This is a genomic window from Streptomyces sp. NPDC004732, assembly GCF_040609235.1.
GTDB lineage: Bacteria > Actinomycetota > Actinomycetes > Streptomycetales > Streptomycetaceae > Streptomyces.
This window is the reverse complement of record NZ_JBEXJR010000014.1, coordinates 115,344-169,746: the sequence shown is the minus strand read 5'-3', so window position 1 is coordinate 169,746 and position 54,403 is coordinate 115,344. Positions and strand designations below refer to the sequence as shown.

The 54,403-nt window shown below is 70.9% G+C and carries 58 protein-coding genes and 1 pseudogene (2 of these 59 only partly in view); 27 read left to right on the top strand and 32 right to left on the bottom strand.

The window, feature by feature from the left end; translation table 11 throughout:
• A protein-coding gene (locus tag ABZV77_RS34870) for a glutamate--cysteine ligase (RefSeq protein ID WP_356265952.1) crosses the window boundary here: on the top strand, positions 1-543 show its end. 975 nt of this gene lie to the left of the window's left edge; only the last 543 of its 1,518 coding nucleotides appear in the window; the start codon falls outside the window, past its left edge; its stop codon occupies positions 541-543.
• A gap of 3 nt (positions 544-546) precedes the next feature.
• Here ABZV77_RS34870 and ABZV77_RS34865 read toward each other — a convergent pair whose 3' ends face one another.
• On the bottom strand, positions 547-2,322 hold the full coding sequence (locus ABZV77_RS34865; protein WP_356265950.1) for a substrate-binding and VWA domain-containing protein: 1,776 nt from the start codon (positions 2,320-2,322) through the stop codon (positions 547-549).
• A gap of 168 nt (positions 2,323-2,490) precedes the next feature.
• On the opposite strand from ABZV77_RS34865, the gene ABZV77_RS34860 reads away from it, so the two are divergent.
• Positions 2,491-3,294: a type II CAAX endopeptidase family protein gene (locus ABZV77_RS34860; RefSeq protein WP_356265947.1), complete on the top strand. Its 804-nt coding sequence runs from the start codon at positions 2,491-2,493 to the stop codon at positions 3,292-3,294.
• Between the two features lie 122 nt (positions 3,295-3,416).
• Here the strand turns inward: ABZV77_RS34860 and ABZV77_RS34855 are convergent, their stop codons facing one another.
• The 4 genes from ABZV77_RS34855 to ABZV77_RS34840 all read right to left on the bottom strand — a co-directional run bounded on the left by ABZV77_RS34855 (position 3,417) and on the right by ABZV77_RS34840 (position 6,253).
• Positions 3,417-4,238, bottom strand: a complete 822-nt coding sequence (locus ABZV77_RS34855) for a PhzF family phenazine biosynthesis protein (protein WP_356265944.1) — start codon at positions 4,236-4,238, stop codon at positions 3,417-3,419.
• Between the two features lie 126 nt (positions 4,239-4,364).
• Positions 4,365-4,859 (bottom strand): amino acid transporter, encoded by a 495-nt coding sequence (locus ABZV77_RS34850; RefSeq protein WP_356265941.1) that lies wholly within the window; start codon positions 4,857-4,859, stop codon positions 4,365-4,367.
• 74 nt (positions 4,860-4,933) lie between these two features.
• Positions 4,934-5,299 carry a darcynin family protein gene (locus tag ABZV77_RS34845; protein WP_356265938.1) on the bottom strand — a complete coding sequence of 122 codons (366 nt, stop codon included), beginning with the start codon at positions 5,297-5,299 and terminating at the stop codon, positions 4,934-4,936.
• A gap of 63 nt (positions 5,300-5,362) precedes the next feature.
• Complete coding sequence (locus tag ABZV77_RS34840; protein WP_356265935.1) at positions 5,363-6,253, bottom strand: NAD(P)H-binding protein; 891 nt, start codon at positions 6,251-6,253, stop codon at positions 5,363-5,365.
• Between the two features lie 273 nt (positions 6,254-6,526).
• Between ABZV77_RS34840 and ABZV77_RS34835 the strand changes: the two genes are divergently transcribed.
• The gene (locus tag ABZV77_RS34835) at positions 6,527-7,192 is read left to right on the top strand and encodes a PadR family transcriptional regulator (protein WP_356265932.1); all 666 of its coding nucleotides are present in this window, start codon (positions 6,527-6,529) and stop codon (positions 7,190-7,192) included.
• A 127-nt stretch (positions 7,193-7,319) separates the two neighbouring features.
• On the opposite strand, the gene ABZV77_RS34830 is transcribed toward ABZV77_RS34835, so the two are convergent.
• The gene (locus tag ABZV77_RS34830) at positions 7,320-7,748 is read right to left on the bottom strand and encodes an SRPBCC family protein (RefSeq protein WP_356265930.1); all 429 of its coding nucleotides are present in this window, start codon (positions 7,746-7,748) and stop codon (positions 7,320-7,322) included.
• 296 nt (positions 7,749-8,044) lie between these two features.
• Between ABZV77_RS34830 and ABZV77_RS34825 the strand changes: the two genes are divergently transcribed.
• Positions 8,045-8,869, top strand: coding sequence for a putative protein N(5)-glutamine methyltransferase (locus tag ABZV77_RS34825; RefSeq protein WP_356265927.1), 825 nt, complete (start codon positions 8,045-8,047; stop codon positions 8,867-8,869).
• Positions 8,870-8,905: 36 nt separating this feature from the next.
• Here the strand turns inward: ABZV77_RS34825 and ABZV77_RS34820 are convergent, their stop codons facing one another.
• Positions 8,906-9,094 carry a hypothetical protein gene (locus ABZV77_RS34820; protein WP_356265925.1) on the bottom strand — a complete coding sequence of 63 codons (189 nt, stop codon included), beginning with the start codon at positions 9,092-9,094 and terminating at the stop codon, positions 8,906-8,908.
• A gap of 196 nt (positions 9,095-9,290) precedes the next feature.
• On the opposite strand from ABZV77_RS34820, the gene ABZV77_RS34815 reads away from it, so the two are divergent.
• The 3 genes from ABZV77_RS34815 (at position 9,291) to ABZV77_RS34805 (ending at position 12,318) form a co-directional block, all read left to right on the top strand.
• Positions 9,291-9,908, top strand: coding sequence for a Clp protease N-terminal domain-containing protein (locus ABZV77_RS34815; protein ID WP_356265922.1), 618 nt, complete (start codon positions 9,291-9,293; stop codon positions 9,906-9,908).
• Positions 9,909-10,049: 141 nt separating this feature from the next.
• Positions 10,050-11,069, top strand: a complete 1,020-nt coding sequence (locus tag ABZV77_RS34810) for an EamA family transporter (protein ID WP_356266002.1) — start codon at positions 10,050-10,052, stop codon at positions 11,067-11,069.
• A gap of 259 nt (positions 11,070-11,328) precedes the next feature.
• On the top strand, positions 11,329-12,318 hold the full coding sequence (locus ABZV77_RS34805) for a DMT family transporter (RefSeq protein WP_356265919.1): 990 nt from the start codon (positions 11,329-11,331) through the stop codon (positions 12,316-12,318).
• A gap of 133 nt (positions 12,319-12,451) precedes the next feature.
• Here the strand turns inward: ABZV77_RS34805 and ABZV77_RS34800 are convergent, their stop codons facing one another.
• Complete coding sequence (locus tag ABZV77_RS34800; protein ID WP_356265916.1) at positions 12,452-13,093, bottom strand: FMN-binding negative transcriptional regulator; 642 nt, start codon at positions 13,091-13,093, stop codon at positions 12,452-12,454.
• Positions 13,093-13,800, bottom strand: coding sequence for a pyridoxamine 5'-phosphate oxidase family protein (locus tag ABZV77_RS34795; protein WP_356265913.1), 708 nt, complete (start codon positions 13,798-13,800; stop codon positions 13,093-13,095). The genes ABZV77_RS34800 and ABZV77_RS34795 overlap by 1 nt, the downstream gene beginning before the upstream one ends.
• Before the next feature lie 99 nt (positions 13,801-13,899).
• Between ABZV77_RS34795 and ABZV77_RS34790 the strand changes: the two genes are divergently transcribed.
• Positions 13,900-15,231: an aminotransferase class I/II-fold pyridoxal phosphate-dependent enzyme gene (locus ABZV77_RS34790; RefSeq protein WP_356265910.1), complete on the top strand. Its 1,332-nt coding sequence runs from the start codon at positions 13,900-13,902 to the stop codon at positions 15,229-15,231.
• Here the strand turns inward: ABZV77_RS34790 and ABZV77_RS34785 are convergent.
• Positions 15,222-16,304, bottom strand: a complete 1,083-nt coding sequence (locus ABZV77_RS34785; RefSeq protein WP_356265907.1) for a DMT family transporter — start codon at positions 16,302-16,304, stop codon at positions 15,222-15,224. The two genes, ABZV77_RS34790 and ABZV77_RS34785, sit on opposite strands and share 10 nt — an antisense overlap.
• A gap of 38 nt (positions 16,305-16,342) precedes the next feature.
• Here ABZV77_RS34785 and ABZV77_RS34780 point away from each other — a divergent pair, with 38 nt between their 5' ends.
• Positions 16,343-17,245: a LysR family transcriptional regulator gene (locus ABZV77_RS34780; protein WP_356265904.1), complete on the top strand. Its 903-nt coding sequence runs from the start codon at positions 16,343-16,345 to the stop codon at positions 17,243-17,245.
• A 61-nt stretch (positions 17,246-17,306) separates the two neighbouring features.
• Here ABZV77_RS34780 and ABZV77_RS34775 read toward each other — a convergent pair whose 3' ends face one another.
• Complete coding sequence (locus tag ABZV77_RS34775; protein WP_356265901.1) at positions 17,307-18,110, bottom strand: hypothetical protein; 804 nt, start codon at positions 18,108-18,110, stop codon at positions 17,307-17,309.
• 119 nt (positions 18,111-18,229) lie between these two features.
• Positions 18,230-18,712, bottom strand: a complete 483-nt coding sequence (locus ABZV77_RS34770) for a pyridoxamine 5'-phosphate oxidase family protein (protein ID WP_356265899.1) — start codon at positions 18,710-18,712, stop codon at positions 18,230-18,232.
• Between the two features lie 162 nt (positions 18,713-18,874).
• Here ABZV77_RS34770 and ABZV77_RS34765 point away from each other — a divergent pair, with 162 nt between their 5' ends.
• Positions 18,875-19,528, top strand: a complete 654-nt coding sequence (locus ABZV77_RS34765; RefSeq protein WP_356265896.1) for a cysteine hydrolase — start codon at positions 18,875-18,877, stop codon at positions 19,526-19,528.
• On the opposite strand, the gene ABZV77_RS34760 is transcribed toward ABZV77_RS34765, so the two are convergent.
• Positions 19,515-19,970 (bottom strand): Rieske (2Fe-2S) protein, encoded by a 456-nt coding sequence (locus ABZV77_RS34760; protein WP_356265893.1) that lies wholly within the window; start codon positions 19,968-19,970, stop codon positions 19,515-19,517. The genes ABZV77_RS34765 and ABZV77_RS34760 overlap by 14 nt on opposite strands.
• A gap of 154 nt (positions 19,971-20,124) precedes the next feature.
• Between ABZV77_RS34760 and ABZV77_RS34755 the strand changes: the two genes are divergently transcribed.
• The 6 genes from ABZV77_RS34755 (at position 20,125) to ABZV77_RS34730 (ending at position 25,530) form a co-directional block, all read left to right on the top strand.
• Positions 20,125-20,913, top strand: coding sequence for a HipA family kinase (locus tag ABZV77_RS34755; protein WP_356265890.1), 789 nt, complete (start codon positions 20,125-20,127; stop codon positions 20,911-20,913).
• A complete protein-coding gene (locus ABZV77_RS34750; RefSeq protein ID WP_356265887.1) occupies positions 20,910-21,308 on the top strand; it encodes a DUF3037 domain-containing protein in 399 nt (132 codons plus the stop codon). Before ABZV77_RS34755 ends, ABZV77_RS34750 begins: the two co-directional genes overlap by 4 nt.
• A gap of 165 nt (positions 21,309-21,473) precedes the next feature.
• Entirely contained in the window at positions 21,474-22,235 is a 762-nt protein-coding gene (fabG, locus tag ABZV77_RS34745) for a 3-oxoacyl-ACP reductase FabG (RefSeq protein ID WP_356265885.1), read from the top strand.
• 23 nt (positions 22,236-22,258) lie between these two features.
• Positions 22,259-23,014 (top strand): SDR family oxidoreductase, encoded by a 756-nt coding sequence (locus ABZV77_RS34740; RefSeq protein WP_356265882.1) that lies wholly within the window; start codon positions 22,259-22,261, stop codon positions 23,012-23,014.
• A gap of 141 nt (positions 23,015-23,155) precedes the next feature.
• The gene (locus ABZV77_RS34735) at positions 23,156-24,757 is read left to right on the top strand and encodes an ABC transporter substrate-binding protein (protein WP_356265879.1); all 1,602 of its coding nucleotides are present in this window, start codon (positions 23,156-23,158) and stop codon (positions 24,755-24,757) included.
• 89 nt (positions 24,758-24,846) lie between these two features.
• Complete coding sequence (locus ABZV77_RS34730; protein WP_356265876.1) at positions 24,847-25,530, top strand: uracil-DNA glycosylase; 684 nt, start codon at positions 24,847-24,849, stop codon at positions 25,528-25,530.
• A gap of 179 nt (positions 25,531-25,709) precedes the next feature.
• Here ABZV77_RS34730 and ABZV77_RS34725 read toward each other — a convergent pair whose 3' ends face one another.
• Positions 25,710-26,165, bottom strand: a complete 456-nt coding sequence (locus ABZV77_RS34725) for a DUF3224 domain-containing protein (RefSeq protein WP_356265873.1) — start codon at positions 26,163-26,165, stop codon at positions 25,710-25,712.
• A gap of 100 nt (positions 26,166-26,265) precedes the next feature.
• On the opposite strand from ABZV77_RS34725, the gene ABZV77_RS34720 reads away from it, so the two are divergent.
• Positions 26,266-27,246: a WYL domain-containing protein gene (locus ABZV77_RS34720; RefSeq protein WP_356265870.1), complete on the top strand. Its 981-nt coding sequence runs from the start codon at positions 26,266-26,268 to the stop codon at positions 27,244-27,246.
• A gap of 97 nt (positions 27,247-27,343) precedes the next feature.
• Positions 27,344-27,832 carry a hypothetical protein gene (locus tag ABZV77_RS34715; protein WP_356265867.1) on the top strand — a complete coding sequence of 163 codons (489 nt, stop codon included), beginning with the start codon at positions 27,344-27,346 and terminating at the stop codon, positions 27,830-27,832.
• 60 nt (positions 27,833-27,892) lie between these two features.
• On the opposite strand, the gene ABZV77_RS34710 is transcribed toward ABZV77_RS34715, so the two are convergent.
• Positions 27,893-28,450: a hypothetical protein gene (locus tag ABZV77_RS34710; protein ID WP_356265865.1), complete on the bottom strand. Its 558-nt coding sequence runs from the start codon at positions 28,448-28,450 to the stop codon at positions 27,893-27,895.
• A gap of 75 nt (positions 28,451-28,525) precedes the next feature.
• Complete coding sequence (locus ABZV77_RS34705; protein WP_356265862.1) at positions 28,526-29,119, bottom strand: TetR/AcrR family transcriptional regulator; 594 nt, start codon at positions 29,117-29,119, stop codon at positions 28,526-28,528.
• Positions 29,120-29,240: 121 nt separating this feature from the next.
• Here ABZV77_RS34705 and ABZV77_RS34700 point away from each other — a divergent pair, with 121 nt between their 5' ends.
• Both ABZV77_RS34700 and ABZV77_RS34695 read left to right on the top strand, forming a co-directional pair.
• On the top strand, positions 29,241-30,512 hold the full coding sequence (locus ABZV77_RS34700; protein ID WP_356265859.1) for an FAD-dependent monooxygenase: 1,272 nt from the start codon (positions 29,241-29,243) through the stop codon (positions 30,510-30,512).
• Positions 30,513-30,555: 43 nt separating this feature from the next.
• Entirely contained in the window at positions 30,556-31,461 is a 906-nt protein-coding gene (locus ABZV77_RS34695; RefSeq protein ID WP_356265856.1) for a Gfo/Idh/MocA family oxidoreductase, read from the top strand.
• Here the strand turns inward: ABZV77_RS34695 and lnt are convergent.
• The 4 genes from lnt to ABZV77_RS34675 form a co-directional block, all read right to left on the bottom strand.
• Entirely contained in the window at positions 31,385-33,151 is a 1,767-nt protein-coding gene (gene lnt, locus ABZV77_RS34690) for an apolipoprotein N-acyltransferase (RefSeq protein ID WP_356265853.1), read from the bottom strand. The genes ABZV77_RS34695 and lnt overlap by 77 nt on opposite strands.
• Before the next feature lie 81 nt (positions 33,152-33,232).
• Complete coding sequence (locus tag ABZV77_RS34685; protein ID WP_356265850.1) at positions 33,233-33,748, bottom strand: nuclear transport factor 2 family protein; 516 nt, start codon at positions 33,746-33,748, stop codon at positions 33,233-33,235.
• 57 nt (positions 33,749-33,805) lie between these two features.
• Positions 33,806-33,985 (bottom strand): hypothetical protein, encoded by a 180-nt coding sequence (locus ABZV77_RS34680; RefSeq protein WP_079074970.1) that lies wholly within the window; start codon positions 33,983-33,985, stop codon positions 33,806-33,808.
• Positions 33,986-34,110: 125 nt separating this feature from the next.
• Positions 34,111-34,881, bottom strand: coding sequence for a helix-turn-helix domain-containing protein (locus ABZV77_RS34675; RefSeq protein WP_356265999.1), 771 nt, complete (start codon positions 34,879-34,881; stop codon positions 34,111-34,113).
• A gap of 162 nt (positions 34,882-35,043) precedes the next feature.
• On the opposite strand from ABZV77_RS34675, the gene ABZV77_RS34670 reads away from it, so the two are divergent.
• Positions 35,044-35,868, top strand: coding sequence for an alpha/beta fold hydrolase (locus ABZV77_RS34670; protein WP_356265847.1), 825 nt, complete (start codon positions 35,044-35,046; stop codon positions 35,866-35,868).
• Positions 35,869-35,870: 2 nt separating this feature from the next.
• On the opposite strand, the gene ABZV77_RS34665 is transcribed toward ABZV77_RS34670, so the two are convergent.
• From ABZV77_RS34665 to ABZV77_RS34640, 6 genes are all read right to left on the bottom strand, one after another.
• Positions 35,871-36,152, bottom strand: coding sequence for a DUF1905 domain-containing protein (locus ABZV77_RS34665; protein ID WP_356265844.1), 282 nt, complete (start codon positions 36,150-36,152; stop codon positions 35,871-35,873).
• Positions 36,153-36,215: 63 nt separating this feature from the next.
• Positions 36,216-37,016, bottom strand: coding sequence for a DUF4389 domain-containing protein (locus ABZV77_RS34660; protein ID WP_356265841.1), 801 nt, complete (start codon positions 37,014-37,016; stop codon positions 36,216-36,218).
• Positions 37,017-37,142: 126 nt separating this feature from the next.
• The gene (fxsT, locus tag ABZV77_RS34655; RefSeq protein ID WP_356265838.1) at positions 37,143-40,493 is read right to left on the bottom strand and encodes an FxSxx-COOH system tetratricopeptide repeat protein; all 3,351 of its coding nucleotides are present in this window, start codon (positions 40,491-40,493) and stop codon (positions 37,143-37,145) included.
• A gap of 10 nt (positions 40,494-40,503) precedes the next feature.
• A complete protein-coding gene (locus ABZV77_RS34650) occupies positions 40,504-40,872 on the bottom strand; it encodes a hypothetical protein (RefSeq protein ID WP_356265836.1) in 369 nt (122 codons plus the stop codon).
• Positions 40,873-41,001: 129 nt separating this feature from the next.
• Complete coding sequence (locus tag ABZV77_RS34645) at positions 41,002-41,877, bottom strand: undecaprenyl-diphosphate phosphatase (protein WP_356265834.1); 876 nt, start codon at positions 41,875-41,877, stop codon at positions 41,002-41,004.
• 319 nt (positions 41,878-42,196) lie between these two features.
• Entirely contained in the window at positions 42,197-42,901 is a 705-nt protein-coding gene (locus tag ABZV77_RS34640; RefSeq protein ID WP_356265832.1) for a TVP38/TMEM64 family protein, read from the bottom strand.
• Positions 42,902-42,950: 49 nt separating this feature from the next.
• Here ABZV77_RS34640 and ABZV77_RS34635 point away from each other — a divergent pair, with 49 nt between their 5' ends.
• Positions 42,951-43,661: a DNA alkylation repair protein gene (locus ABZV77_RS34635; protein ID WP_356265829.1), complete on the top strand. Its 711-nt coding sequence runs from the start codon at positions 42,951-42,953 to the stop codon at positions 43,659-43,661.
• Between the two features lie 4 nt (positions 43,662-43,665).
• On the opposite strand, the gene ABZV77_RS34630 is transcribed toward ABZV77_RS34635, so the two are convergent.
• Positions 43,666-44,283 (bottom strand): helix-turn-helix domain-containing protein, encoded by a 618-nt coding sequence (locus tag ABZV77_RS34630; protein ID WP_356265826.1) that lies wholly within the window; start codon positions 44,281-44,283, stop codon positions 43,666-43,668.
• An 86-nt stretch (positions 44,284-44,369) separates the two neighbouring features.
• Here ABZV77_RS34630 and ABZV77_RS34625 point away from each other — a divergent pair, with 86 nt between their 5' ends.
• From ABZV77_RS34625 to ABZV77_RS34615, 3 genes are all read left to right on the top strand, one after another.
• Positions 44,370-45,821, top strand: a complete 1,452-nt coding sequence (locus ABZV77_RS34625; protein WP_356265823.1) for an amidase — start codon at positions 44,370-44,372, stop codon at positions 45,819-45,821.
• 329 nt (positions 45,822-46,150) lie between these two features.
• Entirely contained in the window at positions 46,151-47,329 is a 1,179-nt protein-coding gene (gene tuf, locus ABZV77_RS34620) for an elongation factor Tu (RefSeq protein WP_356265820.1), read from the top strand.
• Between the two features lie 188 nt (positions 47,330-47,517).
• Positions 47,518-48,312 carry a fused MFS/spermidine synthase gene (locus ABZV77_RS34615; protein ID WP_356265996.1) on the top strand — a complete coding sequence of 265 codons (795 nt, stop codon included), beginning with the start codon at positions 47,518-47,520 and terminating at the stop codon, positions 48,310-48,312.
• Here ABZV77_RS34615 and ABZV77_RS34610 read toward each other — a convergent pair.
• Positions 48,271-48,561: pseudogene (locus tag ABZV77_RS34610) on the bottom strand (MFS transporter); the annotation flags it as partial. The gene ABZV77_RS34615 and the pseudogene ABZV77_RS34610 overlap by 42 nt on opposite strands.
• A 30-nt stretch (positions 48,562-48,591) precedes the next feature.
• Here ABZV77_RS34610 and ABZV77_RS34605 point away from each other — a divergent pair.
• Entirely contained in the window at positions 48,592-50,223 is a 1,632-nt protein-coding gene (locus ABZV77_RS34605) for a recombinase family protein (RefSeq protein ID WP_356265817.1), read from the top strand.
• 174 nt (positions 50,224-50,397) lie between these two features.
• Here ABZV77_RS34605 and ABZV77_RS34600 read toward each other — a convergent pair whose 3' ends face one another.
• The 4 genes from ABZV77_RS34600 to ABZV77_RS34585 form a co-directional block, all read right to left on the bottom strand.
• Complete coding sequence (locus ABZV77_RS34600) at positions 50,398-51,777, bottom strand: replication initiator (protein WP_356265993.1); 1,380 nt, start codon at positions 51,775-51,777, stop codon at positions 50,398-50,400.
• A 313-nt stretch (positions 51,778-52,090) separates the two neighbouring features.
• A complete protein-coding gene (locus tag ABZV77_RS34595) occupies positions 52,091-52,288 on the bottom strand; it encodes a hypothetical protein (RefSeq protein WP_356265814.1) in 198 nt (65 codons plus the stop codon).
• Entirely contained in the window at positions 52,285-53,586 is a 1,302-nt protein-coding gene (locus ABZV77_RS34590; protein ID WP_356265811.1) for an FtsK/SpoIIIE domain-containing protein, read from the bottom strand. Before ABZV77_RS34590 ends, ABZV77_RS34595 begins: the two co-directional genes overlap by 4 nt.
• Positions 53,586-53,942 carry a hypothetical protein gene (locus tag ABZV77_RS34585; RefSeq protein WP_356265809.1) on the bottom strand — a complete coding sequence of 119 codons (357 nt, stop codon included), beginning with the start codon at positions 53,940-53,942 and terminating at the stop codon, positions 53,586-53,588. The genes ABZV77_RS34590 and ABZV77_RS34585 overlap by 1 nt, the downstream gene beginning before the upstream one ends.
• A gap of 163 nt (positions 53,943-54,105) precedes the next feature.
• On the opposite strand from ABZV77_RS34585, the gene ABZV77_RS34580 reads away from it, so the two are divergent.
• Positions 54,106-54,403, top strand: the start of a protein-coding gene (locus ABZV77_RS34580; protein ID WP_356265806.1) for a GntR family transcriptional regulator. Its footprint extends 485 nt past the window's final position; the window shows 298 of its 783 coding nt (coding positions 1-298); its start codon is at positions 54,106-54,108; the stop codon falls past the right edge of the window.

Below are 54,403 nucleotides of genomic sequence, written 5' to 3'. Positions count from 1 at the left end.
GACGGCGTCCCGCACCTGCGGGTGGAGAACCGCGTACTGCCCGCGGGCCCCACCATCACCGACGTCATCGCCAACGCCGCCTTCTACTACGGGCTCGTGCGGGCGCTCGCGGAGGAGGCGCGGCCCGTGTGGACCCGGCTGCCCTTCGAGGCCGCCGCCCGCAACTTCGACGTCGCGTGCCGCCACGGCATCGACGCCAGGCTGCAGTGGCCCCGGCGCGGCAGGCTCGGCGGCACCACCGAGGTGGCGGCCGTCCACCTCGTACGCGACGAGCTGCTGCCGCTCGCGGCGGCGGGGCTGGACGCGTGGGGCGTGGAGGCCGCCGACCGCGACCTGTACCTCGGCGTGATCGAGGAGCGGTGCAGGCGGCGGGTCAACGGCGCGTCCTGGCAGGCCACGACGTACCACCGGGCCCTGGACGGCGGGATGTCCAGGGAGCAGGCGCTGGCCGCGACCACCAAGCGGTACAGCGAGCTGATGCACAGGGGAGAGCCGGTGCACACATGGCCGGTGGGGCTGCGCGAACCGGCGGTCCTGGGCTGAGCATCAGCCCTGGTTGCTGCCCGCTTCCATGATGGCCTTGAGGATGACCGCGTGGATCTGCGCCGGGTCGTCGACCTGGTGGCCGGAGCCGCCGGTCGCCTCGGCGATCTGCTGGACCTCGTCCTTGTCCGCCTCCGGGCCGACCGCGATGGCGATGATCGGCACCGGGTGCTCGCGGTCCGACATCTCCTCCAGCTGGGAGATCAGGGAGCTGCGCGAGATGCTGCCCGGGTCTTGGTTGACGCCGTCGGTCAGGATCACCAGGGCGTTGAACTTGCCGCGCGCGTACGTCGACCGGGCCTCCTTGTAGGCGGCGAGCGTGGTGTCGTACAGACCGGTGGCGCCGCCCGGCACGGGTTGCAGGCTGCTGAAGGCGTCCGACAGTTCGTCGCGGTGGGTGGCGCCGCCCTTGCGGTCGCCAAGGCGCCGGGTCGGTTCCAGCTTGCGGTAGTCGCGGGTGCCGTCCAGCCGGGTGGCGAACTCCCACAGGCCGATCTCGTCCTCGTCGGTGAAGCCCGCGAGGGCCCTCAGCAGCGAGGCCTTGGTGATCTCCATGCGGGACTGGTTGCGGCCGGGCACGAACTGCGCCATGGACTCCGAGGCGTCGACGACGGTGTTGAGCCGGGCGCTCTGCACCGTGATCGTCCACATGCCCAGGGTCTCCTGGAGCTGCTTGTCCGACGGCGGGTCCGTGGCCTCGTCCGCGTAGGGCTGCGGGGTGCGGCCGCCCGCGGCGGTGACCAGCTTGTCGGAGGGCTGGTCGGGGTCGGTCCTGAAGCCGTGCTCCGTCAGGATCCGGCGGCCTTCGTCATCGCTGAACATCGTCATGAAGCGCAGGGCGGCCCGGCTCGTGTCGGTGGACATCCGGTCGTCCTCGACCAGCGTGTACGGGTAGTCGAGCCGGGGCGAGCCGTCCTTGGGGTAGAAGAGGTCGAGGCTGTTCTCCTCGCCCGCCGACGCGTTGTGCGCGTATGCGGCCTGTTCGGAGAGGATCAGGGCCTGGTTGCGGCGGGGGTTGCCCTGCTCGGTGCCGGAGCCGTCGCGGGCCAGGGTGTCGAGGAGTCGGCCGTCGCTGTCGGTGGTGCGGGCCGCAAGCGCCTTCGCCAGGGCGGCGGCCCGGGTGTCGCCCTCCTTGCCGCCCTGCTTCTTCGCGGACGCGCCCATCTTGGCGAGGGCGAGCAGGCCGGTCGCGCTGCGCGCGGGGTCGGCCGCGCCCAGGCGCAGCTTGTCGCCCTTCGTCGCGGCGGTGGTCAACTCCGGCCAGTCGTACGTCTTCTTGGGCCAGCCCAGCGACTCGGCGGCGGACGGCACCATGCCGATGCCGACGGGCGAGGAGGCGACGTTGCCCGCGGGGGAGACCTTGCTCTGCTTGCCTCCGATGCCGACGCGCTGCACCCAGACGTCGGAGTCCGGCACCCACACGTCGTACTCCGGATCGCCCTTGCCGGAGCGGAGTTCGGCGGCGACCTTGTACGAGTCGCGCGCGGTCACCCGCACGTCGATGCAGTGCCCGTCCGAGGTGATCTCCTGCTCGCGGGCCTCGTCGGCCGCCTCGCGCAGGGCGGGGGACACGGCAGGAGCGGCGACGACGTCGAGGCTGACCGCGTCGTCGCCGCAGGAGCCGCCGAAGGAGAGCAGACCGGCGCTGACGGCGGCCGCCGTGCCTCCCGCCACCACGAGGACGAGCGCCGTGGCGATGGCGACCGTGCGTCCGCGTGCCTGCGCTCGGGGGCCGGGCGCTGCCGTTCCGTGCTCATCGGGCAAGCTGTGACGTCCCATGGCGGTGGTGCCCCTCCTTGGAAGATGAAGCAAGGAAAGAGGGGGCCTGTGCGCCTGGAATCGGCGTCCGTCCCCCTCGGCCTGTCGCGCACGATCTTCGTAACTTCTTTCGAGACCCTAGCGGGGCGAGGATGGGGATGAGGCGGGATTACTCAACTGGAGGCGTAAGTGCAAGCGGAGCCGGGGCCGATGGCCGGTTCTTTTCCAGCGGACGGGCCGTCACGACGGATCCTGAGGGATGAGACGCTGCTCGTACTGGCTCTCTCGCTCGGGGCGAGCGGTGTGTCCGCGCTGATCAGCTTTGTCGGGTCGGTCACCAAACCGGGCGGTCTGAAGGACCAGGCGGCCACGATGAACGCGTCGGCCGCGCCGGGTCGGCCTTGGCTGGATCTCGCATGGCAATTGTTCGGAATTACGACCGCGTTGGTGCCGGTCGCGCTGGTCGCGCACTTCCTGCTGCGCGAACGGGAGGGGCTGCGGACGATCGGCTTCGACCGGACCCGGCCATGGCCGGATCTGGGGCGCGGCACCGCGATCGCCGCGGTGATCGGCAGCACCGGGATCGCCTTCTATCTGGCGGCCCGCGGGCTCGGCTTCAACCTCACGGTGGTGCCGGAGGCGTTGCCCGAAGTGTGGTGGAAGTACCCCGTCCTCGTGCTGTCCGCGGTGCAGAACGCGGTCCTTGAGGAAGTGATCGTCGTCGGGTATCTGCTGCGCAGGCTCGGCCAGTTGGGGTGGACGCCCATGGCGGCGCTGGTGGGCAGTTCGGTGCTGCGCGGCTCGTACCACCTCTACCAGGGCATCGGCGGGTTCGTCGGAAACCTCGCGATGGGCGTGGTCTTCGCGCTGCTCTACCGCAGGTGGGGGCGGGTCGGCCCGCTGGTCGTGGCCCACTCCCTGCTCGACATCGGCGCGTTCGTCGGATACGGGCTGCTCGCGGGGAAGGTGGGGTGGCTGCCTACGCCTTCGTGAGGCGGAGGGGGACGTGTGTGAGCCGGTGGGGACGTACGTGATTCTCGTACGTCCCCACCGTGCTGTCCGGGCCTCGGGGCCTCTGAGCCTTCGGCCCTTCGGCCCTTCGGGCTCTCGTGCTGTCAGGCGAAGAGCTCGCCCTCGATGACCGTGACCGCGCGGCCGGTCAGGAGGGTGCGGTCGCCCGTGAGCTCCGTGCGGACCAGGCCGGTGCGGGCCGAGGCCTGCAGGCCGGTCAGTTCGGTGCGGCCGAGGCGCTCGGACCAGAAGGGGGCGAGGGCGGTGTGAGCGCTGCCCGTCACCGGGTCCTCGTCGATGCCGACGCGCGGGAAGAAGCAGCGCGAGACGAAGTCGTAGCCGAGGGAGGGATCCTCGGCCGCGGCCGTGGCGATGATGCCGCGCTCGGAGTACCGGACGAGGGCCCTGTGGTCCGGGGCGAGCGACCTGACCGTCTTCTCGTCGGCGAGCTCGACCAGCAGGTCGCCTACGTTCCGGCCCGTGTCGTACGCGCGGAGCGGCTCGGCGCCGAGGGCCTCGGCGATGCCGTCGGGGAGTTCGGCCGCGGTGAGCGGGGCGGTCGGGAAGCCGAGCGTGAGGGTGCCGTCCTCGTGCGCGGTCGAGGTGAGGACGCCACTGCGGGTGGTGAAGCGGACGGTGCCCGAGGCGGCGCCCGTGGCGTGCAGGACGTGTGCCGTGGCCAAAGTGGCATGGCCGCACAGGTCGACCTCGGTGGTGGGCGTGAACCAGCGCAGCGCCCAGTCGGCGTCCCCGCCCGTGGGCAGCGGGTGGGCGAAGGCGGTCTCCGCGTGGTTGACCTCCCTGGCCACGTGCTGCAGCCAGGTGTCGTCGGGAAAGGCGTCGAGGAGCAGGACCCCGGCCGGGTTGCCCGCGAACGGGCGGTCGGTGAAGGCGTCGACGATGCGGATGCGGTGGGAAGTCGGCATGGGGATCACGGTAGAGGGCTGTGGAGTGCGCGGGGTAAGTCCAATCTGGATTCACTGGACTGGTTGAGGGGAGTGATTGGCCTGCCGGAGGTTCGCTCGTCGGCTCGTTCTGCGTGGCGGGGTGTCTTATACGAAGTGGGTGGCGATCCCGAAGGCTCGGCGGAGCTGCGCCATGTCGTGCCGGTCGCGGTCCCTGGGCTCGTATCCCTGGTGGAAGTAGACCTGCTGTTCGGCGGACAGGCACGGGACGGGCGTTCCCTCGATGGTGCCTGTCACGAAGCACGAGGCGGGATAGGTGAAAGGGCGCTCCGGTTCGGGTGAGGCCTGAACCGCCGAGCCGTCGTCGGCGAAGACGAGCGGATGAAGGTCGATCTCCCGGCCGTCCGAAGCCGTCACCACGAATCGGATGGGCCGCTGGTTCAGGCTCTCCACGAACCCCGCCTCGGAGAGAGCCGCCACCACGACGGTTTCCTGATCCTGCCGATGCATCAGGTCCATGTCGCGGTGGTCCCGGGTCTGCTCGCCGATCAGGGCGTCGATCCCCCACCCTCCGCCGATCCAGACGTCGACCTGTGCCCGCCGCAGCAGGGTCAGGACGGACAGCACCTCTTCAGCCGTCATCACATGACGCAGGCTAGAAGCGATCACCTCGGGCGGCGAACGAATTCCTCGGTGCGGGGAGACGGGTCAGGTGGTCAGGTGCTGATGGTGGTGACGGCGTCGACTCCGTAAGTACGCGCGTAGCCGTTCTCGGTGCCGACGAGGAGGTCGACCACCTCGAAGTAGCGGTCCCAGAACGGGGTTTCGCGCAGGGCGTCGATCAGGAGCTGGTAGGCGTTGTGGTCGTCCGCCTCCCAGACCCAGACGTCGGTGACGCGCGCGGAGTAGAACTCCGTGTCGTAGAAGCGGGACCTGACGCCCGTCGTCCTGGCCTTGATGGTGGGGACGACCTGGGTGGTGAAGGCCTCCACCCGTTCCTGGACGGTCAGGGCCAGCCATTCGGGTGTGGTCTTGACGAGCATGAATGCCGTGACCGGTGTCTTGGGTGCCTCGACGGGCATGGGGTGCCTCTTTCTTGAAGAACTTGGCGAAGGTGTGGGGCCGGACGTCGGCCCGGAGCGGTGTCAGGCGAGTACGGCGGGCTTCAGTACCTGCGCGCACCACTGCTCGAAGGTGGTGGGGGACGAGGACGCGTCGGTGCGGGGCACTCCGGCATCCAGTCCGTCGTCCTTGGCGCGCTTCATGTCCACGATTCCCTGGACGAACGTCTTGTCGAGGCCGTAGCCGACGAGGGTCGTGCGCAGGTCGTCGTAGGACTGGCGTTCGTAACGGACCGGCCGTCCGAGCTGCGCGGTCATGATGCGGGCCAGGTCCGCGGGGGACAGGTCCTGCGGTCCGAGGACGGGCACGCTGCCGACGCCGGTCCAGGTGCGGTCCAGGAGCAGGGTCGCGGCCGCGGCGGCGATGTCGGCGACGGCCACCAGCGGCGCCTTGCGGTCCGCGTCGACGGAGTCGGTGAAGACGCCGGTCTCCCGGATCGAGTCGGCCTCTTCCAGGAGGTTCTCGAAGAACGACGGGTTGGCCAGGGCGCGGTAGGCGACGCCGGAAGAGGCGATGACGTCGTCCATGGCGAGGGAGGCGGTCACGAGTCCGGCGCGGTCGGCGACCGGGGTGCCGCGGCCGAGTGCGGAGACGCCGACGACGTGGCCGACTCCGTGGGAGGCCAGGGCTTGCGCGGCGGGACGGGCGAAGCCGCTGAAGCCTGCCTCCGGGGTCAGGGAGGAGTCCGGGGGGGCGACCCAGAAGACGGCGTCGGCGCCCTCGAAGGCACGGTCGACGACCTTGGCGTCGCCGTGCGAGCCGGTGATCACCTCGACGCGTTCGCGCACGTCGGCGGGGAGCCGCGCCGGGTCGCGCACGACGACGCGCAGGGTTTCCTCGGCCGGGGCGGACTCGAGGAGCCGGGGGAGCAAGTGGCTGCCGATGTTCCCGGTGGGTGCGGTGATGACGATCATGAAAGCTTCCTCAATGGGGGGCCGGTTCGGACCGGGCGGGGCCGGGTGGGAATGCCTCCATCCTGCGAAGCCACCAGGCATTACCACAATGGAAACTTCGGCACGCAATCATTGCCTGAAGTGGAATTACGCAGGTGGGGAGCTGTTCTGGACCCCTTCGAGGCCCGCTTACGACGTCGATCACTGTCCGGGGGTTGTCGGCCGAACTATTCCGATATATCGTTGAGGCATCGCGACAGATTCGCGACTGATCAAAGAAGAGGAGTGATCACCATGCGTACCCATGGTTTTGAACACGAGCACGGACGCGGACATGGACACGGCCGCCGCGGCGGCCCCGAGGGCCGAGAGGGCTCCGGCCGCGAAGGCTTCGGCGGATTCGGTGGCTTCGAGGGGCGGCGCGGCGCGTTCGGCCCGTTCGGTCCCGGCTTCGGTGGACCCGGCGGGCCCGGTGGCCCCTGGGGCGGCCGGGGCGGACGCGGTGGCGGACCGCGCGGCAGGGCGAGGCGCGGCGACGTACGCGCATCGATCCTGGCGCTCCTGAAGGACCGGTCCATGCACGGCTACGAAATGATCCAGGAGATCGCCGAGCGCAGCGGCGGGGCGTGGAAGCCCAGCCCCGGTTCGGTCTACCCGACCCTCCAACTGCTGGAGGACGAGGGCCTGATCGTCAGCGCGAGCGAGGGCGGCAAGAAGCTCTTCTCGCTCACCGACGCCGGGCGCGAAGCGGCCGACGAGGGTCCCGAAGCGCCGTGGGAAGAGGCCGGACGCGGGGTCGACTGGGACACGCTGAACGAGATCCGGCAGGCCGGTTTCGGTCTGATGGAGGCGTTCGGCCAGGTCTGGAAGACCGGCAGCAAGGAACAGCGCGAGAAGGCGGTCACGGTCATCAATGACGCCCGCAAGAAGATGTACTTGATCCTCGCCGATGAGGACTGAGGTGGTCGGGGCCGACGGCCCTGCCGCAGATGAGGCGCCCCGCACGCATGGTGCGGGGCGCCTCGTCGTCGTTGTGCGCGGGCGTGTGGGTGTGTGTGAGGGTGCGTGTGCGTCAGGTTCGTGGGTGTCAGGTCACCAGGCCGTCCAGCTTGCGCAGCGACTCGTGGAGGGCGGCGGTCGCCGAGTCCTTCAGCTTGCCCGCCATCAGGGACACGGCTGCTCCGGTGAATTCGCCCTCGATGCGGACCACCGTCGCCGCCCCCTCGGGGGAGAGGGAGTAGCGAGTGCCGACGTTGACGCCCATCGGGCCCTTGCCCGCGATGGCCAGGGTGCGGGCGGTCTCCAGTTCGCCGATGGTCCAGTTGACCTCGGCGGGGAAGCCCATCAGCTTCATGTTCTCCACGAAGGTGCCGCCCACTTCCAGCGTCGTGGGGCCGCCCTGGGGGAAGCTCGTGTGCGTGGCGTTCCACTCGCCGTAGGAGGAGAAGTCGGTGAGCTGGGCCCAGACCTTCTCGGCGGGCGCCTCGATCCGTGCTTCCGCGCTGACTTCGGCCATGCGGCCACCTCTTCGCGTCGGGCGCTGCGACGACCGCAGCTGCGGTGTCGCGGAACGTAGCCGCAGGTCCCGGAACATTCAATACTGATGAACTGTCAGATCTGGGTACGGGCGTGGCTTCGGGCGCGGCTTGAGGTACTGTTCCCGTGCCCTGTGACGGACGCAGGCGGCGCGCTTTGGAGGTGAGACCCATTACCGCAGTAGCAGGTCGGGTGCTCCCCTCTCGCGACCGCGCGGTTCACCTGGCGTAGGTGGCCCGAGGGAGCCCCATCGGGTTCCCGGAAGGTTTTCGTCATATGTCGGTTTCGGCTTTCTCCACGTCGCACCATTCTTCGTCGCACCACTCCTCGTCACACCACTCCTCCGTCGTCGGCACCCTGCGTGCCGCGGGCTGCGTCTTCGCCGAGGACGAGGCGGAGTTGATCCTCTCCACCGCGAGGACCCCCGCCGAAGCGGCCGCCATGGTCGAGCGTCGCGCGGCAGGACTGCCGCTCGAACACGTCCTGGGATGGGCGGAATTCCGAGGTCTGCGGATAGCCGTGGACCCGGGGGTGTTCGTCCCGCGCCGCCGCACCGAGTTCCTCGTCGCCCAGGCCGCCGAGCTCGCCGGACGCCCGGCCGTCGTCGTCGACCTGTGCTGCGGGTCGGGGGCCCTCGGCGCCGCGCTCGCCGCGGGCCTCGGCCGGGTCGAGCTGTACGCGGCCGACATCGATCCCGCGGCGGTCCGCTGCGCCCGCCGCAACGTCATCGATGCCGGAGGCCAGGTCTACGAGGGCGACCTCTACGACCCGCTGCCCGACGCGCTCCGGGGGCGTGTCGGCATCCTCCTTGCGAACGTTCCGTACGTCCCCACTGAAGAGGTGGGCCTGTTGCCCACAGAGGCCCGCGTCCACGAGGCGCGGGTGGCGCTCGACGGCGGTGCGGACGGGCTCGACGTGCTGCGCCGGGTGACCGAGGAGGCGCCCGCGTGGCTGGCGCCCGGCGGTCACCTTCTCTTCGAGACGAGCGAGGGTCAGGTGTCCGCGGCCGTCGACACCGTCGAGCGGGCCGGTCTGCTGGCGCGAGTGGTGGGTGACGAGGAGATGTACGCGACGGTGGTCATCGGGACGTGGCAGGGCTAGGACCATCAGACAGGCCCCAGGGCCATCAGGCGGGCCCTAGCCGACCCGTCGTATGACCGCCGCGTCGAAAAGGTCCGACGCCCGGGGGAACGGACCCTCGTCGTGGCAGTGCCAGGCATCCCAGAACAGGTCGGCGGGCAGCGCGTCGTCGGGTGCGTACACCCGGTAGACGTACTGCCTGCCGTCGACCGCCGGCAGGGCGACCATCCAGCACCTGCTCTCCATGCTTGTGGGACGTGCGAGGTGGCGCGATGGTTGCGCGCCCGGCGCGGGGCAAGACGGCGCGCGTGACTCCGCGCGGATCCCTCGGATCTCATCCGTAAGGAGGACAACCACCGCAGGAGTGCCCAACCTGTGTCGGACGCGAAGATGCTTCCCGCCGCCGATGCATATGCCCCTGGGGGTTGATGTGGTGGGAGATGTGCAAAGCCGTACCCCGTCGGGCGCCGAGCCCGGCCCGACCCGAGCAGAACCCGACTCCCGACTCACCGCAGAGCTGGCGTCGGTGGTTTCCGGCGCGCGCCGTCGCGCCGTCCGTGACGGGGACCGGCAGATGGACACCGCCCACCTGCTGCACTCCCTCCTGGAGACCGACACCGAGGTGCGCGCCGTCTTCGAGAGCGGCGCGCAGGCCGTCCGGGTCCTCGGCTACCTCGTGCAGCGCAGCATCGGCTACGGCCTGCAGTGGCAGGGCACCGTCGAGGACTCCGGCGCCGTCCCGGTGGTGACGCCCGCGAGGGAGACCGGTTGGTCGCCCGCCGCGGGCACGGCCATGGAAGTGGCCCTGGAACGTGCCGAGCTGCGCGGCGAACCGCGGGCCCTCGGCATGGACCTGCTCGCGGGGCTCGTCGCCGACCCGGAATGCCGGGCCGTCGAGGTCCTCGCGCGAGCCCGCGTCGACGTTCCGGCGCTGCTGGGGCGCATCGAGGCGGGATGCAGGCAGTACGCCTCCGATGGCGGCCACGGTCATGGGCACGTCGGGGGCCACGGATACACCGAAAGCAGCGGATACACCGAAAGCAACGGCTCCGGCGTCTGAGCGCGGCCCTGAAGGGCGGCAGCGGCGCTTCAGGGTGCGGTGCGGTGTCCGCTGGATGAGACAGGGGTCAAAGGGCGTGACGCTCATGACGGCTCCTGCCATGATGTGCCGGTGCAAGCGTCTGAGGGGATTCAGGAGAGCCTGGCGGGCCGAACCGATCCGGGAAACCGGGGGAGTGGTCCGAGCCGGGGAAAGCCCGGCAGGGGCGTCGGTCTCGGGCTCGCCCTGCTGTCGGCGGTCGCCTTCGGAGGCTCCGGTGTCGCGGCGAAACCGCTGATCGAAGCGGGCCTTGACCCCCTGCACGTGGTGTGGCTGCGGGTGGCGGGCGCCGCCCTGGTCATGCTGCCCGTCGCCTGGCGCCACCGCGGACTGCTGCGGAGCAGGCCCGCGCTGCTCGCCGGATTCGGCCTCCTCGCCGTCGCGGGCGTCCAGGCCTGCTACTTCGCCGCGCTCTCCCGCATTCCCGTCGGCGTCGCCCTGCTGATCGAATACCTCGCGCCCGCGCTCGTCCTCGGCTGGGTGCGCTTCGTGCAACGGCGCCCCGTGACGCGGGCCGCCGCGCTCGGCGTGGTCCTCGCCGTCGGCGGTCTCGCCTGTGTCGTGGAGGTGTGGGCGGGGCTGAGCTTCGATGCCGTCGGACTCCTGCTCGCCCTCGGCGCCGCCTGCTGTCAGGTGGGCTACTTCGTCCTGTCCGACCAGGGCAGCGACGCGGGCGCCGACGCCCCGGACCCGCTCGGCGTCATCGCGTACGGCCTGCTCGTCGGCACGGCCGTGCTGACCGTCGTCGCGCGGCCGTGGGGCATGGACTGGTCGGTGCTCGCGGGCGACGCGGACCTGGACGGCTCCGCGGTCCCGGCCTGGGCCCTGCTCGCCTGGATCGTGCTCGTCGCGACGGTCGTCGCCTACGTCACCGGCGTGCTGTCCGTGCGCAGGCTCTCGCCCCAGGTGGCGGGTGTCGTGGCCTGCCTCGAAGCCGTCATCGCGACCGCCCTTGCCTGGGTCGTCCTGGGCGAACACCTTTCGGCGCCGCAGGTCGTGGGCGGCGCGATCGTGCTGGTCGGCGCGTTCATCGCCCAGTCGTCGGCGCCGTCCGAGCCCGTCGTGCCGGGGGCCGTCCCAGCCCCCGAAACGGAGTTGTCGCACAGCGGAAGCCCGTCCTAGGGTTCCGGTCATGCATTCACGCGCACTCGTTCTTCCGCCTCCCGCCGCCTAGGCGCGGGACGCTCACGGATCATGCCCGAGCCGGTGGCCGGGCGGAACGGTGCTGCCCGCAGACGGAGTCAGACATCCCTCTCTGCTGCGGAGAAAACACGTGTCGAACTTGTTGCGCACATCTGACGTGCCCACGGCCGCGAATGCCCTTGGACCGAACGCCGTTGGACCGAACGCTGTTGGAACGAATGCCGCTGGAACGAATGGTGTGGGGCCGCAGGCCGGTGGTCTTGCGGTCGGGCGCGGTCTCTTCTATCTGATCTTCGCCGGGATCGCGTGGGGAACCGCGGGTGCCGCCGCCGCGCTGGTCTTCCGGGCCAGCGACATGGGGCCGGTCAGCCTCTCCTTCTGGCGGTGCGCGGGCGGCTTCGTGCTGCTGCTCGCCGCACGTCTGGCCACGCGCCTGTCGCGGCCGCGCCGGTCGACCACGCGCGTGGCGGTCGCCGAACCGCTCGGGCGCAGGGCGCGCCGCATCGTCGCGACAGGCGTGGCCCTCGCGGTGTTCCAGACCGCCTACTTCGCCGCCGTCGAGGTGACCGGCCTCGCGGTCGGCACCGTCGTCACCATGGGGTCGGGCCCCGTCCTCATCGCACTCGGCGCACGGCTTGCCCTGGGCGAGCGGCTCGGGCGCGGCGGCGTGATCGCCGTCCTGGGGGCCCTCACCGGCCTCGTCGTTCTCGTCCTCGGTGGCGACGGCGGCGGAGGCGCGACCCTGCGACCGGCCGGTGTGGTCTGGGGGCTCGTCTCCGCGGCCGCGTACGCCGTCATGACGCTGCTCACGCGCTGGTGGGGGAGGGGCGGCACGGCCGACTCGTCCGACACCACCGTCTGGGCGTTCGCCGTCGTCTCGCTCTGCCTGCTGCCGCTGGCCGCGGCCGAGGGCCTGGTGCCGCACACCGCCGAACCCGCGCGCGTGGGTGCGTATTTGCTGTACATCGCGGCCGTGCCGACGGCGGTCGCGTATGCCCTGTACTTCGCAGGGGCTGCCGTCGTGCGGTCCGCCACCGTCTCCGTGATCATGCTCCTGGAGCCGGTGGGTGCCGCGGTCATCGCGGTCGCGCTGCTCGGTGAGGACCTGACGGCGGCGACGGTGGCGGGCACGGCCCTGATGCTGGCCGCGGTGACGGGCCTCGCGGTCGCGGAGACGCGGGGCGCGGTGGCGGAGCGGCGGGCGGCGGCGCCGGTGGCACAGGTGTAGGCAATGGCACAGGTGTAGGCGATAGCGCTGGCGCAGGTGTTGAGGCAGCGGGTGGCGGCGGGCTTCGCTGTGGCTTTCGCGAGGCCCGCCGCTCGTCCTGCCGCTGGCTGTGCGCCGTCCCGGGCCGGGTGGGTCACGCCTCGCGGCGGCGCACCTGGTGCGTGCGGGCGGCCGCGTCCCCCGGGCCCTGCCGTTCGGCGAGGCCCGCGGCGATGCGGTCCTGCACCTCGTCCGGCTTGTGGCTCGCGTACTTGAACTTCGCCTGTACGTCGCTCACATCGAGGCACAGCGCCCGGATGCCGGAGAGCATGCGGCCGTACGGAGCCTCGCCCACCGCCGCCCGCGCGGAGCCGCCCTCGGGCTGGAAGTGGCCGACCTGGCGGTTCAGGACGTCGGCCTTCTCCTCCGGGTCGTCGACGACGCGGGCGGTGCAGCGCAACTGGACGGCGGCGTAGAAACTGGTCGGCACGCCGTGCTCGGCCGGGACGTCAGGCGGGGCCTGCCAAGGGCCCGGCACGTACACGTAGTCGTCGACCACGCTCAGGAGCACCTCGGAGTCGGCCTCCAGGGCGGGCCACAGGGGGTTCGGGCGTGCCAGGTGCGTGAGCACCCGGCCGTGCGGGCCGTGTTCGGCCTCGTACACGAAATGGAGGGGCTGGACGTGGGGCGGCTCGCCCGGGAGGCCGTTCACGGCGAGCTGCCCGAAGTCGTGGGCGGCGAGCCACTGCTGCCACTCGGCGTCGGAGCGAGCGGCATCCCAGGGGTGGATCAGCATCACAGCTCGACCAGGTAGTCGGGCACCTTGATGTCGGGTGACAGGTCCTCCGAGGGGATGAGGGCGTCGTGGCCCTTGCGGAGCGGGACGACGCCCGCCCAGTGGGGGAGGTCCATGTCCTCCAGTTCGTCGTTCGGGCCGCCGGTGCGCGCCTTCGCCGACACCTCGTTGAGGTCGAGGCTGATCACGGCGGTCGCCGCGAGCTCCTTGGTGTTGGCGGGGCGGGAGTCGGCGGACCGGCCGGGCACCACGTGGTCGACCAGCGCGTCCAGCGCCATCCGCTTCTCTTCGGGGTCCGTGACCTGGTGGGCGGTGCCGTGGATCACCACGGAGCGGTAGTTGATGGAGTGGTGGAAGGCGGACCGGGCCAGGACCAGGCCGTCGACGTGGGTGACGGTCAGGCACACCTGCAGCCCCGGGTCCTGCTCCTCGGAGCCTGCGCGCACCATGCGCAGCGGCCGGGAACCCGTCGAGCCGTGCACGTACAGGCGGTCGCCGACCCGTCCGTAGAGCGTCGGGAGCACGACGGGGGCGCCGTCGCGCACGAACCCGAGATGGCACACGTAGGCCTCGTCGAGTATCGCGTGCACCGTCTCCCGGTCGTACGCGGCGCGATCCGCGGAGCGGGTGGGGATCGTGCGGTCGGTCGGTGCGTAGGCGGCGCTGTCCGGCGAAGTGGTGTCGGTGGTGCCCGGCGTCGTCTGCATGGCTCTCCCTGAACTGATCTGCCCCCAGGTGATGCTCCGGGCGGTGGTGCCCGGATCATCGACTTGCGAGCTCTATTGCACTAGTGCATACTCTTGTTTGTGCTAGGAGAGTATCCGATCAGTGGGCGGCGTGCAGCCGAGATTGCGGCCAGTGTGGAGCGGGCCGTGGGTGACGGCGGCCTCGAACCGGGGCAACTGCTGCCCCCCATGCGGGAGTTGGCGACGCGCCTCGGGGTGAATCCCAATACGGTGGCGGCCGCCTACCGCACGCTGCGCGAACGCGGCGTCATCGAGACGGCGGGGCGGCGCGGGAGCCGGGTGCGCTCCAAGCCCGCGACCACGACGCGCGAACTCATCAGGGTGGACGCCCCGCCCGGCGTACGCGACGTCTCCATGGGCAATCCGGACCCGAAGCTGTTGCCCGCCCTCTCCGGAGCCTTCGTCTCGGCCGCGGCGCAGAGTGACACGGAACCCGTCCTCTACGGAGAGGGTGCGGTGGACCCGGAGCTTGAGCGGTACGCACGCGCGGCCTTCGAGGCCGACGGCGTCCCCCACGGCCCGCTCGCCGTCACCTCCGGATCGCTCGACGCCATCGAGCGGGTGCTCTCCGTCCACCTCAAGCCCGGCGACGGGGTCGCTCTGGAGGACCCGGGCTGGGGAAGCCTGCTCGATCTCGTCTCCGCCCTCGGGCTGCGCGCGGTTCCGGTGGGCGTGGACGACGAGGGCCCGCTGCCCGCCGACGTGGAGCGGGCGTTGGCATCCGGGGCGCGGGCGGCCGTGGTGACGGACCGGGCGCAGAACCCCACGGGCGCCGCTGTCACCGCTCCACGCGCGCGTGCCCTGCGGAAGGTGTTCGCCGCGCACGAGGACGTGCTGCTCATCGAGGACGACCACGGCCACGGCATCGTCGACCTGCCGCTGCATCCGCTGGCGGGGTCGACCAGGAACTGGGCCCTCACCCGCTCGACCGCCAAGGCGTACGGCCCCGACCTGCGGCTCGCCGTGGTCACCAGTGACTCGGTCACCGTCGACCGGCTGCGCGGGCGCCAGCGGCTCGGGCCGGGCTGGGTGAGCCGCCTGCTGCAGCGCGCCGTCGCGCGGCTCTGGGCCGAGGGCGCGGTCGACGCGCGCGTGGTGGCGGCGTCCTACGGGCGGCGGCGCGAGGCGCTGATCGCGGCGCTCGCCGAGCGGGGCGTTGCCGCGTACGGGCGCAGCGGCATGAACGCGTGGGTGCCGGTCCCGGACGAGACGGGGGCGGTCGCGCGGCTGCTGCACGCGGGATGGGCCGTGGCTCCGGGGGCGAGGTTCCGGCTGAACGCGCCGCCCGCGGTGCGGATCACCGTGGCGGCGCTGGAGGACGAGGACATCGTGGCGGTGGCGGACGCCGTCGCCTCCGCCACTGGGCCCGCTCCCGCGCGGCGTTACGATTGACGGGGTGGACGCGCGGTCGCGCTCGTGGTCGCCGTAGTCGTCGTTCTCGCCGCGCGGGGGCGGGACTGCGTGAGCGCCGCGCCCGCCAGGACGATCACCGCGCCGACCGGTGTCGACCAGCTCAGGGACTCGCCGAGCACCGCGACGCCCGCGGCGGTCGCGATGACAGGGATGAAGTACGTGACCATCTGGGCGGTGGTCGGGCCCACCTCGGCGACCAGCGCGTACTGCAACAGGAAGGCGACTCCGGTGCCGAGGGCGCCCAGTGCCACGATCGCCAGCAGCGGCACGACGGGGAAGTGCGTCGGGAGCGAGGTGAACAGCGGTGTCACCAGGGCCAGTTCGGCGGTCGCGACCAGCAGCTGGGCACCTGAGAGGGAGAGGTTGGAGTGCCCGGAACCGGCCAGCGTGCGGCGCACGTAGATCCAGCCGATCGGGTAGCTGAGCGAGGCGAGCAGGGCCATCGCCGTGCCGCCGAGATCGAGGCCGCTGAAGCCCTGCCAGGCGCCGAGCACGGTGAGCACTCCGAAGAACCCGATGCCGAGGCCCGCGACACGGCGCCGCGTCGGACGGTCCTCGGAGAGCGCGACGAGGGAGAGGGCCATGCCCCACAGGGGTGACGTCGCGTTGCAGATCCCGGCGAGTGTCGACGGGATCGACAGTTCCGCGTACGCGAAGAGCGAGAACGGCAGGGCGTTGAGCAGGAAGGCCGCCACCGTCAGGTGCAGCCAGGTCCGTGTGCCGCGCGGCAGCCGCTCCCGCTTCACCGCGAGCACGGCGGCGATCACGGCCGTGCCGAACACCAGCCTTCCCAGGGTGACCTGGAACGGTGCGTACCCCTCGGTGCCCACCTTGATCAGGAGGAAGCTGAAGCCCCAGATCAGCGAGAGGACGCCGAAGCGGATGCGCCAGTCGAGGGCGGGGCGACCGGGGTGGGCTGCCATCGTGGCCGAAGGGGCGGGGATGGTGGGGGTGGTCGGTGTGGCTTGCGTGGTCGGTGCGGTGGCTGAACGCGACGGCGGGGGCGCGGTGGTCATGCGTCTCACGATGGACCCGGCCATCTCGTAGCACAAGCGAGATTTTGTTCTCTGTATCGCGTAGCATCGCTTACATGTTGAACCTGGAGCGCCTGCGTACGCTCGACGCCCTCGCCCGGCACGGATCGGTCAGCGGCGCGGCCGCGGGGCTGCACGTGACGACGTCGGCGGTCTCGCAGCAGATGACGAAGCTGGAGCGTGAGGTCGGCCAGCAGTTGCTCGCCAAGAACGGCAGGGGTGTGCGCCTGACCGACGCGGGGCGGCTGCTCGCCCAGCACGCGGCGCGGATCCTCTCGCAGGTGGAGCTAGCCCAGGCGGACCTGGAGGAGCAGCGGGGCAAGGCGGTGGGGGAGCTGCGGATCTCCGCGTTCCCCACGGCCATGCGCGGCCTGATGCCCGCCACCCTGTCCGCGCTCCGCGCCGACCACCCCGGACTGCGGGTGGGCTGCCAGGAAATGGAGCCGACGCCGGCCGTCGCGGCGGTGGTGCGCGGCGACATTGACATGGCGGTCGTCCTCGACTGGTACAACAAGCCCCTGCCGATCCCGGAAGGCCTGGTCAAGGCCCCCCTCCTCGATGATCCCGCCGACGTGGCGATGCCCGCCGCGCATCCCCTCGCCGACCGGACCGAGGTGGACCTGGAGGAGTTCGCGGACGACGAGTGGATCACCTGGGCGGAGGGCGAGTTCTGCCACGAGTGGCTGATGTTCACCCTGCGCGGCAAGGGCATCGAGCCGCGCATCTCGCACCGCGCGGAGGAGCACCACACCCAGCTCGCCCTGGTCGCCGCCGGACTCGGCGTGTGCGTGGCCCCGCAACTGGGCCGCGACCCGATGCCGTCGGGCGTGCGCACGGTCCCGGTGCGGCACCGGGTGCGGCGGCACGTGTACGTGGTGTGGCGGGCGGACGCGGACCGCCGCCCGTCGATCAGGGCGGCGGCGGAGGCGCTGCGGGGGGCGGGGGCGGGCCTGCGGTAGCGAGCCGGGGGAGGCCGCGCCCTGGGGGCGGCGAGCCGCGCGCCCGGCGCCGAGCCGCGGCTCAGGTCTTGGGGCGGCGGTCTCCGTCCGCGTCGCAGGGCAGTTCGGCCGCGGAGTGGTTCGTGAGGAAGTCGCGGTCGGCCTGCCGCTCGGCCTCGGCCATCGCGGTCGGCTGCACTGAGATGATGCCGCCGAAGGGCCGGTCCACGTCCCGGATGATGCACAGCGTCGTCGTCAGCAGTGCTGTGATCACCGCGAGGGTGATCAGCTGGCCGCGGTTGTTCTTGCGTGGCAGGCAGGTCCCGAGCGCCATGACCGTGACGGTCAGGGTGGCCAGGAGGAACCAGAAGATGGCACCGGGAATGCTGGCCGTCGCCTGCGTGAGGCGTTCCTCGCGCTCGTCGGAGCGCTTGTTGTCGGCCGCGGTCAGCATCCCGAACACCGGCTTGCCCTGCAGTTCACTGAACGCGCGCCGGACGTCGGTCGACCACACGCTCGGCGCGGGCGAACCCTTTCCGTCGGCCATGGCCGGCCACTCCTGCTGCCGCACGGCGCGTGCGTAACAGACGGCATCGGCCTGGATCCGCGCCCGCTGCTCCGCGGGCGCGTACTCCGCGGTCTCGACGAGCTGGTCCAGGGCGCGGCTCTCGCCGCGGGAGGCGACCTCCGCCTTCCCGTACGAGCCGGAGGCGGTGACCAGGACGAACGCGAGCAGCAGCACCGTGAGGGTCAGCAGCGGCCCGACCAGGTCCTTGACCGCCATGCCCTCGTCGTCGTCGGCGGTGATGAGCCGGGGCCGCAGATAGCGGTTCGCGGCGAGTCCCGCGAGCAGGGCCAGTACGGCGACGACGATGACGAGGACCACGGTGGGACACCTCCGGGGCGGGCGGACGACCCGGGGGCCCGGGGCGCGGCATCCATGCCCGCGGAGGCAGGGGACGAGAACTGCAGAAACGTTCGTCCGCCTTCGAACGAGGTAACCCCTTACGCCGGAGGGACCGGCAGGTCGGCCAGCTTCCGGAAGTCCCAGGACGCGACGGCGTCCGGGGTCAGGCGCATCCAGCCGTGGCGCCCGTCGTGCGGCATCGTGTCGAAGCCGAAGATCTTGCGGGCGAACAGTCGCTCCGGGGCAGCCAGTTCCGGGCAGGGGTCGCCCTTGCGCGGGGCCTCGCCCACGAACTCCACGGCGCCGGACAGCTCCACGCCGCGCAGCTCGCCGTACTCCTCACCGGCGTCGACCACCACGGCGACCCGCGGGTCCTTGCGGAGGTCGGCCCAGCGCTTGCTGCGGGTGGTCGAGTACAGCCAGAGCGACGTCCCGTCCCAGGCGAACCAGAGTGTGCTGACGTGCGGGGCACCGTCCGGGGACACGGTCGCCACCCGGCAGGTGCGCTCCGCGGTGAGGAACGCGTCGAGCTCGTCCGGCGTCATCATGATCCGGCGACCCCGGCGCTGTGTGACGGCCATGTGCCCTCCTGTTCACCGTGTCCGACCGGGCGGGTCGGACCGCGCGTTCCTGACTGTGCGTCAGGAAAGTATGGACGCAGCATGGACGCTCTTCCTTCGTGGCGCAATGGCCGTTAGCCTCTCGCCGGCCGGTGTCCCGGACGTCCGCGACAAGGGGAAGCCATGCCGTCGTACGAAAAGCTCAGGGAAATCCTCGACCCCGCCACCACGGCGCTGCTGACCGTCGAGTGCCAGCAGGGCGTCGTCGGCACCGAGAGCGCCCTGCCCGAACTCGCCGCACAGGCGCGGACGTCGGGGGCCCTCGCCAACGTCGCCCGGCTGGTGTCCGCGGCGCATCAGAGCGGTGTCCAGGTGCTGCACGCGGTTGCCGAGCGGCGGCCCGACGGGCGCGGGGCCAGCCACAACGCCCGCCTCTTCCGCGCCGCCGAGAGGCTCCCCGTGCAGCAGCTCTCGGGCACCGCGGCCGTGCGGATCGCCCCGCCGATCGAGGTGGCCGACGAGGACTTCGTCGTACGCCGCCTGCACGGCCTGTCACCCGTCGCGGGCACCGACGTGGACCCCCTGCTGCGCAACCTGGGCTGCCGCACCCTGCTGGTCACCGGCGTCTCGGCCAACGTCGCGATCCCGAACGCAGTGTTCGACGCCGTGAACCTCGGCTACACCGCCGTCGTCCCCGCCGACGCCATCGCGGGCGTCCCCGCCGACTACACCCCGGCCATGGTCCGCAACACCCTCGCGCTCGTCGCCACCATCACGACCACACAGGACGTGCTCGGGGTCTGGAAGCAGCCGGGCCGACCGGTCAAGCCAGCTTGATCGAGCCGCCCGCCACGGTGATCCGGGCCGGAGGCAGCGGCTTCGGCGCGGGCCCGCCCCGCACGCTGCCGTCGGCGATGTCGAACTTGCTGCCGTGGCAGGGGCAGTTGACCGTGCCGCCCTCGACGCTCGTCACCGGGCACCCCTTGTGGGTGCAGAGGCTGGAGAACGCCTTGAAGTCGCCCTTCGTGGGCTGGGTGACCACCACCTGGGCATCCTTGAAGATCTTGCCGCCGCCCACGGGGATGTCGGACGTACTGGCCAGGACCCCGCCGTCGCCGCCTTTGGAGGGTGCGTCGCCCGCGGATCCTGCGGGGCTCTTGTCGTCGCTCCCGCAGGCGGTGAGGGCGGCGGCCAGGCCCACGGCGCCGATCGTGGCCACGACCGTGCGGCGGCAGGGCGCGGGGGCAGGTGCGGGGGTGGTCTCTTCGTAAGTCGTCATGTCCGGAGTCGTCATGTCCGGTGGTACGGGGCCGCGGGCCCCTGTGTTCAAACAGTCAAGGATCTCTCCGGGAAAGGCCGGGGCCGGGACACCGGGGGCCGGACGCCGCGGGCCGGATGATCGAACTGCGCTGCGGCGGCAGTAATCTGGGCCCATGCTCAGCGAAGTCACCGCGGTCCGCTACGTCACGCCCCTGCGGGAAGGCGGATCACTGCCCGGGCTCGTCGAGACCGACGACCACGGCACGTACGAGACGTACGTCCTGAAGTTCACCGGCGCGGGACAGGGGCGCAAGACGCTCGTCGCCGAGGTGATCTGCGGTGAGCTGGCCCGCAGGCTCGGCCTGCGGATGCCGGGGCTCACGGGGATCCGGCTCGACCCGGTCCTCGGCCTCGGTGAGCCCGACGAACGGGTGCAGGCGCTGCTCAAGGCGAGCGGCGGACTCAACCTCGGCATGGAGTTCCTGTCGGGCGCCCTCGGCTTCGACCCGCTCGCCCACGAGGTGGACCCGGCCGAGGCGGGCAGGGTCGTCTGGTTCGACGCCCTGATCAACAACGTCGACCGCTCCTGGCGCAATCCGAACCTGCTCATGTGGCACGGCGACCTGTGGCTGATCGACCACGGGGCGAGCATGATCTGGCACCACAACTGGCGCACCGCCGAGACCGCGGCCGCCAAGCCGTACGACGCGTCGGACCACGTCCTCGCCCCGTACGGCCCCGACGTCGCGGCGGCCGCCGCCGAGCTCGCCCCCCTCGTCACCGAGGAGCTGCTCGCCGAGGTCGCGGCCGAGGTGCCCGAGGAGTGGCTGGCCGACGAGCCGGGCTTCGACGGCGTGGACGACGTGCGCCGCGCGTACGTGACGGCCCTCCTGCCGCGCGCCAAGACCATCCACGAGCGGATCACCCTGCCGGGTGCCGGACCGAAGGGCGCCACCAAATGAGCGAGCAGACCGCGCCCGCGCGGGACGTCTTCGAGTACGCGCTGGTGCGCGTCGTGCCGCGGGTGGAGCGCGGCGAGCAGTTCAACGCGGGCGTCGTGCTCTACTGCCGCGCCAAGTCGTACGTCGCCGCGCGCACGCACCTGGACGAGGGCAAGCTCCTCGCCCTGGACCCGGCGGCCGACGCGGCGGGCATCAGGGCCGCGCTCGGTGCCGTCGAGCGGATCTGCGAGGGCGGCGCGGGAGCGGGCCAGGCCGAGCGCGACGACGCGGGGCGGCGCTTCCGCTGGCTGATCGCGCCGCGCTCCACGGTGATCCAGCCGGGTCCTGTGCACACCGGTCTCACGGCGGATCCCGAGGCCGAGCTGAACCGGCTGCTCGGCCTGTTGGTGAAGTAAAGAGTCACACCTCTCCTGTGGGCCGTTGACACCCGGTGCCAGGGCTTCTAGCGTCTCGTCCAGCTGAAGGTACTAAGCGGTCGCTCACCATCGGGGCGTACCGTGGAGTCCCATCCCGCAGGGCCCCATCCGTAGAGCCGCATCCCAAGGGCGAGGAGAACCAGCATGTCCACCACAGAGCAGCGCGTCGCGGTCGTGACCGGCGCAGCGCGAGGCATCGGCGCGGCGACCGCCGTACGGCTCGCCGCCGAGGGCCGCGCCGTGGCCGTCATCGACCTCGACGAGGCCGCCTGCAAGGACACCGTCGCGCAGATCACCGCGGCCGGTGGCAAGGCGATCGCTGTCGGCTGCGACGTGTCCGACGAGGCCCAGGTCGAGGCCGCCGTCGCCCGCATCGCCGAGGAGCTCGGCGCGCCGACGATCCTCGTCAACAACGCCGGTGTGCTCCGCGACAACCTCCTCTTCAAGATGAGCGCGACCGACTGGGACACGGTCATGAACGTGCACCTGCGCGGCGCCTTCCTGATGTCGAAGGCCTGCCAGAAGCACATGGTGGACGCCAAGTTCGGCCGTATCGTCAACCTCTCCTCGTCCTCCGCGCTCGGCAACCGGGGCCAGGTCAACTACGCCGCCGCCAAGGCCGGTCTGCAGGGCTTCACCAAGACCCTCGCCAAGGAGCTCGGCAAGTTCGGCGTCACCGCCAACTCCGTCGCCCCGGGCTTCATCGTCACGGAGATGACGAAGGCCACCGCCGACCGTGTCGGCATGGGCTTCGAGGACTTCCAGGCCGCGGCCGCCACCCAGATCCCCGTGCAGCGCGTCGGCCGCCCCGAGGACATCGCCAACGCCATCGCCTTCTTCACGGGCGACGCGGCCGGATTCGTCTCCGGGCAGGTCATGTACGTGGCCGGCGGCCCGCTCAACTGACCTGAAAGGCAGAGGCAGAGATCATGGCTGTGCAGGACAGTGGAAAGGCCGCGCTCGTCACGGGCGCGAGCCGGGGCATCGGATACGGCATCGCCGAGGCGCTGGTGGCCCGCGGCGACCGGGTCTGCATCACCGGACGCAATGAGGACGCCCTCAAGGAGGCCGTCGAGAAGCTCGGCGCCGACCGGGTCATCGGAGTCGCGGGCAAGGCGCACGACGAGGCCCACCAGGCGGTCGCCGTCGAGCGCGCCATGGAGGCCTTCGGCCGCGTCGACTTCCTGATCAACAACGCCGGTACGAACCCGGTGTTCGGTCCGATGGCCGAGCTGGACCTCAACGTGGCCCGCAAGGTGTTCGAGACCAACGTCATCTCGGCGCTCGGTTTCGCCCAGCGGACCTGGCGGGCCTGGCAGAGCGAGAACGGCGGCGCGATCGTGAACATCGCCTCCGTCGCCGGTGTCTCCGCGTCGCCGTTCATCGGCGCGTACGGGATGAGCAAGGCCGCCATGGTCAACCTCACCCTGCAGCTGGCGCACGAGTTCGCCCCGAAGGTGCGCGTGAACTCCATCGCGCCCGCGGTCGTCAAGACCAAGTTCGCCCAGGCGCTGTACGAGGGCCGGGAGGCGGAGGCGGCGGCCGCCTATCCGCTCGGCCGGCTCGGGGTGCCGGAGGACATCGGGGGCGCGGCCGCGTTCCTCACGTCCGGCCAGTCCGACTGGATCACGGGTCAGACACTCGTGGTCGATGGCGGCATCTTCCTCAATGCGGGCGTCGGCTGACGAAGGCCCCACACCCGGCGGAGACACACTATCGGTGATGTTCTCCGCATCAAGTGCCCTGTCGGCGCCAGGACTTGGCGCGGCAGGGCACTGCGATATTGTCTCCCGACCCCATGGCATGGCCGATCGAGGAGCGTGCGCGTGTTCAGTGAAGTTCCCCCTGCTAAGCGGACCAGGGGTCTCCGTCCGGTCGCGGCGATCGCGTCCATATCCCTGCTCGCCGGTTGCGGGGTGCTGTCCTCCGAAGGGTCGGACGACGAGGAGCAGATCACCGTCGGCACGATGAGCGCGCCGAGCACCCTGGACCCGGCGAAGGCCTGGGACAGCTCCTGGGAGCTCTACAGAAACGTTTTTCAAACGCTGCTGAGCTTCCCCTCGGGGGCCACCGAGCCCGAGCCCGACGCCGCCGAGTCCTGCAAGTTCAGCGACGCCTCCAGCACGGTCTTCACCTGTGAACTGCGCGAGGGCCTGCAGTTCTCCGACGGCGACAAGCTCGACGCGGCGGCCGTGAAGTACTCCTTCGACCGCATGCGGACCATCGGGGTCAAGGGCGGGCCCACCGGTCTGCTCGGCTCGCTGGACAAGGTGGAGACGAAGGGGGACCGGACGGTTGTCTTCCGCCTGAAGAAGGCGGACGCGACCTTCCCGTTCGTGCTCGCCACCCCGGCCATGTCGATCGTCGACCCCAGGGAGTACCCGGCGGACAAGCTCCGCGAGGGCAACGAGGTCAACGGCTCGGGCCCGTACACCCTTGAGGGGTATGCGCCGAACGAGAAGGCCGAGCTGGTCAAGAACGACCACTACAAGGGCGCGGCCGACGTCAAGAACGACGCCGTCACCATCCGCTACTTCAAGAAGTCGTCCGCCATGGTCGACGCCCTCAAGAACAAGCAGATCGACGTGACCTTCCGAGGCCTGGCCTCCGAGGACATCGTCACCATGCAGGGCCGGGGCAGGCGCGAACAGGACATCGAGCTCGTCGAGGGCTCGGGCACCGAGATCCGCTACCTGGTGTTCAACACCAAGGACCCATGGGCGCGGAAACTGCCGGTCCGGCGCGCCTTCGCGCAGATCGTCGACCGCGGCGCCATCGCCCACAAGATCTACAAGGACACCGTCGAGCCGCTGTACTCGATGGTCCCCAGGGGGCTCACGGGCCACGCCACCGGGTTCTTCGACAAGTACGGGAACCCCAGCGTCACAAAGGCCAAGAAGATCCTCACCGACGCCGGGATCCACGAGCCGGTGCCGCTCACCCTCTGGTACACCACCGACCGCTACGGCTCGGCGACCGAGCCGGAGTTCGCCGAGCTCAAGCGGCAGCTGGAGGCCTCGGGCCTGTTCAAGATCACGCTCAAGAGCCGCCCCTGGACCGAGTTCCAGGAGGGGTACAGCAACGGTGAGTACCCCGTCTTCGGACGCGGCTGGTTCCCCGACTTCCCGGACGCGGACAACTTCATCGCGCCGTTCGTCGGCCCCAAGAACGTGCTCAACACGCCCTACCCGTCCAAGGAGATCACGGACCAGGTGCTGCCGCGTGAGCGCAGGGAGGCCGACCGGGGAGCGGTGATCGACCAGTTCGAGCGCGCCCAGGAGATCCTCGTCGACGACGTGCGGCTGCTGCCGCTGTGGCAGGGCAAGCAGTACATCATGTCCAGTGAGGAGATCGCGGGCGGCGAGCGGGCCCTCGACCCTTCGGCGATCATGATGATGTGGGAGCTGCAGCGCAAGACCAGCTGGTGAGCTGATGACAGGTGGGGATGAAGGTCGGTTGTCAGTGGGCGCCGGTAGGTTCTGTGGTGAGAAGTGACCGCACACCGGAGGTTGTTGACGTGACCGACATCGCCATGCTGCCCGCGTCCTGGCGCGGAGTCCTCGGCGAGGAACTCCAGAAGCCCTACTTCAAGGAGCTCACCGAGTTCGTCGAGGAGGAGCGGTCGAAGGGTCCCGTCTATCCGCCGCGCGACGAGGTCTTCGCGGCTCTCGACGCGACGCCGTACGACCAGGTGAAGGTCCTGGTCCTCGGCCAGGATCCGTACCACGGCGAGGGCCAGGGCCACGGCCTCTGCTTCTCCGTGCAGCCCGGTGTGAAGACGCCGCCCTCGCTGCGGAACATCTACAAGGAGATGAAGGAGGAGCTCGGCCACCCCGTGCCGGACAACGGCTATCTGATGCCGTGGGCCCAGCAGGGCGTCCTCCTGCTGAACGCGGTCCTCACGGTCCGCTCCGGCGAGGCCAACTCCCACAAGGGCAAGGGCTGGGAGAAGTTCACGGACGCCGTGATCCGTTCGGTGGCCGACCGCCCCGACCCCGCGGTCTTCGTGCTGTGGGGCAACTACGCCAAGAAGAAGCTCCCCCTCATCGACGAGGAGCGGCACATCGTCGTGCAGGGCGCCCACCCCTCGCCGCTCTCCGCCAAGAAGTTCTTCGGCTCGCACCCGTTCACGCAGATCAACGAAGCGGTCGCGGCGCAGGGGCACGAGCCGATCGACTGGCGGATCCCCGACATCGGCTGAGAGCCTGTCTTTGAACCCCCGTCGTTCGCGCGGAGCGCGGGCGCAGCGGCGGTCGGTGCGTGCGATCGGTGTGCGGCGGCCCGGTCATGTGGCGGAGCCACCTGTCCGGGGCCGCCGTGCGCCGAGCGTGCGTGCCGGGCGTCGGGGCGCAGGCGGGGGTTCAAAGACAGGCTCTGACGTCAGCCCGCCAGGGCGTGGGCGAGTGAGTACGGGGTGGCGGGCTGACCGGCCCGTGCCGTGTACGAACCGGTACCGGTGAGCCCCGTCAGCTCGCCGGTCGCCGAACCGGGCAGCACGGTGAAGGAGCACTCGATGGTGCCGTCGGCCCCGAAGGAACCGCGCTGCTCGATGACGAACGAGCCCTTCCGGCCGTCGACCGTGCCGTCGATGAACTCGTAGCCGACGAAGAAGCCGACCGTCTCGCTCTCGTACGAGATGGTGTACTCGCAGGAGGTGCCCGCGGCCTCGATGACGCCGGTGTAGTCGTTGGTGACGGCGGCGTGGGCGATGCGGGTGCCGCCGTGCGCGCCCGCGACGGGCTTCTCGTCCCAGCGGGCGAAGGTGAAGGTGCCGGTGGTCTGTCGGGTCCGACTTGTCTGGGTGGACTGGTTGGCCTGGCTGGTCTGGTTGGGCATGGGGTCCTCTCGGCGGTGGGCCCCGGTCGGGCCGCTCCGTCGAAGATGCTGACAGGGGTACCTGACACCTTCTGTCAGGTACTGCGGCAGACTTGGCCGGGTGCGCGCCGACCGGCTCCTGGCCCTTCTCCTGCTGCTCCAGAACCGCGGAGGCATGTCCGCGCCGGAGCTCGCCGCTGAGCTCGAGGTATCGGTCAGGACCGTCTACCGGGACGCGGAGGCGCTCGCCGCTTCCGGAGTGCCCGTCTATGCCGAGCGCGGCCCGGCGGGCGGCTTCCGGCTCCTCGACGGCTACCGCACCCGACTGACCGGCCTCACCGAGGGCGAGGCCGACTCCCTCGCCCTCGCCGGTATGCCGGGAGCCGCCGCCGACCTGGGCCTCGGCGCGGAACTGGCCACCGCACAGCTCAAGTTGGCCGCCGCGCTGCCCGCCGGGCTCGGCGAGCGGTCCCGGCGCATCCAGGAGCGCTTCCACCTCGACGCGGCCGCCTGGTTCCGCACCGCGGATCCCGCCCCGCTGCTCGACGTGGTCGCCGACGCCGTCTGGCGGCAGCGGGTCCTGCGGGCGCACTACCGGCGCTGGGGCGGCGACGTCCGGCGTGAGCTGCACCCGCTGGGCCTGGTCCTCAAGGCGGGCAACTGGTACCTGGTGGCATCCGCTGACGGCGCCGACGGCGCCGACGGCGGCGCACGTACGTACCGGGTGTCGCGGTTCCTGTCGGCGACCGTGGCGGAGGAGCCCAGCGGCCGCCCGGACGGCTTCGGTCTCGCGGCGTACTGGGCGGAGGCCTCGCGCGGCCTGGAGGCGCGGGTGCTGCGGGGCACGGCCCGGCTCCGGGTGTCCCCGGCGGGGCTGCGGCTGCTGCCCGCGATGTTCGGGGCGGCGGGGGCGCGGGCCGTGGACGGGGCGGGGGGGCCGGACACGGACGGCTGGGTGGAGGTGGATCTCGACGTGGAGGAGCTGCCGGTGGCGGTGAGCGACATCCTCCGGCTCGGCCTGGAGGCGGAGGTGCTCGGGCCGTCCGATCTCCGTGCCGAGGTCGTCAGGAGCGTCACCGGGCTGGCCCAGCGGTACGCGTGAGCGCCCCGCCTGCGAACGTGCCTGACCGTGATTGTCAGTGGTGGCCGCTAGCGTCGTGAGGGATGGGGGCGACGGCCGCACGACCACGGAGGATCCGGTGACGGAGCAGCAGGAGCAGACGGCGGATGACGCGATGATGACGCGGATCGGGCAGGCGGTCATGCTGCACCACGGCGGCGACCGCGAGGAGGCGCAGGGCCGCTTCCTCGGTCTCTGGGGGGAGATCGGCGAGGAGGGCGACCCGCTGCACCGCTGCACGCTCGCGCACTACATGGCGGACACGCAGGCCGACCCCTCCGACGAACTGGCGTGGGACCTGCGGGCGTTGTCGGCGGCTGACGAGCTCACCGACGAGCGCCTGAGCGAACACCACAATTCACTCGCGGTGCGCGGCTTCTACCCCTCCCTGCACCTGAACCTCGCCGCGGACTACGTGAAGCTGGGCCGCCCGGAAGCCGCCCGCAGCCACCTGCGCCGGGCCCGCGGCGCGGTGGGCGCGCTGGAGGACGACGGCTACGGCAGGGGCATCAAGGACGCCATCGCCCGGCTGGAGGGGCAGGTGGGGGAGGGGAGCGAGGTGGAGTGAGGAGGAGTCGGGGGAGCCGGGGGGCAGAGGGGGACGGTGCGCGCCCGTGTCGTCGTGGGGTCAGCGGCCGTACGTGTTCCGGCAGATGACCGCTTCGGGGCTGTTCGGCCGCCACCTGCCGTAGGCCTCGCCGAGCGCGCACACGTTCGTGGTGGCCCCGGTGGGGACCTTGGCGGGGGCGGGGCGGGTGGCTCCCGCGTCGGGGCGCGCGGCGGCGGGCCTGCGTACCGGGGCGGCCGCGGCGGCGGGGGCCGGGCGGGAGGTGCGGGACGGCGACAGGGCTGAGGACCCGGCGGCAGGTCCGGCCGCCGCCTCTGCACCCGTGCCTGCATCCGCGCCCGCACCTGAACCTGCATCCGCCTCCGCATCGGCCTTCCTGGTGGCCGGGTGGCGCGGCGGGCCCATGCGCTCCAGGGCCTCCCGGGCCGGGGCCTGCACGCTCTGCGTGCGGCGCTTCCCCTCGGTGCGGGGCGCGGGCGGCTGCGCGGTGGCCGCGACCGTACCGGGATCCGGGGGCCGCTCGACGCTCATGCAGCCTGCGACGGCGGCCGAGGTGGCGGCCGAGACCGCCATCGTGACGAGGAGCGCGGCGGCGGCGGTGGACGTCGATCGATGCATCTGGGCAACTCTGCTGGGTCCCGGACGAGTTGGCGTCGGAACATCGCCAGGTTGCCCCGCACGGGTGACGGGCCCTCAGCCGTCCAGCATCCCCCGCAGCAGTTCCCCCACGCTGCTCCGCAGCTCCTCCTGCGTCGGCGCCGTGGCGTGGTACGAACCCGCCACGCACGAGAACATCAAACCGTCGCACCAGGCCACCAGGGACAGCGTGTGGCGCTCCGGCGCGGTGGAGCCCGCGGCGCGGAGCAGGATTTCCAAGGGCTCTCTGAACTGGGCGCCCGCCGCGTCGTAATAGGCGCGCAGTTCCGGCCTGCGGGTCGCCTCCATGGCCAACTCGTAACGGGATACGAGGAGTTGGCGGTGGTCGCCGGTCAGGTACCGGTGCAGGGCCATGGCGAGACCCGCGGCCAGCTGCTCGCGTCCCGCGGCCGGATGCGGCATCTCGGCGGGGTTCAGCACCTCCGCCTCGCGCTCGGCCTGCCGTCGTACCGCCGCTTCCAGGAGGGCGAGCCGTGTGCGTGCGTGGTTGGACGTGGAGCCCTGGGGCAGGCCCGCCGCCTCGTCGACGGCGCGGTGGGTGAGGCCGCGCATGCCGCGCTCCGCGAGCAGGGTGAGAGCGGTGTCGGCGATGAGCTCGGTGCGGGGAGGCCCCGCGCTGCGTACGGACATGACCAAGACCCTACCTGGCGGACTACAGATGTAGTACGGTCGTGCCGTCGCTCACTACATCTGTAGTGAAGGGGTGGGTGGCGCATGCGGCGGACGCGTGCGGCACGGCTGAGGAGGAGCCATGAACCAGGCCAGGAATCAGGCCGGAAACCAGGCCGGAAAGCAGGCCGGAAAGCAGGCCAGGAAGGAGCAGCCCCACGCCGTCGTCATCGGCGGCGGCATCGGTGGGCTCACCGCGGCCATCGGCCTGCACGAGTCCGGATGGAGCGTCACGGTCCTGGAGCGTGCCGCCTCCCTGGAGCCGGTCGGCTCGGGCATCGGCCTCGCCCCCAACTCCCAGCGCGCCCTGGACGTCCTCGGCCTCGGCGACCGGGTCCGTGCGCTCGCCGCCTGGGAGGGCGACGGCGGGATGCGCGCGCAGAACGGCCGCTGGCTGGTGCGCACGAGTGCCGCCGCGGCCGAGGGAACGTACGGCGGATCGCTCGTCATGCTGCACCGCGCGACCCTCGTCGACCTGCTCGTCTCCGCGCTGCCCGAGAAGTCGCTGCGCACCGGCGTACGGGCCCGCCTCGCGGATCCCGGCACCGCCGACCGCCGCGCCGTCGTCACCACCGACGACGGCGACATCGAGGCGGACCTCGTCGTCGGCGCCGACGGCATCAACTCCGCCGTGCGCACGGCCCTCTTCCCGGCCCACCCCCAACCCGTGTACGCGGGGTTCACCGCCTGGCGGTTCGTCATCCCCGCGCCCGACGAGGCCTTCACGCCGCACGAGACCTGGGGCCGCGGCGGCGTCTGGGGCACGCAGCCGCTGAAGGACGGCAGGGTGTACGCGTACGCCACCGCCCGGCTGCCCGAGGGCGGCAGGGCGCCCGACAGCGAGAAGGCCGAGCTGGAGCGCCGCTTCGCCGACTGGCACGACCCGATCCCCGGCCTGATCGCCGCCGTCAGGCCCGAGGACGTCCTGCGCAACGACGTCCGTCATCTGACGACGCCGCTTCCCGCGTACCACCGCGGCCGCGTCGCCCTCCTCGGTGACGCCGCGCACGCCATGGCGCCGAGCCTCGGCCAGGGCGGCAACCAGGCCATCGAGGACGCCGTCGTGCTCGCCCACCACGTGGCGCCGGGCGCCGACCTCGCCACCGGCCTCGCCGCCTACAGCGCGGCCCGCGTCCCCCGCACCACGGAGATCGTCCGGCGCGCCGCACGAGCCGCCCGCGTCACACATCTCACCGGCGCCCCGCTCATCGCCGTACGCAACGCCCTCATCTCCACGGCGACGCGGCTCGGCCCGGACTTCATCATGCGGAGCTTCTCCTCCATCGCCGACTGGCGTCCCCCGCAGGCCCCGTATGCTGCGGGAACGACGGATCGCGAGCCAGTACAGCGGTAGCGGCAGCAGTAGGCCAGCGGTAGGGGCCGGTAGGGAGACAGTGGTGAAGATCGGCTGCATCGGACTCGGTGACATCGCGCAGAAGGCGTACCTGCCCGTCCTCACCACCCTGCCCGGGGTCGAACTGCACCTGCAGACGCGCACGCCCGCGACCCTCGCCCGGGTCGCGGGCGTCCACCACATCCTGGACTCCCGCTGCCACACCGACCTGGACGCGCTGCTCGCCCAGGGCCTCGACGCCGCCTTCGTGCACGCGCCGACCGCCGTGCACCCGGAGATCGTCACCCGCCTCGTCGAAGCGGGCGTGCCGACCTACGTCGACAAGCCCATCGCGTACGAACTCGCCGACTCCGAGCGTCTCGTGCGCCTCGCCGAGGAGCGCGGCGTCAGCCTCGCGGTCGGCTTCAACCGCCGCTTCGCGCCCGGCTACGCCCAGTGCGTCGACCACCCGCGCGAGCTGATCCTCATGCAGAAGAACCGCGTGGGGCTGCCCGAGGACCCGCGCACGCTCGTGCTCGACGACTTCATCCACGTGCTGGACACGCTGCGGTTCCTGGCGCCGGGACCGATCGACGACGTCACCGTGCGCTCCCGCGTCGAGGACGGCCTCATGCAGCACGTGGTCGTGCAGCTGTCCGGCGACGGGTTCACCGCCATCGGCATGATGAACCGGCTCAGCGGCTCCACCGAGGAGATCCTCGAAGTCTCCGGCCAGGACACCAAGCGGCAGGTGCTCAACCTCGCCGAGATCGTGGACCACAAGGGCCAGCCCACGGTGCGGCGGCGCGGTGACTGGGTCCCGGTGGCCCGTCAGCGCGGCATCGAGCAGGTGGTGCTCGCCTTCCTCGACGCGGTGCGCGCGGGCAAGGTGCTCAGCGCCCGGGACGCACTGGCGACTCATGAGCTGTGCGAGCGCGTGGTGCGTGCTGCTCAGGAGCAGTCCGCCTGAGGGCGGTCCGCCGGTAGGACCGCAGGCCCTCGGTCAGGCCCAGCGCCACGAGTACGAGGACCGCGGCGTACACGGGCCAGTCGCCCCACTTCACGTACGCCGTCTCGCCGGTGGCCAGTGGCACGTCGTACACCGCCGCGGCGCTCGCCGAGGTGCCGAGCGTGTTGCCGATGCGCGCACCGTCGGGACCGTGCACCGCGGAGACGCCGGTGAGCGTGGCGTGCACCATGGGGCGGCCCGTCTCCGCGGCCCGCACCGCCGCGAGCGACGCGTGCTGCCGGGGCGCCCAGCTGTGCTGGAACGACGACGTGGCGGACTGGGCCAGCAGTAGTTGGGCGCCGTCCTGAGTGAGCCGACGGCTCATGTCGGGGAACGCGGACTCGAAGCAGACGAGGGGGCCGATGCGGAGGTCGTGTCCGGTGCCGCGCCCGTTCTCACCTCTGGTGTTGCCTGCGGTGTTCATCACCACCTGGTGGTCGCCGCGCCTGCGGTCCTCGCCCGCCGCCTTGCCGACGGACGTCGCCCAGCCGAGCAGGGAGCGCGCCGGAATGTACTCGCCGAAGGGCACGAGCCGCATCTTGTCGTAGCGGTCGCCGGTCGGCCCTGCCGGGCCCACCAGGACGGAACTCTTGAATATGCCGGGCCGGTCGGAGCGGCGCGCGTCGACGTTCACCAGGATGTCCGCGCCCACCTCGCGGGAGAGCGCGGCGATCCGGCGTGCGACGTCCGGCCGGTCGGCCAGGTCGAAGCCGACGCTGCTCTCGCCCCAGACGACGAGGTCGACGTCCCGGCCCGCCAGGGTCCGGGTCAGCGCCTCCTCCCGGGCCAGGCGCTTGTCGGCGCTCGCTGTGCCGTCTTCGATGACGCCCGGCTGGACGACGGCGACGCGGGCGTGCCCGGCGGGTTCGGGGCGGGGGGCCCACGCCCAGGCGGCGGCTCCGGCGGTGGCCACGGCGAGGATGCCTGCGAGGGCGGGGAGGGCTGGGAGGGCGTGGGGCGATGGGGGTGTGGAGACGGCGTCCGTAGGTGGAGTCGTACGTGGAGTCGTCGCCCGTGCGGCCGCCGCGAGGGCGAGCAGCGCGACCGCCGTGTTCACGACCACGACGAACGCGCTGACCAGCCACACCCCGCCCACCGAGACGAGTCGCAGCGCGGGCGTCACCTGCCACTGGCTGGAGCCGAGCAGGCCCCACGGCCCGCCCAAGCCTTCCCAGGACCTGACCAGTTCGACCATCAGCCACCCGGAGGGCAGCACCACGAGCGCGGCCGTGGCCCGCCCGGCCTGCGGCACACCGCCGAGGAACCGCCGTACGAGCCAGCCCCAGGGCGCCCACAGCAGACCGAGCAGCGCGGCGATGACGAGCGTGAACACATGCAGGCTCGGGAGCAGCCAGTGGTGCACGGCCACCATGAAGCCGAGGCCGCCCAGCCAGCCGTCGAGCGCGGCCCGCCGGGCGGTCGGGGCGGACCTTGCGAGGAGCATCCACGGCACCAGCGCGACGTACGCGAACCACCACAGCGACGGGGCGGGGAAGGCGAGGGCGGGCAGTGCGCCCGCGGTGACGGCGATGCCGCCGCGCCACCAGCGCGACGCGAGGAGGCGCGCGGCGCGCTGCCTGCTCCAGGGCCCGTTCCGTTGCCCGTCCTGTCGCCCGTGCCGCTCCCACCGGTCGTCGCCGGAAAGATCCATGCAGCGCCTCCCTCTGTCCCCGACGCCCGGTCGTATTTCCAGTGTGCGCGACGCGGACGATCTAGGACAGTGGGCCGGGCATCAGAACTCCGCACCACCCGTGTCGGAAGGGAGACCGGCCATCTGGCGCCACTTCTCCGTGACGACCACCTGGCGCAACCGCCAGCCATTGTGCGTACGCACGAGAGTGAAGGCGTAGCGGCCGCCGCAGATGAAGTCCGGTGCGGTCGAGGGCTCGCGCTCGCCGGCCGCTGCCTCACCCGCGGGTTTCGCGAACCGCATCGGGTTCACATAGTCGGCCTGGACGCGGGCGACGTCGTCGACGTCCTGGTCCAGCGTCCCGAACTCCAGCCTGCGGTTGGTGATCAGGTGCTGGCGCATGGGGAACATCTGCATCGTCTCCGCCAGCCACGCGGTGATCTCATCGGCTCCTCCCTCGATGCCGCCCGCGGAGCGGTAGTCGGCGCGCCCGCTCGGGGCGAAGAGCTGTCGATAGGCGGTCCAGTCGCCGTCGTCGACGGCCACCGCGTACTCGGTGATGAGGGCATCGACGGCCAACCGGTCGATCACGGCGGCGAGTTCCACGCGCTGCGTCATCGGCTCAGTGTTGGGCACGGGGAGTGTTGAGCCAAGGGGCATGCAGGGACGAAGCGCCTATGCGGCCCGCACCATCTCCTCGCGGACTGCGGCGGCCCACTCCGTCACCAACTGCTCGTACTCTCTGCGCTGTTCGGCGGAGAGGCGGCCGCCCGCGCGCAGCCACAGGCCGCGGATCCGCTCGTTCAGTTCGACGGAAGACCGCGCGGAACCATGGGGAGGTGGGGTTAAGGGCATGGCGTCAACCCTAGGGGATGGCTACGACAATCGGAACTGTCAGCTACCGCACACTTCCGCCACGTGATCGAAGCGCAGGTCGTGGCTGCGGGGTGGACGGCTGCGGGGTGGACGGCTGTGGGGCCCTAGGCCGCCGGGTCGCTGGGCCATGCACGGTCGTCCACGGTCAGGAACGGCTCGACCACCACGGTCGCCGGGGTCGCGCCGGTGAACGCCATGACGTCCCGATGCAGATGCGACTGGTCGCAGTAGCCGCTGTCCGCCGCGACGTCGGCCGCGCCGGAGCCCGCGACCAGGCGGTGCACGGCATGGTCGAAGCGGGCCAGCCTCGCGGCGCGCTTGGGCGGAATGCCGATGGCGGACTGGAATCGTGACCACAGGCGCTTGCGGCTCCATCCGAGGTCGTCCGCCAGCCCGTCGACCCGGACGAGCCCCTTGCTTTCGACGATGCGGTGCCAGGCCCAGATCACCGCCGGGTCCACCGCTTTCCGCGCCTCGCGTCGACTGGCGAGGAGCAGCCCCTCCGTGTACGCGAATCGGTCCGCCCACGAGGAGATCCCGCCCAGTTGCTCGCGAATCCGCGACGCCTCACGACCCCACAGGTCATCGAGCGACACCATGGCCCCGGCCAGCTCGGCCGGGCCGACGCCCAGGACCGTGCCCGCGACGACGGGGGACAGGCGCACCTGTACGCACTCGACGTGTTCACCCCACGCCCGGACCCCGCCTCCGGAGCCGAATCCGGGCCCGGCGACGAGACTTCCCCGATGGCGGCCGCCCGCGCCGTCGTGCACGGTGGACGGGCTCGGTCCGAATTCCAGGATCAGCATCACCGCGGGGTGCGGGACCAGGCGGAGGCCTTCCGTGAGGGTGCCGGGGACCCGGAACCCGGCCATGTCGACACCGGTGACGCGGCGCGACCTTTGCGGGCGTGCCACGTCCCACGCGGTGGAACTCTCAGGCGCACTGGTGGTGGACCCCATCTCTTCAGGCTACGTCTGCCAGGGGGGGAACATTTGTCCAAGCCGTCGGCGCGGGCCGCCGCTGACAGTGGGCTCATGACTTCTCCCACCGAGGACTCGGTCCTCCGCCTGGAACACGGTGACCTCTACGTCGGCCAGGACGGCCCCCGCGACGCCCCCGCACTCCTGCTCATCCATGGCTCGGCGGCTTCGAGCCGCTCGTGGGACGCGCTGGTACCGCTGTTGTCCGTGTCCCATCGCGTCATCCGGGTCGACCTGCCGGGGCACGGCCGTTCGGCCGAACCGGTCGGCGGCGACTACGGGGTTCCCGAGCAGGGGCACAGGCTCGGCGCGGCGCTGGACCGGCTCGGCGTCGAGCGCGCGACGGTCGTCGGCCATTCCAGCGGCGGATATACCGCCACCGCTCTCGCCGAGCAGCGCCCCGACCTGGTGACCGCCCTCGTACTCATCAGCACCGGCCCCGGCATGGACGCCTTCATCGCACCGCCGTCCACCGCGACCGCCCCCACCCAGTGGCCGCCGACCGACGAGCAGCTCCGGATGTTCGCGAGCACGGGATTCCGCGAGGGCTACGAGGTGCCGCAGGAATTCGTCGACGAACTCCGGGGCATGAGCCAGGCCGCGGTCACCGCGGCGATGCAGGCGTCCACCGCCTACCTGAGCCGCCAGGCGCTCCCGTCCCGGCTTGCGCCCCTCGGCAAGCCGTTGCAGGTGATCTTCGGCGAACAGGACCGCAGATGGCGCCCGGCTTCCGCGGCCGACTACCGAGCCGTTCCGGGGGCGAGGGTCGACCTGCTGCCCGACACGGGCCACACTCCCATCGTGGAGGAACCGCTACGGACTGCCGCACTGATCCTGGCCGCCACCTGGACCCACGCCGCCGGCCGAAACCGTTCCTGACGTCAGGTGCTGACCCGCTCCTGCAGACGGACGGTCACGGTGTCCCCTTCCTCCTTGCCGATCGCCTTGCGCACTTCCGCCTTCACCGGCAGCTTGTGCGTCCCGTCTCCCAGGGCCATGAACGAACTCCGGAACGGATGACCGTCGATCGTGCCCCGCACCTTCACCAGGCCGCGGGTGCCGAAGAACTCGACCGACTCGGGCCACACGACGTAGGTCCAGCCGCCTTTGTCCGGGCTCTTCTGCAGGGCTGCGGTGAACTGCTTGTCCAGCACTGTGTCCATCACGGATCCTCCGTTTCCTTGGTATTCGCAAGGTAAGACGGAGGCAGGCGGGGAAACTCATCGCTACTCACGAAGTGCGGCTGAATCGGACACCCCGGCCGAGTCGTGGTCGTCATCGGAGCCGTAGTCGACGGTGGTGTTCACCAGATGACCGGCGAGACCGAGCAGCAAGAACAGCACGACGAGAACCGTGGCCGCGGTGTCCAGCAGCAGTGGCCGGGTGCCTGACCGTACGTCCTCAGCGGGTACCTGCTCGTCCCCGAACAGCCTCTTCGGGTAGGCGGGGGTGAGCAGGTAGGCGTATGCGTCCAGACGCATGCTGTACCGGGCGACAGCTGCCGTCGCGGCGTACAGCGGGCCCGGCAGGCGCCCCAGAATCAGGGTGATGAGCCAGAACACCCAGCTGATCGCGTACCACCCGCTCTGCAGGAGGCCGCTGACAACGGCCGCCGGAATCATCAGGATCAGCCGGAAGAAGACCGCGAGACGGTTGAGCGGCGTGGGGCGCACCTCGATCTGGACGGGGTAGTGCGGCGCCGAGAACGAGAAGGGCGGGTACCGGTCGACGAGGAGCGTCGCGCTGGCGTTCACGCGGGTCGCGTAGGCGAGCACGGAACCGAGAAACCTGAAGATCCCGTCCGGCAGCCTGCCCGTGAACAGCGCAGCGAACCACCCGACAATCGTGACGAAGAACGCCACCACGCTGAGCACCGCATAGACCACGAACTGGGGAAGCAGCAGCAGCCACCGCAACAACACGGTCCAGCGCCGCTGCCGCCCAGGAAGAGGAACGTCCAGGACCGGCAACCACTCGCCTGCCTCGCCGGATCCCGGTACCTCTCGCTGCACCCAGCCCGTCGTCATCACGTCTCCTCGGCACGGTAGGACCCATTCCCCTCATGCTGAGCAGCGCCGACCGGAACCGCACGGTCAGGGCCGCCGACAGTGTCGTGGAGGCGCCTTCCTTGAGCGCGCGCGGTTTCCGACCGGTCAGGCCGTGAGGGGCTCGAAGTCCCAGTGCGGCCGGTTGCGGGCCCGGGCCGAGATGGTGTGGACGTGCTCGCTACCCAGGGTCGCGATGAGGTCCGCGATGGCCTTCTGCTCGTTCTTCTCGGCCTTCTGGTGATGCCGCAGGTCGCGTAGGTCGGCCGCGTAGGCGATGCGGGCGGACAGGGTGAGGGGGTGGGTGCGGCCGAGGGTTTCGGTGGCCCGGGTGAACGTGTCCTTGCTGAGCTCGGCAGCCGACTCCGTGTCGCCGATCAGGTTGCGCAGGGCGGAGGCATTGATGGCGCAGCCCAAGGTGTGAGGGTGCTTCACCCCTATCGCCGCCGTCATGTCGGCCAGCGCCTGCTCGATCAGCGCATGTGCCTGCTCCCGCTCCCCGAGGCTGCGCAGGACCAGGGCGTGGTTGACGCGGGCCCCGGCGATGAGCGGGTGGCCCGCCACGAGGAGTTCCTCGTAGCGGGCGATGATGGACGCACTGGCTTGGTGTGCCTGGTCGATGTCGCCGTGCTCGCGCGCGAAAAAGCTCTGGCTGGTCGCGAAGGCCAACGTACTGGGGTGCCCTGCGCCCATCCGGCGCTCACCGGCCTCGAGCACTCGGGAGAAGAGCTGCTCCGCCCTGCCACGGTCCCAGTTGCGGTAGTGGCACAGCGCGAGGTTGTGTTCGGCGCGCAACGTGTACGGGTTGTCCGCTCCCATGGTGACGCGGTACTCACGGACATTCATCTCCTGTCTGGCCTCGGCCTCCGCATAGCGGCCCAGCAGCCGCAGGTCGATGGCGTAGGAGGCCTCCGAGAGGAGTGTCCAGGGATGCCGCCCCTTCAGCAGTGAACGGCGGGCCTGCACCGTCTCCCTGTCGGTGTCCAGGGCCTCTGGGTAGCGGCCGACCAGCCGCAGCGAGGAGCCCAGGTCGTGCAGGGCGTCGAGGGTCCTCGAATCCTGTGCACCGAGGAGGTCAACGTAGGTCGCATGCAGCCGCTGGCTCATCTCCAGCGCCTCGTCGTAGCGGCCGAGACCCCACAGGTCGGCGGCGCGCCCGCCGACTGCGCGCAGATGGTCCGGATCCAGCTCGCCGTGCTCCTGACGGAGGTGTCCGACGGCGGTGCGGTCGAGGGTCTCGGCGCGTGCGTAACTGCCGACGACGCGCAGCAGGTTGGTGTGGTGATACGTCAGTTCCCAGATCCGGGGGTGCGTCTCGCCGAGCAGCGAGCGCCATGCCGTGATGGCGCGCTCGCCGAGCTTGATACCGGCCTCATGGTCGCCGGAGATGTACATGTAGCGCAGGCAGTTGAGGACCAGGTGCTGGACCTCGGTGTCCTCGCTGTTCAGGACGTCCGCGTACGTGAGGTGCGGCACGATCTCCGCATACGCGTCCCACAGGCGGGTGTCGGTGGGACGTCCCGGGTCGGCCGCCGCGAGCGCCCGGCGCGCCACCTCGATGAATGCGCCCCGGGTCTCCTCCGGCATGTCCGTGCGCACGATTTGGTGCACCATGCGGTGCAGGTACAGCGAGTCGCCCGGCAGCATGGAAGCGCCCGAAGCGGGCTCGTGCGGAGTGGACTCGTGCGAGGTGGAATCGTACGACTTGAGCCGTACCACCGAGTACTGACGCAGCTGATTGATCGCCCGGTTCCACAGCAACGGATCGTCCAGGAGTCCGACCAGTCGGTCCGGCAGATCGTCGCGAGGCATGGCCTTCAGCAGCCCTACCGGGATGAAGCCGGGGGCGAAGAAAGTGCACAGGCGCAGCAGGTCGACCGAGGCCGGGAGGGACTTGTTGAGCTTGTTGAGGAGTATTGACCAAGCCGTCGGAAAGGCGACCGGGAAGTCTGCGGACACCTTGAGCGCGTCCTGGGCAACGCCATTTTCCAACAGGCCGATGTAGTCCGTGACGGTTTGGTCCGAGTCATTCAGCCAGCCCGCTGCCTGGTCCAGCAACAGCGGCAGATCCTCCGACGCCTCCGCCAGCTGGTCCGCTCCGGCGTCCGTCAGACGCGGAGCGCGGCGCCGGACGAACGCCACCGACTCGTCGCGGTCGTAGACGGGGACCTCCAGCAGTTTGCTGTTGTGCTCGCTCCACTGGAGGTTGCGGGAGGTGATGAGCACGTGTCCCGGGCCGCTGGGCACGAGATCCGAGATCTGGTCGGGTTCGTCGGCGCCGTCCAGGACCAGCAGCCACCGGGAGTACGGTTCGCCGCGGCGCAGCGAGTCCCGGACCGCGCGCAGCCGCTCGGCGTACTCCGCACCTGTGGACAGGCCCAGTTTCGCCGCGAGTTCGGCGACGAGACGCCGGTACTCCACCCGTGCCCAGGCGTTGACCCACCACACCACGTCGTACTCGGAGCCGAACCGGTGCGCGTACTCGGCCGCGAGCTGGGTCTTGCCCACCCCGGGCATCCCGTGCAGCGTGAGGACACCCGCACCGGACTCGCTGCCCTGCAGCAGGTGGTGGGCCTTGTTCAGGAGCGACTCACGGCCGGTGAACCGGGTGTTGCGGCGTGGCACGTCGCCCCAAACCTCGGGCATGGCCGGAGGGAACCGTGGACTGCGCCTCGTGGCTGGGGTGTGTCCATCGTCGGCGGACGGCACCAAGGCGGCGCGGTTGCGGGCGATGCAGATCCGGGCAGCGGTGTTGCGGCTGCGCTGCTGTGGGAGAGGGAGTGACCTGGCCCGGAGCTCGCCGAGCACGTGCTCATAGAGGGTCGTCATGTCCAGCAGCTCACCCGCGCCCGGCACACCCTGTTCCAGGGCTTTCAGGAGTGCCCCGGTGAAAGCGGTGTTCGGTTCGCCGGGCGGCGCCAAGGCCCTGGCGTTCTCGGAGCATGCGGTGATCAAGCAGGTGCCGGCCACCTCGAGCTTCGGCAGGATGCCACCGAGGCCCGGGGCTCCCATCTCACCGGCCATGGCGCGTCCGCTGTAACAGCAGTCCAGTAGCAGCACCTTCTTCTCGGCCGCACTGCTGAGGAACACCCGGCGCAGAAACTCGAACCGCAGCGCGGATTCCACGTGCACATCGCTCAGTCTGGAGCCGGGCAGCGAGAGGTAGAGCTCTTGGTCCACGGGGTCGAGCAAGCCGTGGCCCGCGTAGTAGACGATGAGTGTGTCCGTGGCCGCGTTCGCCGCGCTCCGCACGGCATACAGCACGTCACTCTCGTGCGACGGCTGCGACAGGACGGTGATCCGATCCTGCCGAATCCCCCAGTTGGTGGGGTCGGTGAACAGCCTGGCCAAGTCGGTGAGGTTCTTCTTCACCGCGGGGAGCGATTCCAGCTGCTCGAATGCGTGGCATCCGATGAGGACGACGGCGGAGGTGTCCACGCCGCAGAGCTGATCGGTCATCGCGGGGCGCTCATCGCTCCGGGCGGGCCCGCTGCAGCATCTCGGTCAGCTCGCGGAGCGTCTCTTGGTCGTCCGTGTTCACGGTGACACTCACTCCGTTCGCCTCGATACGGACCGTTGGCGGTGGAGATGGTCGACTGGAACGCCACAGGGCCACCGACAACAGCAGGTTGCCGAGGGCGATCGCGTTCGAGGCCGCGACATTGATCAGTTCCAGGGCGGACGGGCCCATGGCACCGGATGACTCGTCCCCTGCACCTGGTTGCGTCGCTTGCATCGTCACGTGACCGCGCAGCCCCCGGTCGCTGAGCAACCACCGCCGGAGCAAGGCGGCCTCGTCGCCCGCGGCAGGACTATCGACGCTGAGTGACATCTCCATGCTTCCCCCGCAGAACGCGTCCCGTCCTTGTGCACTGTCTGGTCTTCTACCACACAGCGCCGAGGGCGGTCAGGTCGATGGCGGATCGGCGCCCCGGCAGCGCACTGCCGACCTGCGCCGCCCCGAGACCTATCCTGCCGACTCACCCGCATGCGGGCTGAGTTCACCCACGCCGACCAGGATGAACAGGACGATGCCCAGCAGCACCCGGTAGTAGACGAACGGCATGAAGCTCTTCGTGGTGATGAACTTCATGAACCAGGCGATGACCGCGTAGCCGACCACGAAGGCGATGATCGTGGCGAAGATCGTCGGGCCCCAGGAGACGTGGCCGCCCTCGCCCGCGTCCTTCAGCTCGAAGACGCCGGACGCGAGGACGGCGGGGATGGCGAGGAGGAAGGAGTAGCGGGCCGCGGCCTCGCGGGTGTAGCCCATGAGGAGGCCGCCGCTGATCGTGGCGCCCGAGCGGGAGACGCCGGGGATCAGGGCCATCGCCTGGCAGATGCCGAAGATCAGGCCGTCCTTGACGCCGAGTTCCTTGAGGTCCTTGCGGCGGCGTACCGCGCGGTGCTTGCCGCCCGTTTCGTCGCGGGCCGCCAGGCGGTCGGCGACGCCGAGGACGATGCCCATCACGATCAGCGTCGTGGCGATCAGGCGCAGATCGCGGAATGGGCCCTCGATCTGGTCCTTGAACGTCACGCCCATGACGCCGATCGGGATCGAGCCGACGATGACCAGCCAGCCCATCTGGGCGTCGTGGTCCGAGCGCGGCACCTTGCCGAAGAGCGAGCCGAACCACGCCGACAGGATCCGCGCGATGTCCTTGCGGAAGTAGATCAGCACGGCGGCCTCGGTGCCGATCTGCGTGATCGCGGTGAACGCGGCCCCGGGATCGTGCCAGCCCGCGAACGCCGCGGTCAGCCGCAGGTGCGCGCTGGAGGAGATCGGGAGGAACTCGGTCAGCCCCTGGACGAGCCCGAGGATGAAGGATTCAAGCCAAGACATGAAAACTGCGCCGTCCAAGTACTGATCATCAGGCCGCGGGTGCGGTCGTAGCGGTCATAGAGGGGCGTGGCTGAGGCGTGGCTGAAACGTGACTGCACGGTGAGCGGGCGGAACGCCGGGGCGCGGGGGCGATCACGTCCCCCGTCGTGGGGCAGCGTAGCGCTCCAGGGTTACGGGACGGTGGGAGGGCCGACCGGTGGCTGTGGCGTCGTCCGGTCGTCGCCGGTGCTTCGCCCGTACGCCGCCGGCACTTCGCCGGAAGTTCACCCGCTCTTCTGGCGGGGAGTGCGGGGAGTGGGGCGCGCGGCGCCCGTTCGGCTCAGTGGTCGCGGAAGTGGTGGCGCTTGAACCACGCCACCGCCGCCCCGCCCAGCCCCGTCACCGCGATGAACCCCATCGCGACCAGGAAGACGGGCGACGTCGGCGTCGACGCGCGGGCGCCCGCGATGACGTACGCGGCCGTGTTCGGGATCGAGCCGAGGCCCGTCGCGAGCAGGAACGGCAGCCAGCCCATGCGGGACACCGCCGCGCAGTAGTTGGCCGCGGCGAACGGCACGCCGGGGAACAGCCGCACCGCCAGCATCGAGCGGAAGCCGTGCCGACTGAGCTGGCCGTCCACGGCCTTCAGCCAGCGCCCCCGCAGCAGCGGCCGCAGTGCGTCCTGGCCCAGCATCCGCCCCAGACCGAAGGCGATCCCGGCACCGAACACCGTGCCTGCGATCGCCGCGCCCAGGCCCACCTGCGAGCCGAAGAGCGCGCCCGCCGCCAGATTGAGCAGCGGACGCGGCACGAACGCGGCGGTGCACACCCCGTACGCCACCGCGAACAGGGCCACCGCCGTGGCGCCGCCCAACTGCGCGGGCCACCCGTCGGAGAGGAACCGCTGTGGCTCGAAGACCAGCACGCACGTCGCCGCCGCGGCCAGCAGCATCACGAGCAGGGAAAGCCGCGACCACGGCGAGAGCAGAGCCCTGGCGCAGCGCACGGCGAGGCCCTGCGGGCGGGCGGTGGCGGTCTCGAACATCCGGGAAGAGTAACCGGCTCATGTGTCTGATCGCCGTATGGTGCGTCTCATGAGCGTCACAGTCCCGAGCGCGGTGCCGAGCAGTGACCTGGCGGACACGGTCCTCGAACGGCTCGTCGTGAGCTACTCGGCGGCGGCCGATCCGGAGCGGTCCGTGCAGATGAAGGCGTATATGAAGGACATCGCCCCGTTCCTCGGCCTGACCTCACCGGTGCGCCGCGACCTGTCCCGCGCCGTCCTCGCCGGTACTCAGCGCCCCGACGAAAAAGACTGCAAAGCGATTGCCCTGCGCTGCTGGGAACTGCCCGAGCGGGAGTATGCCTACTTCGCCGTCGACTATCTGCGCCGCCATGTGAAGCGTTGCTCGTCCGGTTTCCTGCCCGTCGTCCGGCACCTCGTGGCGTCGCGTCCTTGGTGGGACACGGTCGACGCGCTCGCCGCCCACGTCGTCGGGGGCCTGGTCGCGGCCGACCCGGGGCTGCGGGCCGCCATGGACGAGTGGATCGAGGACGACGACCTGTGGGTGGCCCGGACGGCTCTCCTCCACCAGCTCCGGTACAAGGCGGACACCGACACGGAGCGGCTCTTCGCCTACTGCGTACGCCAGGCGGGGCACCCCGATTTCTTCGTCCGGAAGGCGATCGGCTGGTGTCTGCGGGAGTACGCCAAGACCGATCCGGAGGCCGTACGTGCCTTCGTGGAGCGGGAGCGCGGGAGGCTCGCGCCGCTCTCGGTGCGTGAGGCGCTCAAGAACCTCTGACCGCTCAGGTCGCGGTGGCCGGGCGCTCCGGCCCCTGCCGGTCGAGGACCCCCTCGACGATCGTCAGCAGGCGGTCCCCGGCCCGGTCGATGCTGCCGTTCTGCGTGCTGACCTGTGCGCCTTCGAGCAGGAAGGTGATTTCGGCCGCGGTCTGCTCGGGGTCAGGGAGACCGGCGGCGCCGCACATGCCGACCAGTCGGCGGGTCTGGCGGACCTTGTGCTCCTCGATCACCTGCCGCGCGGGGTGCGAGCGGTCGGGCAGCTCGGCGAGGGAGTTGATGAACGGGCAGCCCCGGTACGAGAGCGACGGCAGGCCCTCGGCGATGAAGCGCGCCAGGCCCAGGATCTGCTCCCTGGGCTGGTCGGGGAGTTCGGTCTCGACCCGGTCGAAGGCCGCCTGGTAGTCGGCGGCGACGATCCGCAGCCACTCGGCGACCAGCGCGTCCTTGGTCTCGAAGTGCCGGTAGATGGCCGCCTTCGTGGTCTCGGCCCTGTCCGCGATCGCCTGGACGCCGACCCGGCGGATGCCCTCGCTCTGGAAGAGCTCTTCCGCCGCGTCGAGGATGCGCTCGCGAGGAGGCAGTTTCGCCACCCTGCTCGGCCTGCTGGTGGTCGCTGTCATGGCTGCTACGGTACCAGTCCGTCCCATGCGATACCGATCGGTATCGCATGGGACTCAACGGTATTGTCCTTGTGCTGGGAGTGGTAGTGAGAGTTACCGAGTACGTGAACTTCGACGCGGTGGGGCTCGGCGAGCTGGTGGCCGCTGGCGAGGTGACCCCCGCCGAACTGGTGGCGGCCGCGCGCGAGGCGGCGCGGGCCGTCGATCCGCAGCTCAACGCCGTCGTCGAGACGTGGCCCACCGACGACGAGCCCGACCCCGGCAGCGCACCGCTGGCCGGGGTCCCCTTCCTGATCAAGGACCTCGGGGTCGCCATGGCAGGAAGGCGGATGGAGCTCGGCAGCCGTCTCGCGGCCGGTCATGTCGCGGGCGCCGACTCCGCGCTGATGCGGCGACTGCGGCGGGCCGGACTCGTGACGTTCGGCCGCACCAGCACCCCGGAGCTGGCCTACAGCATCACCACGGAGCCCGCGCTGTACGGCCCGACCTGCAACCCGTGGGACCCGGAGCGGAGCGCGGGCGGATCCAGCGGGGGAGCGGGCGCGGCCGTCGCCGCCGGGGTGGTGCCCATCGCGCACGCCACGGACGCCGCGGGCTCGCTCCGCATCCCCGCCGCCTACAACGGCCTCTTCGGGCTCAAGCCCACCCGCGGCCGGGTCTCCGCGGGCCCCGACGCCGACGAGATATTCAACGGCCTGGGCGTGCACGGCAGCGTCAGCCGCACCGTGCGCGACAGCGCGGCACTCCTCGACGCGATCCGCGGCCCCGAACCGGGCGCCCCCTACTTCGCCCCGCAGCCGCCCAGGCCCTACGCGGAGGAAGTCACCCGGCCCCCGGGCCCGCAGCGGATCGGTGTCCTGACCCAGGCGTGGGGCGGGCGCCGCACCACCGCACCGGTGGCCGACGCCGTCTCCCGTACCGTGCGCCTGCTCGAATCCCTCGGCCACCACGTGGCGGAGGCGGAGGTCGACCTCGGAGTCGACTGGGAGGAGTTCGTCCTGGCCAACGCCCGGCTGATGACGGCGAACCTCGCGGCCTCGATCGACGGGCTGGCCGCCGCCCTCGGCCGGGCCGTCGACTCCTCGACCCTCGAACCGGTGACCCTGGCCGGATACCGGTACGGGCAGCGGGTCGGCGGCGCCCGGTTCGTCGAGGCGCTGGCGGTACGCAACCGGGTCGCCCGCAGCCTCGCGCGGTACTTCGACACCCACGACGTACTGCTCACCCCGACCCTGCCGGAGCTTCCCATGCTCCTGGGCGCCTACGGGGAGGGTGCGGAGGCGCTGGACGGCCACGGCTGGATCGACCGCCTCAACGACCGCTCGCCGTTCACCATGGCGTTCAACGTCGCGGGCACGCCCGCCATGTCCGTGCCGGTGACGGCCGACGCAGGGACGGGGCTTCCGATCGGCATGCAGTTCGCCGCCGATTATGGGGAGGAGGGGCGCCTCTTCCGCCTTGCCGGGCAGCTCGAACAGGCGAGCCCGTGGTCGGGCCGTACGCCCACGGTGTGGGCAGGCGGCCTGCCGGGCCACTGACGCTCGGGCGGTCGGCAACTCGGTGCCCAGCACGTGCCGTTCGCGCGAAAATCATTCGACGTGGGCGATTTCTTCGGTGAGGATCAGCCACATGTTCCGGTACGCCTTCCTCGCAGCAACGCCCGCAGTCGCGGGCGCTGCGAAGGCTGCCGTCCTCGCACCTGTCGCCTTCACACCTGTCGCCTTCGACGGCGCCCGAAGCTGACCCTCCCCGGACATTCCGGCGGACCCCCGAGGGGGAGGGTCGGTAGGGCCCCCGGGGTCCCCGTCCCGACCGCGCACACCGCGGGTCCGGGACAACAGCTTCGAGTTCCGGAGAAGGAACCACCATGTCCAAGACCGCCTACGTCCGTACGAAGCCGCACCTGAACATCGGCACGATGGGGCACGTCGACCACGGCAAGACCACCCTGACCGCCGCCATCACCAAGGTCCTCAGCGAGCGCGGTGGCGACAGCAGCACCCAGTACGTGTCCTTCGACCGCATCGACCGCGCCCCGGAGGAGGCCCAGCGCGGCATCACCATCAACATCGCGCACGTCGAGTACGAGACGGACACCAGGCACTACGCGCACGTGGACATGCCGGGCCACGCGGACTACATCAAGAACATGGTCACCGGCGCCGCCCAGCTCGACGGGGCGATCCTCGTCGTGTCCGCGCTCGACGGGATCATGCCGCAGACCGCCGAGCACGTGCTGCTCGCCCGGCAGGTCGGCGTCGACCACATCGTCGTCGCGCTCAACAAGGCCGACGCGGGGGACGAGGAGCTCACCGACCTCGTCGAGCTTGAAGTCCGCGACCTGCTCTCCTCGCACGGGTACGGAGGCGACTCCGTCCCCGTCGTACGGGTCTCGGGGCTGAAGGCGCTGGAGGGCGACCCGCGGTGGACGTCCTCGATCGAGGCACTCCTCGACGCGGTGGACACGTACGTGCCGATGCCCGAGCGGTATCTCGACGCGCCGTTCCTGCTGCCCGTCGAGAACGTGCTCACCATCACCGGGCGCGGCACCGTCGTCACCGGCGCCGTGGAGCGCGGCACCGTCCGGCTCGGCGACCGCGTGGAGGTCCTCGGCGCGGACACCGAGACCGTGGTCACCGGCCTGGAGACCTTCGGCAAACCGATGGAGGAGGCGCAGGCGGGCGACAACGTGGCGCTGCTGCTGCGCGGTCTGCCACGCGACGCCGTACGACGCGGCCATGTCGTCGCGGCGCCCGGCAGCGTCACTCCACGGCGCCGCTTCACCGCGCAGGTGTACGTCCTGTCGGCCAGGGAGGGCGGCCGCACGACGCCGATCGCCACCGGGTACCGGCCGCAGTTCTACATCAGGACCGCGGACGTGGTCGGCGACGTCGACCTCGGCGAGGCCGCCGTGGCCCGCCCCGGCGACACGGTCACCATGACGGTCGAACTCGGCCGTGACGTACCGCTGGAGACAGGGCTCGGCTTCGCGGTCCGCGAGGGCGGCCGCACCGTCGGCGCGGGCACCGTGACGGAAGTCGCCTGACGGGTCGCGGCCCGTCCCGCCCGCCTCGGGGGAATCCGCCCCCGGGGCGGGCGGGCACAATGGACGGCGTGGACGAGCATGAGTTCGAGGGCGGGGCCGGGGCGGACGCCCTGGGCAGCGGTGCGGGCGCGGCGGCGGACGAAGCCGTTCCGGTGACCCGGGAAGTCGATCACGGCACGGCCAAGCTCATGCCCGACGTCGACCGGCGGCGCGCCTGGCTGCTCACCGTCGACGGAGCGCCCCAGTCGTACGTCGATCTGGACGACCCCACCCACCTGGAGTTCGAGTACGCGCGCAGACTCGCCCACGTCCTCGACACCGCGGCCGCCCCGCGCACCCCGCTCGACGTCACCCACCTCGGCGGCGGCGCCCTCACCCTGCCCCGCTACCTCGCCGCGACCCGTCCGGGCTCCCGCCAGCAGGTCGTCGAGGCGGACCGCGGGCTGCTCCGCCTGGTCGCCGAGCGGCTGCCGTTGGCCGGGGCGAGCGGCGTCGTCGTGCACGGCGCGGACGCAAGGGCGTGGCTCGACGCGGCGCCGGACGACAGCGCCGACATCGTCGTCGCCGATGTCTTCGGCGGCTCACGCGTGCCCGCGCACCTCACCACGGTGGCGTACGCGCGGACCGCCGACCGGGTGCTGCGCCCCGGCGGGCACTACGCCGCGAACCTCGCCGACGGCGCCCCGTTCGCCTTCCTCCGCTCCCAACTCGCCACGTTCGCCGAGGTCTTCGAGGAGCTCGCACTGATCGCCGAGCCGTCCGTGCTGCGCGGGCGCCGCTTCGGGAACGCCGTGCTGATCGCCGCGCACCGGCCCATCGACATCGAGGCGCTGGCCCGCCGCACGGCCTCCGACGTCTTCCCCGCCCGGGTCGAGCACGGCGACGCGCTGCGCCGCTTCATCGGGGACGCGCGACCGGTACGGGACGAGGAGGCGGTCCCGTCACCCGAGCCGCCCGACGGCGCCTTCTCCATCGGGGGCTGACGCCTCGGCCACGGCCGACGCGACGTGCGTCGTGCGCCGGGTCAGGTTGCGTACGTCCGGGACGAAGAGGACGGCAGCCGTCACCAGGACCACCAGGGCCGCGCAGCCCCAGAGCGACGGGGTCCGGCCGAACGCGGACTCCGCGGGGCCCGCGAGCGCCGTGGCCAGCGGGACCATCGCGATCGAGCCGAACCAGTCGTAGGCCGCGACGCGCGACAGCTTCTCCTCCGGGATCTCCTGGTGCATCGCACAGCACCTCTTCGTAAGTAACCTCCGTACATGGCAAACGACTTGGTCCAACAAGCACAGTGGGGTCAGTTACAGGGGCAGAACTGGGCGGGACTGGCCCGGCTCTCCACTGAAGAATCCGAGGGGGAGCTCTCTCCTGACGATGAGTTAGGGAGCGCCGCCCCGCGGTTCACGACGAGCAGGGACATCAGGAGCACGGAGGAGCAGGAAAGGGACGGCCGACAGTTCATCGAAAGCCGTGGGGGACAGTACGTCTACACCTACATGGAGCCGGATACCTCCGCATGGAAGCGCAGGCGGGTGCGCTTATCGGATGGCAGCATTGGCTATCGCGTCGTACGGCCCGTCTTCGAAGGGGCGTTGGCAGACCTAAAGCGAGGCGAAGCACCGAACGGGAAACCCATCCACGGGTTGATCGTCGTCGACATCGACCGTCTTACGCGTGACCCGCGACACCTTGAAGACGCGATCGAGACTGGCGAGCACTATCGACGGCCGATCATCGACATCACGGGCACGCTGGACCTGTTGACGGACAACGGTCGTGCCATGGCACGTGTCGTGGTAGCCATGGCCAACAAACAGTCCGCCGACACTGCCCGTCGCGTACGCCGCAATCACAAGGCTCGACGCGACCGGGGCATACCGGTGGGAGGGACGCGCCCCTTCGGGTGGCAGCAAGACAAGCGCACCCTGAACCCGACCGAGGCCGAGCACATTCGCGATGCGGCCAAGCGCCTTGCCCTGGGAGCCGAATGGCACGCCATAGTCGCGGACTGGAATCGCAAGGGAGTCACCACGTCGAAGGGAAATCCTTGGACATGGATTGGGCTCAGGGACATGATGCGCAATCCCCGCCTGTGTGGATATCGATCGTACGTAGTGATCGAGTTCGACCCGGAATCGGGCCGAGAGTCGAGGCTCATGACGATCGCACACGACGACAAGGGCCAGCCCGTCAGAGGTCAGTGGACAGCGATCTTGACTGTGCCCGAGTGGGAAGCCGTCAACGAGATCATCGGTGACGGCCCCATGCGCGGGGGTGGTCATAACGCCCGCGTCTATCTGTCCAGCGGCACTCTCCGGTGCGGCAAGGAGGAGTGCGGTTCGGTGTTGCGTGCGATGAAGGCAGCGCCGAGCCGAGGTAAGCCGGAAGGCTACTTCTACTACATCTGCCCGGCCAGGACCACGGGCAAAGGGTGCGGCGGAGTCAAGATCGGAGGCCCGGAAACTGACGAGCTGCTCGCTAAGCTCGTCATCGCGAAGTACGAGGAAGAGGCAAGCAAGCGTCAGGCGGTCAAGGCCCCGCAGCCATGGCCGAAAGTGGCTGAGCTGGAGATCATCCGTGAAGACATTGCCGATCTCAAGCGAGCCCGCAGATCCCGGAAGATAAGCGCTGAGCGCTACTACTCCGATCTCGCCGAGTACGAGGCCGACGAGCAGCGGCTGAAGAAGGAGCGCAATGCGTGGCAGCGTCAGACGCTCACTCATCAGGGCAAACCCGTGGACATGGCCAAGGAGTGGCACAGAGACGGGGTCACCCTCGCTGAGCGTCGGTCGTACATCGCGCGGACGCTGACAGCTGTGATCGTTCTCCCTGTTGGGAGCGGGCGCCGTGTGCCCCTGCGGGACCGGCTTGTTCCGGTGTACGCCGAGACGTAGGGCCTAGGCCGGTCCGGAGCCCGTCACCTCGCGCAACGACGAGGGCGGGCTCTGTCGCGAGTGGATACTTCCACCCCGAGGACAGCGTTCATCCGTCGCCATTGGCGATCGGACCAGCGGGGTGACTTGCGCGCATGGGCCCGCGCCCAGGCCATATCCTCATTCGTCTCTCCGTCATGCGGACTCGTCACTGAGCTGCCCTCTCACGGCAGTCAGCTCATCGCGGACAGCCTCACGATTGGCAGCCAGGTCCTCGGACACCCCTGCTGCGAGCAAGGCTGCACCGGGCGTGTGGCCGGAGCCGACGTAGCGCCAGTGGGCATCGGTGATCGTGCCGGGAGGATCGTCGATGCCGGTTCCCTGGTGTGTGGCTCGCTCGGCGCGCAGAGCCGCAAAGGTCGTCGAGTAGGCGCGTGACTTGGTCAGGATGTGTCCGCGATACCCGAGGGTGTGAGCCCAGGCCCGCAGGTGCAGCGGTGCGAACTCGGCAAGTCCGCCGAGGCGCCAACAGGTGTACATGAGGTTCCGGATATGCCCGGACACGGGAGCCAAGCCGATGTCATCGCAGCTCGAAAGCCGGTGGTCGATGCCTGCACCTGTTTCGCTTGCTCCCTTGGTGACGTACTTGGCGATGTACGCGGCCACCGCATCGTCATCCGGTCCGGCGCCGTCGGAGTTCAGCGGCCGGACGTCGATCTGTGCGCCCCAGCGAAGGGCGAGTTCACCGACGGCCGGACTGTAGAGCGTGGGCACCCGGGCACGATGCGCGGAGGCGTGCACAGCTTCGGTGAGTCGGTCCGCGGTGCCCCATGCCGGGGGTTCCTCGTCCGGCCCGACCGGTCCATCGAGGCGCACGACCGCATGGACGTGGACGGCCGCCCGTTTCTGGTACTCGGCGACCCGGGCGAAGGACAGCCGTGCGTGGTCGGAGAAGCGGGACTGAGGCAGGCCGACGGACGATGCGAGTTGGCGCCGGACGCCGATGACGAAGCGGTCCCACAGCTTGCCCGCGTGCGCGTGCCAGAGGACGTGGGCCGGGTAGTCGTAGCAGTTGCCGCACAGAGGCTGCCCGACATGGGGATCAGCTGAGGCATGGACGGTTCCGCAGCCGCGCGGACGGCCGTGATCGCAGTCGCCACCGTTGCGCCGAGGGCGGCAGCGATCCCCGGCGCGGTGCACGGGTCCGAAGGACGGGGCGGTGAGGGTGACGAAGAGCCGGGGCCGGGCCCGGACCGTGGTGGGGACGGTCTTGCCGCCGAGGAGGCCCGCGCGGACGAGGTGGAAGGTGTCCCCGGCATGGAGGCGGGAGCACGGTGCGCAGACGGTCGCGCGCCTGTTTCGGCAGCGGACGGACAAACGCTCGCCGGGTTCGTCGCGAGTGACGTAGCGGTGCAGGATCTCGCCGGTCGTGACGTCTCGGGTGGTGGTCGAGCCGGTCAGGTGGATCGGGTGGGCGCAGCCGCCGGTGGCGGTGATCTGGGCCAGCCAGCGGGCATACGCAGGATCTTGGGCGATGCGGATGGCGTCGCGGTCTGTTTCGGAGAGCTGACGCAGGCGCGCCGCGCGGTCGAGGGTGGCGCGCCTGCCAGCCGGGGTGGTGTCCGGGGTGATGGTGGGGACCTTCCGGGGTGGGCCGCCGAAGCGGCACGGCGATCAGATGGTGGGCCGGTGTCGGTCATGGGTGCGCTCCGTTGGTCGTCGGTGTGGAGGGGGTGTCTGGGTCAGTGGATGGTTCCGGCGCCCCGGCACAGGCGGCAGCGGTGGCGGTGTGGCCGTCCGGTCCAGGTGGTGCGGGCTCCTTCGCCCTTGCAGGTCGGGCACTTCACGCGGCTCATGGGCATGGCGGTTCGTCCTTCCTGGTCAGGGGTTACGGGTGGGAGAAGCCGTTGATGAGCCAGGTGACGAGTCCGTGGACGGTGAAGACGACCGGGGTCTGGCCGAGGTAGATGCCGAAGAGGCCGACGCAGACCGCTTCCCAGGCGCGTACGTCGCGGGAGCGGACGAGGAGGACGGTGATGATCCCGAAGATCACCGAGAGCGTGAACGCCGTACCTTCGTTGATCACTTGTTGTCGCCTCCCAGGGCCGCGAGAGCGCGGTCTATGGCGGGCAGGGCCGGGGTCAGGACCGCGTGCTGACGGGCGGTGGCCACGGCCTCTTCGGTGGTCGTCAGGTGCGAGCGGGCGCGGCTCCACCCGCCGTCCGGGCCCGTGCAGACGGCCACGCCCTGTTCCTCAGCGGTGATCGACTGGGCGACGGCCACCGCGTCCTTGTTGAGATCGCCGAGGGTCATCTCCGCGGTGCCGGGATCGTTGACGCGGTGGCAGATCCGGCCGCCGAGCTGGGCGCGCAGCGCGGTGACGCCGGGGCCGAGGTCCGAGCCGACGCGCTGTCCGGCGACGACCAGGTGCATGCCGAGTGCGGCACCGAGTTGGGCCAGGCGGAGCAGGAGCGTGGAGCACTGTTCCGCCTCTGCCCGGCTCTCGCGTCGGCCGTCGGATAGGTAGAGCTCGGCCAGCTCGTCGACGATCACCACGACGGGCACGGGGCGCAACGGGTCGGGCAGTTCCCAGATCGAGCGGACACCGGCCGTCCGGCAGGCGTGCATGCGGTCGTGCATGTCGATGACGAGCGCGGTGAGCACGGCGACCGCCTCACGGCGGCATGTGGTGAGGGCGCTGAGCCGCCCGGCGAACAGCCCCAGTTCCATGCCGCCCTTGCAGTCGATGCCGACCAGGGCGACGTCCTGCGGGGCGAGTTGGGTGATCAGCCGGGCCAGCAGGGTGGACTTGCCCGAGCGGGTGGCCCCGGCGATCAGCCAGTGCGGCACCAGCCGGAGGTCCATTACCCAGGCCCCGCCGCTCTCCAGTGCGCCGATGAGCGCGGACAGGAGTGCGGCCGGGGCCGAGACTAAGCCGGGCCGGGCCAGTGGATCACTGGCCGTGGCGGTCAGCAGCACGCGGCCGCGTTCGGGCGAGGTGACGCGCACGGCGTGGACCTTCCAGGCGTGCACGAGCGCTTCGGCGGCCTGCATGAACGTCGCCGGGGTCTGTCCCGCGTGCAGCCGCACGGAGAGGGTCAGTCCCATGCGGGTGGCTCTGGGGAACGAGATGCGCGGGGCGACCGGCCGCAGCGGGTCCCCCTTGACGACCAGGTCGCCGACCAGGCCGCGGGGCGGACGTCGGGTGATCGCGAGGTCGTTGAGCATGGCGACCTTGCGCCAGGTCCACAGCACCCGGCAGGCGGTCACCGGGTATCCGGTGAGATACCAGTGCCAGGCCGGGCGGTGCCGCCGCAGCAGGTCGACCACCACGAACACCCAGGCGAGTGCGGCGAGTCCGAGGGCGAGCAGGATCGCGTTCATCAGGCGCCCCCGCCGCCCTTGGGCGTGGCCGGGGCCGTGAGGCCGGGGACGGGGGTGATGGCGTCGGCGCGGAAGCTGACGCCGTGCCGGTCGCCCATCGCCCAGGCGAACGCCACCAGGCCGGTGACCTTGACGATCTGGCCTTCGTCGATGCCCTTGGGCTCGCCGGGCACGGCGATCTCGATCACGGAGATACGCCGCCGGTCCTGCCGCACGGTGACGGCCACGGTGTAGACGGTGTTGCCGTCCCGGTCCTTCTTCACCTCCTGTGTGTCGGGATTGCTGATCTTTGCTTCGGGCGCGATGGCGCACCGCAGTACGCCGAGCCGCGCCGTGTCCACGGGGATGGACTGCATTGCGTGGGCCTCCCTGGCCGTTTCGACGCCCTGCATATTCGGACGTCACTTGTCCTTACGAGTTGCGACTATGGAGCGGTGTACTCCGAGGGGTCAAGTACTTATGCTGACGAGTGATGTCGCGCGTGCGACGTGCCTACGACTTCAATCCGAAGGTGCCGAGATGACGGAGATCCAACGCCCCGGAGCCCTCTACCAGCAGGTGGCCGCAGCGATCAGGGAAGCGATCCTGTCGGGCGAGTTCGAGCCCGGCGCCCCGCTGCCCTCCGAGGCGCAGCTCATCCAGCGCTACGGGGTGTCCCGCCCCACCGTCCGCAACGCCGTCGCCGCCCTGCGGGCCGAGGGACTGATCGAAGTCCGCCACGGCAAGGGCAGCTTCGTGCGCTCCGACGGCCAGCCCGCCGTCACCATCGAACGCCGCATCAGCCGCGCCCGGGACGGGAAGTTCGTCCTGCCCAACG

Coding starts and splice junctions, on each gene's coding strand:
- ABZV77_RS34865 (WP_356265950.1), bottom strand. CDS start 2,322: ATGGGACGTCACAGCTTGCCCGATGAGCACGGAACGGCAGCGCCCGGC.
- ABZV77_RS34855 (WP_356265944.1), bottom strand. CDS start 4,238: ATGCCGACTTCCCACCGCATCCGCATCGTCGACGCCTTCACCGACCGC.
- ABZV77_RS34850 (WP_356265941.1), bottom strand. CDS start 4,859: ATGACGGCTGAAGAGGTGCTGTCCGTCCTGACCCTGCTGCGGCGGGCA.
- ABZV77_RS34845 (WP_356265938.1), bottom strand. CDS start 5,299: ATGCCCGTCGAGGCACCCAAGACACCGGTCACGGCATTCATGCTCGTC.
- ABZV77_RS34840 (WP_356265935.1), bottom strand. CDS start 6,253: ATGATCGTCATCACCGCACCCACCGGGAACATCGGCAGCCACTTGCTC.
- ABZV77_RS34835 (WP_356265932.1), top strand. CDS start 6,527: ATGCGTACCCATGGTTTTGAACACGAGCACGGACGCGGACATGGACAC.
- ABZV77_RS34830 (WP_356265930.1), bottom strand. CDS start 7,748: ATGGCCGAAGTCAGCGCGGAAGCACGGATCGAGGCGCCCGCCGAGAAG.
- ABZV77_RS34825 (WP_356265927.1), top strand. CDS start 8,045: ATGTCGGTTTCGGCTTTCTCCACGTCGCACCATTCTTCGTCGCACCAC.
- ABZV77_RS34820 (WP_356265925.1), bottom strand. CDS start 9,094: ATGGAGAGCAGGTGCTGGATGGTCGCCCTGCCGGCGGTCGACGGCAGG.
- ABZV77_RS34800 (WP_356265916.1), bottom strand. CDS start 13,093: ATGCTGATCCACCCCTGGGATGCCGCTCGCTCCGACGCCGAGTGGCAG.
- ABZV77_RS34795 (WP_356265913.1), bottom strand. CDS start 13,800: ATGCAGACGACGCCGGGCACCACCGACACCACTTCGCCGGACAGCGCC.
- ABZV77_RS34780 (WP_356265904.1), top strand. CDS start 16,343: ATGTTGAACCTGGAGCGCCTGCGTACGCTCGACGCCCTCGCCCGGCAC.
- ABZV77_RS34770 (WP_356265899.1), bottom strand. CDS start 18,712: ATGGCCGTCACACAGCGCCGGGGTCGCCGGATCATGATGACGCCGGAC.
- ABZV77_RS34765 (WP_356265896.1), top strand. CDS start 18,875: ATGCCGTCGTACGAAAAGCTCAGGGAAATCCTCGACCCCGCCACCACG.
- ABZV77_RS34760 (WP_356265893.1), bottom strand. CDS start 19,970: ATGACGACTTACGAAGAGACCACCCCCGCACCTGCCCCCGCGCCCTGC.
- ABZV77_RS34755 (WP_356265890.1), top strand. CDS start 20,125: ATGCTCAGCGAAGTCACCGCGGTCCGCTACGTCACGCCCCTGCGGGAA.
- ABZV77_RS34750 (WP_356265887.1), top strand. CDS start 20,910: ATGAGCGAGCAGACCGCGCCCGCGCGGGACGTCTTCGAGTACGCGCTG.
- fabG (WP_356265885.1), top strand. CDS start 21,474: ATGTCCACCACAGAGCAGCGCGTCGCGGTCGTGACCGGCGCAGCGCGA.
- ABZV77_RS34740 (WP_356265882.1), top strand. CDS start 22,259: ATGGCTGTGCAGGACAGTGGAAAGGCCGCGCTCGTCACGGGCGCGAGC.
- ABZV77_RS34725 (WP_356265873.1), bottom strand. CDS start 26,165: ATGCCCAACCAGACCAGCCAGGCCAACCAGTCCACCCAGACAAGTCGG.
- ABZV77_RS34710 (WP_356265865.1), bottom strand. CDS start 28,450: ATGCATCGATCGACGTCCACCGCCGCCGCCGCGCTCCTCGTCACGATG.
- ABZV77_RS34705 (WP_356265862.1), bottom strand. CDS start 29,119: ATGTCCGTACGCAGCGCGGGGCCTCCCCGCACCGAGCTCATCGCCGAC.
- ABZV77_RS34700 (WP_356265859.1), top strand. CDS start 29,241: ATGAACCAGGCCAGGAATCAGGCCGGAAACCAGGCCGGAAAGCAGGCC.
- lnt (WP_356265853.1), bottom strand. CDS start 33,151: ATGGATCTTTCCGGCGACGACCGGTGGGAGCGGCACGGGCGACAGGAC.
- ABZV77_RS34685 (WP_356265850.1), bottom strand. CDS start 33,748: ATGACGCAGCGCGTGGAACTCGCCGCCGTGATCGACCGGTTGGCCGTC.
- ABZV77_RS34680 (WP_079074970.1), bottom strand. CDS start 33,985: ATGCCCTTAACCCCACCTCCCCATGGTTCCGCGCGGTCTTCCGTCGAA.
- ABZV77_RS34675 (WP_356265999.1), bottom strand. CDS start 34,881: ATGGCCGGGTTCCGGGTCCCCGGCACCCTCACGGAAGGCCTCCGCCTG.
- ABZV77_RS34670 (WP_356265847.1), top strand. CDS start 35,044: ATGACTTCTCCCACCGAGGACTCGGTCCTCCGCCTGGAACACGGTGAC.
- ABZV77_RS34665 (WP_356265844.1), bottom strand. CDS start 36,152: ATGGACACAGTGCTGGACAAGCAGTTCACCGCAGCCCTGCAGAAGAGC.
- ABZV77_RS34660 (WP_356265841.1), bottom strand. CDS start 37,016: ATGACGACGGGCTGGGTGCAGCGAGAGGTACCGGGATCCGGCGAGGCA.
- fxsT (WP_356265838.1), bottom strand. CDS start 40,493: ATGACCGATCAGCTCTGCGGCGTGGACACCTCCGCCGTCGTCCTCATC.
- ABZV77_RS34650 (WP_356265836.1), bottom strand. CDS start 40,872: ATGGAGATGTCACTCAGCGTCGATAGTCCTGCCGCGGGCGACGAGGCC.
- ABZV77_RS34645 (WP_356265834.1), bottom strand. CDS start 41,877: ATGTCTTGGCTTGAATCCTTCATCCTCGGGCTCGTCCAGGGGCTGACC.
- ABZV77_RS34640 (WP_356265832.1), bottom strand. CDS start 42,901: ATGTTCGAGACCGCCACCGCCCGCCCGCAGGGCCTCGCCGTGCGCTGC.
- ABZV77_RS34635 (WP_356265829.1), top strand. CDS start 42,951: ATGAGCGTCACAGTCCCGAGCGCGGTGCCGAGCAGTGACCTGGCGGAC.
- ABZV77_RS34630 (WP_356265826.1), bottom strand. CDS start 44,283: ATGACAGCGACCACCAGCAGGCCGAGCAGGGTGGCGAAACTGCCTCCT.
- tuf (WP_356265820.1), top strand. CDS start 46,151: ATGTCCAAGACCGCCTACGTCCGTACGAAGCCGCACCTGAACATCGGC.
- ABZV77_RS34615 (WP_356265996.1), top strand. CDS start 47,518: ATGCCCGACGTCGACCGGCGGCGCGCCTGGCTGCTCACCGTCGACGGA.
- ABZV77_RS34605 (WP_356265817.1), top strand. CDS start 48,592: ATGGCAAACGACTTGGTCCAACAAGCACAGTGGGGTCAGTTACAGGGG.
- ABZV77_RS34590 (WP_356265811.1), bottom strand. CDS start 53,586: ATGAACGCGATCCTGCTCGCCCTCGGACTCGCCGCACTCGCCTGGGTG.
- ABZV77_RS34585 (WP_356265809.1), bottom strand. CDS start 53,942: ATGCAGTCCATCCCCGTGGACACGGCGCGGCTCGGCGTACTGCGGTGC.